50 protein-coding genes, 3 tRNA genes and 3 rRNA genes (2 of these 56 only partly in view) are annotated in these 57,671 nt (G+C 59.2%); 28 read left to right on the plus strand and 28 right to left on the minus strand.

Going from position 1 to position 57,671, the window contains the following annotated elements; translation table 11 throughout:
- Together ACZ46S_RS10000 and ACZ46S_RS10005 are read right to left on the minus strand one after the other, a co-directional pair.
- A protein-coding gene (locus ACZ46S_RS10000) for an RES family NAD+ phosphorylase (protein ID WP_295745072.1) crosses the window boundary here: on the minus strand, positions 1–690 show its 5' portion. The gene continues 30 nt to the left of window position 1, outside the view; only the first 690 of its 720 coding nucleotides appear in the window; it begins with the start codon at positions 688–690; its stop codon lies off the left edge, out of view.
- Positions 687–1,100 (minus strand): MbcA/ParS/Xre antitoxin family protein, encoded by a 414-nt coding sequence (locus ACZ46S_RS10005; RefSeq protein WP_464061603.1) that lies wholly within the window; start codon positions 1,098–1,100, stop codon positions 687–689. The genes ACZ46S_RS10000 and ACZ46S_RS10005 overlap by 4 nt, the downstream gene beginning before the upstream one ends.
- 83 nt (positions 1,101–1,183) lie before the next feature.
- Here ACZ46S_RS10005 and ACZ46S_RS10010 point away from each other — a divergent pair, with 83 nt between their 5' ends.
- The 3 genes from ACZ46S_RS10010 to ACZ46S_RS10020 all read left to right on the plus strand — a co-directional run bounded on the left by ACZ46S_RS10010 (position 1,184) and on the right by ACZ46S_RS10020 (position 3,644).
- On the plus strand, positions 1,184–1,936 hold the full coding sequence (locus ACZ46S_RS10010; RefSeq protein ID WP_464061604.1) for a response regulator: 753 nt from the start codon (positions 1,184–1,186) through the stop codon (positions 1,934–1,936).
- Positions 1,933–3,246: a sensor histidine kinase gene (locus tag ACZ46S_RS10015; protein ID WP_464061605.1), complete on the plus strand. Its 1,314-nt coding sequence runs from the start codon at positions 1,933–1,935 to the stop codon at positions 3,244–3,246. Before ACZ46S_RS10010 ends, ACZ46S_RS10015 begins: the two co-directional genes overlap by 4 nt.
- 86 nt (positions 3,247–3,332) lie before the next feature.
- Positions 3,333–3,644 carry a PepSY domain-containing protein gene (locus ACZ46S_RS10020; RefSeq protein WP_464061606.1) on the plus strand — a complete coding sequence of 104 codons (312 nt, stop codon included), beginning with the start codon at positions 3,333–3,335 and terminating at the stop codon, positions 3,642–3,644.
- Positions 3,645–3,827: 183 nt separating this feature from the next.
- Here ACZ46S_RS10020 and ACZ46S_RS10025 read toward each other — a convergent pair whose 3' ends face one another.
- The 8 genes from ACZ46S_RS10025 to ACZ46S_RS10060 all read right to left on the minus strand — a co-directional run bounded on the left by ACZ46S_RS10025 (position 3,828) and on the right by ACZ46S_RS10060 (position 10,895).
- Positions 3,828–4,619, minus strand: a complete 792-nt coding sequence (locus ACZ46S_RS10025; RefSeq protein WP_464061607.1) for a TonB-dependent receptor domain-containing protein — start codon at positions 4,617–4,619, stop codon at positions 3,828–3,830.
- Entirely contained in the window at positions 4,616–6,469 is a 1,854-nt protein-coding gene (locus ACZ46S_RS10030) for a TonB-dependent receptor plug domain-containing protein (RefSeq protein ID WP_464061608.1), read from the minus strand. The genes ACZ46S_RS10025 and ACZ46S_RS10030 overlap by 4 nt, the downstream gene beginning before the upstream one ends.
- Before the next feature lie 41 nt (positions 6,470–6,510).
- The gene (locus tag ACZ46S_RS10035) at positions 6,511–6,942 is read right to left on the minus strand and encodes an energy transducer TonB (RefSeq protein WP_464061609.1); all 432 of its coding nucleotides are present in this window, start codon (positions 6,940–6,942) and stop codon (positions 6,511–6,513) included.
- Positions 6,870–7,271: a hypothetical protein gene (locus ACZ46S_RS10040; protein WP_464061610.1), complete on the minus strand. Its 402-nt coding sequence runs from the start codon at positions 7,269–7,271 to the stop codon at positions 6,870–6,872. The genes ACZ46S_RS10035 and ACZ46S_RS10040 overlap by 73 nt, the downstream gene beginning before the upstream one ends.
- 8 nt (positions 7,272–7,279) lie before the next feature.
- Positions 7,280–7,681 (minus strand): ExbD/TolR family protein, encoded by a 402-nt coding sequence (locus ACZ46S_RS10045; protein WP_295746383.1) that lies wholly within the window; start codon positions 7,679–7,681, stop codon positions 7,280–7,282.
- 15 nt (positions 7,682–7,696) lie between these two features.
- Positions 7,697–8,377: a MotA/TolQ/ExbB proton channel family protein gene (locus ACZ46S_RS10050; RefSeq protein WP_464061611.1), complete on the minus strand. Its 681-nt coding sequence runs from the start codon at positions 8,375–8,377 to the stop codon at positions 7,697–7,699.
- 426 nt (positions 8,378–8,803) lie between these two features.
- On the minus strand, positions 8,804–10,090 hold the full coding sequence (locus ACZ46S_RS10055; protein ID WP_464061612.1) for a sensor histidine kinase: 1,287 nt from the start codon (positions 10,088–10,090) through the stop codon (positions 8,804–8,806).
- Between the two features lie 115 nt (positions 10,091–10,205).
- Positions 10,206–10,895, minus strand: coding sequence for a response regulator transcription factor (locus ACZ46S_RS10060; RefSeq protein ID WP_464061613.1), 690 nt, complete (start codon positions 10,893–10,895; stop codon positions 10,206–10,208).
- Positions 10,896–11,430: 535 nt separating this feature from the next.
- Between ACZ46S_RS10060 and ACZ46S_RS10065 the strand changes: the two genes are divergently transcribed.
- The 14 genes from ACZ46S_RS10065 to ACZ46S_RS10130 all read left to right on the plus strand — a co-directional run bounded on the left by ACZ46S_RS10065 (position 11,431) and on the right by ACZ46S_RS10130 (position 21,288).
- A complete protein-coding gene (locus ACZ46S_RS10065) occupies positions 11,431–11,985 on the plus strand; it encodes a hypothetical protein (protein ID WP_464061614.1) in 555 nt (184 codons plus the stop codon).
- A gap of 5 nt (positions 11,986–11,990) precedes the next feature.
- Positions 11,991–12,878: a P-loop NTPase family protein gene (locus tag ACZ46S_RS10070; protein WP_464061615.1), complete on the plus strand. Its 888-nt coding sequence runs from the start codon at positions 11,991–11,993 to the stop codon at positions 12,876–12,878.
- Positions 12,866–13,528 (plus strand): hypothetical protein, encoded by a 663-nt coding sequence (locus ACZ46S_RS10075; protein WP_464061616.1) that lies wholly within the window; start codon positions 12,866–12,868, stop codon positions 13,526–13,528. The genes ACZ46S_RS10070 and ACZ46S_RS10075 overlap by 13 nt, the downstream gene beginning before the upstream one ends.
- Before the next feature lie 95 nt (positions 13,529–13,623).
- Positions 13,624–13,866 (plus strand): type II toxin-antitoxin system Phd/YefM family antitoxin, encoded by a 243-nt coding sequence (locus ACZ46S_RS10080; RefSeq protein ID WP_464061617.1) that lies wholly within the window; start codon positions 13,624–13,626, stop codon positions 13,864–13,866.
- A gap of 3 nt (positions 13,867–13,869) precedes the next feature.
- Positions 13,870–14,301: a PIN domain-containing protein gene (locus ACZ46S_RS10085; protein ID WP_464061578.1), complete on the plus strand. Its 432-nt coding sequence runs from the start codon at positions 13,870–13,872 to the stop codon at positions 14,299–14,301.
- A gap of 359 nt (positions 14,302–14,660) precedes the next feature.
- Positions 14,661–15,206, plus strand: coding sequence for a GNAT family N-acetyltransferase (locus ACZ46S_RS10090; protein WP_464061618.1), 546 nt, complete (start codon positions 14,661–14,663; stop codon positions 15,204–15,206).
- Positions 15,190–16,095: a phosphotransferase enzyme family protein gene (locus ACZ46S_RS10095; RefSeq protein WP_464061619.1), complete on the plus strand. Its 906-nt coding sequence runs from the start codon at positions 15,190–15,192 to the stop codon at positions 16,093–16,095. The genes ACZ46S_RS10090 and ACZ46S_RS10095 overlap by 17 nt, the downstream gene beginning before the upstream one ends.
- A gap of 147 nt (positions 16,096–16,242) precedes the next feature.
- Positions 16,243–16,716, plus strand: coding sequence for an OsmC family protein (locus tag ACZ46S_RS10100; RefSeq protein ID WP_464061620.1), 474 nt, complete (start codon positions 16,243–16,245; stop codon positions 16,714–16,716).
- 6 nt (positions 16,717–16,722) lie between these two features.
- Entirely contained in the window at positions 16,723–17,271 is a 549-nt protein-coding gene (locus tag ACZ46S_RS10105; protein ID WP_464061621.1) for a cysteine hydrolase family protein, read from the plus strand.
- Positions 17,272–17,422: 151 nt separating this feature from the next.
- Complete coding sequence (locus ACZ46S_RS10110) at positions 17,423–18,229, plus strand: PhzF family phenazine biosynthesis protein (protein WP_464061622.1); 807 nt, start codon at positions 17,423–17,425, stop codon at positions 18,227–18,229.
- Between the two features lie 178 nt (positions 18,230–18,407).
- Entirely contained in the window at positions 18,408–19,190 is a 783-nt protein-coding gene (locus ACZ46S_RS10115) for a methyltransferase domain-containing protein (protein ID WP_234730210.1), read from the plus strand.
- A gap of 329 nt (positions 19,191–19,519) precedes the next feature.
- Complete coding sequence (locus ACZ46S_RS10120) at positions 19,520–20,431, plus strand: HNH endonuclease (protein ID WP_464061623.1); 912 nt, start codon at positions 19,520–19,522, stop codon at positions 20,429–20,431.
- Between the two features lie 132 nt (positions 20,432–20,563).
- Positions 20,564–20,911, plus strand: coding sequence for a cupin domain-containing protein (locus tag ACZ46S_RS10125; RefSeq protein ID WP_464061624.1), 348 nt, complete (start codon positions 20,564–20,566; stop codon positions 20,909–20,911).
- A gap of 200 nt (positions 20,912–21,111) precedes the next feature.
- The gene (locus tag ACZ46S_RS10130; protein ID WP_464061625.1) at positions 21,112–21,288 is read left to right on the plus strand and encodes a hypothetical protein; all 177 of its coding nucleotides are present in this window, start codon (positions 21,112–21,114) and stop codon (positions 21,286–21,288) included.
- Here ACZ46S_RS10130 and ACZ46S_RS10135 read toward each other — a convergent pair.
- From ACZ46S_RS10135 to ACZ46S_RS10170, 8 genes are all read right to left on the minus strand, one after another.
- On the minus strand, positions 21,285–23,951 hold the full coding sequence (locus ACZ46S_RS10135) for a valine--tRNA ligase (RefSeq protein ID WP_464061626.1): 2,667 nt from the start codon (positions 23,949–23,951) through the stop codon (positions 21,285–21,287). The genes ACZ46S_RS10130 and ACZ46S_RS10135 overlap by 4 nt on opposite strands.
- A gap of 124 nt (positions 23,952–24,075) precedes the next feature.
- Positions 24,076–24,291: a GrpB family protein gene (locus ACZ46S_RS10140; RefSeq protein ID WP_464061627.1), complete on the minus strand. Its 216-nt coding sequence runs from the start codon at positions 24,289–24,291 to the stop codon at positions 24,076–24,078.
- Positions 24,292–24,740: 449 nt separating this feature from the next.
- Positions 24,741–25,064, minus strand: coding sequence for a DUF736 domain-containing protein (locus ACZ46S_RS10145; protein WP_464064280.1), 324 nt, complete (start codon positions 25,062–25,064; stop codon positions 24,741–24,743).
- Between the two features lie 710 nt (positions 25,065–25,774).
- Complete coding sequence (locus ACZ46S_RS10150) at positions 25,775–26,713, minus strand: DUF2493 domain-containing protein (RefSeq protein ID WP_464061628.1); 939 nt, start codon at positions 26,711–26,713, stop codon at positions 25,775–25,777.
- Between the two features lie 400 nt (positions 26,714–27,113).
- The gene (locus ACZ46S_RS10155; RefSeq protein ID WP_464061629.1) at positions 27,114–28,301 is read right to left on the minus strand and encodes a DUF7146 domain-containing protein; all 1,188 of its coding nucleotides are present in this window, start codon (positions 28,299–28,301) and stop codon (positions 27,114–27,116) included.
- Between the two features lie 299 nt (positions 28,302–28,600).
- Complete coding sequence (locus tag ACZ46S_RS10160; RefSeq protein WP_464061630.1) at positions 28,601–29,104, minus strand: hypothetical protein; 504 nt, start codon at positions 29,102–29,104, stop codon at positions 28,601–28,603.
- Between the two features lie 117 nt (positions 29,105–29,221).
- Positions 29,222–31,387 carry a ParB/RepB/Spo0J family partition protein gene (locus ACZ46S_RS10165; RefSeq protein WP_464061631.1) on the minus strand — a complete coding sequence of 722 codons (2,166 nt, stop codon included), beginning with the start codon at positions 31,385–31,387 and terminating at the stop codon, positions 29,222–29,224.
- Positions 31,388–31,549: 162 nt separating this feature from the next.
- Positions 31,550–32,767, minus strand: a complete 1,218-nt coding sequence (locus tag ACZ46S_RS10170) for a DUF932 domain-containing protein (RefSeq protein ID WP_464061632.1) — start codon at positions 32,765–32,767, stop codon at positions 31,550–31,552.
- Positions 32,768–33,148: 381 nt separating this feature from the next.
- Here ACZ46S_RS10170 and ACZ46S_RS10175 point away from each other — a divergent pair, with 381 nt between their 5' ends.
- From ACZ46S_RS10175 to ACZ46S_RS10185, 3 genes are all read left to right on the plus strand, one after another.
- The gene (locus tag ACZ46S_RS10175) at positions 33,149–34,327 is read left to right on the plus strand and encodes a hypothetical protein (protein WP_464061633.1); all 1,179 of its coding nucleotides are present in this window, start codon (positions 33,149–33,151) and stop codon (positions 34,325–34,327) included.
- 587 nt (positions 34,328–34,914) lie between these two features.
- Entirely contained in the window at positions 34,915–36,543 is a 1,629-nt protein-coding gene (locus ACZ46S_RS10180) for an RNA-directed DNA polymerase (protein WP_464061634.1), read from the plus strand.
- Positions 36,533–37,285 carry a hypothetical protein gene (locus ACZ46S_RS10185; RefSeq protein WP_464061635.1) on the plus strand — a complete coding sequence of 251 codons (753 nt, stop codon included), beginning with the start codon at positions 36,533–36,535 and terminating at the stop codon, positions 37,283–37,285. The genes ACZ46S_RS10180 and ACZ46S_RS10185 overlap by 11 nt, the downstream gene beginning before the upstream one ends.
- Before the next feature lie 105 nt (positions 37,286–37,390).
- Here ACZ46S_RS10185 and ACZ46S_RS10190 read toward each other — a convergent pair whose 3' ends face one another.
- Positions 37,391–38,035, minus strand: coding sequence for a tyrosine-type recombinase/integrase (locus tag ACZ46S_RS10190; protein WP_464061636.1), 645 nt, complete (start codon positions 38,033–38,035; stop codon positions 37,391–37,393).
- A 77-nt stretch (positions 38,036–38,112) separates the two neighbouring features.
- Between ACZ46S_RS10190 and ACZ46S_RS10195 the strand changes: the two genes are divergently transcribed.
- On the plus strand, positions 38,113–39,237 hold the full coding sequence (locus tag ACZ46S_RS10195; protein WP_464061637.1) for a saccharopine dehydrogenase family protein: 1,125 nt from the start codon (positions 38,113–38,115) through the stop codon (positions 39,235–39,237).
- On the opposite strand, the gene ACZ46S_RS10200 is transcribed toward ACZ46S_RS10195, so the two are convergent.
- Positions 39,144–39,785 (minus strand): DUF4166 domain-containing protein, encoded by a 642-nt coding sequence (locus ACZ46S_RS10200; protein ID WP_464061638.1) that lies wholly within the window; start codon positions 39,783–39,785, stop codon positions 39,144–39,146. The two genes, ACZ46S_RS10195 and ACZ46S_RS10200, sit on opposite strands and share 94 nt — an antisense overlap.
- A gap of 165 nt (positions 39,786–39,950) precedes the next feature.
- Here ACZ46S_RS10200 and ACZ46S_RS10205 point away from each other — a divergent pair, with 165 nt between their 5' ends.
- From ACZ46S_RS10205 to ACZ46S_RS10235, 7 genes are all read left to right on the plus strand, one after another.
- Positions 39,951–41,690 carry a sensor histidine kinase gene (locus ACZ46S_RS10205; RefSeq protein WP_464061639.1) on the plus strand — a complete coding sequence of 580 codons (1,740 nt, stop codon included), beginning with the start codon at positions 39,951–39,953 and terminating at the stop codon, positions 41,688–41,690.
- Positions 41,687–43,021, plus strand: a complete 1,335-nt coding sequence (locus ACZ46S_RS10210; protein WP_464061640.1) for a sigma-54-dependent transcriptional regulator — start codon at positions 41,687–41,689, stop codon at positions 43,019–43,021. Before ACZ46S_RS10205 ends, ACZ46S_RS10210 begins: the two co-directional genes overlap by 4 nt.
- Positions 43,022–43,211: 190 nt before the next feature.
- On the plus strand, positions 43,212–43,565 hold the full coding sequence (locus tag ACZ46S_RS10215; RefSeq protein WP_464061641.1) for a hypothetical protein: 354 nt from the start codon (positions 43,212–43,214) through the stop codon (positions 43,563–43,565).
- The gene (locus tag ACZ46S_RS10220; RefSeq protein WP_464061642.1) at positions 43,562–44,290 is read left to right on the plus strand and encodes a zeta toxin family protein; all 729 of its coding nucleotides are present in this window, start codon (positions 43,562–43,564) and stop codon (positions 44,288–44,290) included. The genes ACZ46S_RS10215 and ACZ46S_RS10220 overlap by 4 nt, the downstream gene beginning before the upstream one ends.
- A 191-nt stretch (positions 44,291–44,481) precedes the next feature.
- On the plus strand, positions 44,482–45,084 hold the full coding sequence (locus tag ACZ46S_RS10225) for a hypothetical protein (protein ID WP_464061596.1): 603 nt from the start codon (positions 44,482–44,484) through the stop codon (positions 45,082–45,084).
- On the plus strand, positions 45,038–46,312 hold the full coding sequence (locus ACZ46S_RS10230; RefSeq protein ID WP_464061597.1) for a Y-family DNA polymerase: 1,275 nt from the start codon (positions 45,038–45,040) through the stop codon (positions 46,310–46,312). Before ACZ46S_RS10225 ends, ACZ46S_RS10230 begins: the two co-directional genes overlap by 47 nt.
- Positions 46,312–49,416, plus strand: a complete 3,105-nt coding sequence (locus tag ACZ46S_RS10235; protein WP_464061643.1) for an error-prone DNA polymerase — start codon at positions 46,312–46,314, stop codon at positions 49,414–49,416. Before ACZ46S_RS10230 ends, ACZ46S_RS10235 begins: the two co-directional genes overlap by 1 nt.
- A 137-nt stretch (positions 49,417–49,553) precedes the next feature.
- Here ACZ46S_RS10235 and ACZ46S_RS10240 read toward each other — a convergent pair whose 3' ends face one another.
- From ACZ46S_RS10240 to ACZ46S_RS10275, 8 genes are all read right to left on the minus strand, one after another.
- Positions 49,554–50,897: a tyrosine-type recombinase/integrase gene (locus tag ACZ46S_RS10240; RefSeq protein WP_464061644.1), complete on the minus strand. Its 1,344-nt coding sequence runs from the start codon at positions 50,895–50,897 to the stop codon at positions 49,554–49,556.
- A gap of 169 nt (positions 50,898–51,066) precedes the next feature.
- Positions 51,067–51,143 (minus strand) — tRNA-Met (locus ACZ46S_RS10245).
- Between the two features lie 70 nt (positions 51,144–51,213).
- Positions 51,214–51,328 (minus strand): 5S ribosomal RNA (gene rrf / locus ACZ46S_RS10250).
- A gap of 176 nt (positions 51,329–51,504) precedes the next feature.
- Positions 51,505–54,240: ribosomal RNA gene (locus ACZ46S_RS10255) — 23S ribosomal RNA — on the minus strand.
- A gap of 512 nt (positions 54,241–54,752) precedes the next feature.
- Positions 54,753–54,828, minus strand: a tRNA-Ala gene (locus tag ACZ46S_RS10260).
- A 92-nt stretch (positions 54,829–54,920) separates the two neighbouring features.
- A tRNA-Ile gene (locus tag ACZ46S_RS10265) sits at positions 54,921–54,997 on the minus strand.
- Between the two features lie 196 nt (positions 54,998–55,193).
- Positions 55,194–56,678, minus strand: a 16S ribosomal RNA gene (locus ACZ46S_RS10270).
- Together the 16S, 23S and 5S rRNA genes with 3 tRNA genes alongside form the textbook arrangement of a ribosomal RNA operon.
- Before the next feature lie 529 nt (positions 56,679–57,207).
- Positions 57,208–57,671 carry the 3' portion of a cysteine hydrolase family protein gene (locus ACZ46S_RS10275; protein ID WP_464061645.1) on the minus strand. It continues 127 nt past the right edge of the window, so the window shows 464 of its 591 coding nt (coding positions 128–591); its start codon lies beyond the right edge, outside the window; its stop codon occupies positions 57,208–57,210.

Consider the following 57,671-nt stretch of genomic DNA (forward strand, 5'->3'; position numbering starts at 1 on the left):
TGTCCCCGCATCGCGGACCAAATCGACGCGGACACCATCCCAGTGATAATCAAGATGGCGCCCTTGCACAGGCGGCGAGGCTAGATCCGGGTAAAACAGCCCTACACAAACACCGTCAGGGTCGCGCCTGCTGGGGTAGACCAGCCCCTCAGATCCGCTGTTTCGCAACGCCGCCGCCAGTTGTTGCGCCGTGGTGTAATCATTCCGGTCTAGTGCTGATGCGAATCCGTCAATCCCGCCCCGCAGGTCATGCAGCGAGGCCTGGATATCCAATACCAGCTCGCGGAATTGCGAGGTCCAGCCTGGCGGTTGGCCGGTCTGTGCCATGAAGAGGGCGTGGTGGTGAATGGTTTCAAACAGGGCCGTCTCATATGTCCGCGCGGCGTACAGCACGCCATAAGCCCCTGCGCTGAACCGGCTCGGCCGATCGGGGCTGACATGCGTGAAGGGGGCCATGAGGTAGCTCGCCCCCGGCCCGGAAACGCGCCGCGCCACGGGCACCAGATCAAGGGCGCCGATCGTTTCCATGAGGCGCGGATTGGTCTTCTGCTCGGCGGCGATCAATAAGGGCCAATCTTCTGGATCGGCGATATCCTCAAACAAATCGATCGGCGGATACAGGCTGCGGATGATCCGCCTGGCACCGACCCAATGAACCGGCGAGATGGGGACGATCGACGGATCGATCACCAGCCGCCACGCGCCGCATCCAGATAATGCCGCACCCGCATGAGATCGGTTAACTCACCGTGGAGCATGACATCCAAAGCCGAGCGACCGCTAAAAGCCGCATTCGGGGCTTTGATCCAGCCATAGCCGCGCGCCGGCTCCTTGAAAATGATCCGCAAGGCTTTGTGGATCCCCATGAGGTTGGAGAGCCTGGCCTTGCCGTCACGGCCAATCCGGCCAATCTCGCCTGTCTTCCAGCGGGCAAAGGTACGGCGGGGCAAGTCAAGGATGATCGCGGCCTGGTCGTCTGTCACCCCCCATAGGCGGAAGAGGTTCAAGGCCGCGCGGAACATGGCGCCTGCCTCTTCATCGGTGATCGGGTCAGGTGAAAAGGGCTTCGGCGCAACGGTGATCTGGCTAAGCACAGACATGAGCGACTCCTGTCATATGGCCGTATATACGAAATATATCGCCACATGGCAAACACAATTCCTGGACGGCCAGCGCCTGGGCCATGCGCACCATTCGATTCTCCCGAAGCTTGGATCCGTTCGCGTGGACTCACATACAGCCTCTTGTTCGGCTCACGCCCTTCGCTCAAGCTAGTCATATGCGGGTATTGCTGATCGAGGATGATGCGCTGATCGGCGCGGGTTTGCTCGCCGCGTTGAAATCAGCGGGTATGATGGTGGACTGGGTCCGTGATGGGGTGACGGGGGAGGCGGCGTTGCGCGACAATGCCTATGCCATCGCCTTGCTTGATCTGGGCCTGCCGGGCCTAGATGGTCTGAGCGTGTTAAAAGCCGCGCGGCAGAAAGGGGTGGAAACGCCTGTGCTGGTGATCACCGCCCGCGATGCGGTGGAGAGCCGCGTTGCGGGGTTGGATCTTGGAGCCGATGATTATCTGGTGAAGCCGTTTGCGCTGCCGGAGTTGCTCGCGCGCATGCGGGCCCTGATCCGCCGCCAGGCCGGGCGGGCAATCGCGCGGCTGGAAACCAGCGAGGCGGCGCTTGACATGGCAAGCCACGAATTTTCCCATGGCGGCCGCACCGAGCGCCTCTCCGCGCGGGAATATGCGCTGATGCAGGCGCTGATGAGCCGGCCGGGACGGATTTTATCCCGCGCCGAGATTGAGGAGCGCCTCTATGGCTGGGGCGACGAGGTGGAAAGTAATGCCGTGGAGGTATTGATCCATTCAATCCGGCGCAAATTCGGAAAGCAGGTCATTCTGAACATACGCGGCGCCGGATGGATGGTGGAAAAATGAACCTCGCCCCCTCATTGCGCAGAACCGCTTTGCTGTGGGTCACCTTCCTGCTGGTGGGGGCCGGGCTGATCGCGGCGGGTGCCGCGTATCTGTACAGCAAGAGCGAGACGGCGGATTTTCTGGATGGCCAACTTCGCCAGATTGCCCTTAACGCCGGGCCGGGTCCCGGCAGGGCCAACGCGCCCGCCGCGCCCGACCAGGATGCCGAGGACCGATTTGCCGTGACCATCTGGAATGCCCAAGGAAGCATGCTGCATCAAGCCATACCTGGCATATTTACGTCGCCTCCGCTCCGGGCCGGCTTTTCCACTGTGCGGATCGGCGATGAAGCTTGGCGGGTCTATGTATTGCGCGGCGCCGAGCGCACCGTGGCGGTTGCGCAGCGTGAGATCGTCCGCGACGAAATCGCCAGCAATGCCGCTATCGGCGCGGCCTTGCCGGTGGCGCTCCTGATCCCGTTCTCCTGGCTGCTTGTCTGGCTGACCCTGCATCGCACTTTGCGGCGGCTCGACCTCTTGGCCGCGGATCTCGCCACACGCGGCACAATGGCTACCGAGCCCCTGCCGCTGCATGGTATTCCTCAAGAATTGACGCCGCTGATCACCAGCATGAACGGTCTCATCGTAAGGCTTCAGACGGCGCTTTCCGCGCAGAAGCGCTTCCTGGCCGATGCCGCGCACACGCTGCGCACGCCGATCGCCGCGATGCAGATTGAGATCGATAATCTCGTCGCCGGGGCACCGCTGGCGTTGCCGCGCCTGGCCGCGCTCGCAGCGGGGGCGCGCCGCAGCGCGCAGCTGACCGACCGGCTCCTGCGCCTGGCCCGGCTCGACGAACCGCCGACGCTGCCCGCCACCCGTTTCGATGCCGCGCGGCTTCTGCTTGATTGCGTCGCGGATCACGCTGCACTCGCCGCGCGCAAACACATTGAGCTGAGCGCAGATATCTTGCCACGGTTCTTGGTGACCGGCGCCGAGGACGACGTGCGCACGCTTTTCAGCAGTTTGATCGAAAACGCCGTGACTTACACGCAGGCGGGCGGGACCGTGGACATTTCCTTGCGCCAAAGCCAGGCCGGCGGTTGCGCCGAAGTGTGCGATAACGGCCCCGGCCTTCCCGAAGGCGCGCAAGCGCGGATTTTCGAACGTTTCTTCCGCGCCGCACCGGAGGTGGCGGAGGGCACCGGGCTGGGGCTCGCCATCGCCCGCCGCATAGCCGAGCGCCAAGGCTTTGGGCTGGAGGTGGTAAACCGCACCGATACTGTCCGCGGTGTTGTGGCAAGGGTGACGATGCCTGGCAGTTGGTCCTAAGTTTCAGCTAAGTCTGCGTCGCTAAACCATGGTCAAGGCGCCCGGCGTAGCCGGCGCCGAACGTAGATGAAGCATGGAGTTTGACGATGAAATTTACGTATCCCGCCCGTACTCTGGGTGCTCTGGCGATCCTCGCCGGTTGCGCGACGCCGGGCCTGGCTTACACAGGCGAAAACCTCTCCGGAGGCGCCAAGATCAACCTCGAAGCAGCGCGAAACATCGCTCTGAAGGCGCAGCCTGGAAAAATCGCGGATGAAGAGCTGGAGAAGGAAGCTGGTGGCAGCGGCTTGCGCTATTCATTCGACATCAAATCCGGCGCGAAGACGCATGAGGTCGGCGTAGATGCCGTGACCGGTGCCGTTCTTGAGAACAGCGTGGAGGGGGCCAATCCCGATTAAGGCAAATTGATACCCGCCCCCCGCCCGGAGGATATATAGATGACCACCAGCCTCGCCACCGTGAGGATCGCAAGGCTGGTAGTTTATCCATGCGCCCCCCCACGGCGGCGAGGTTGACGCATCAGCTTAGATAATCATGCGACGATGAAAGCCGACGGGCCCGCGACAATAGCGTCGCGGAGGTCAAAAATGATAATGTACGCCGAACAGAAGACGCTGCCCATAATATTCGCGCTGAATCGGATAAAACCTGTTCGAGCCCTGAGTGATATATAGGCGGTAATTGGTCAGGTTGGCACCTTGGGCATAGAAGGTCCAATGCGGGGTCAACTGATAGGACGCGCTCACATCCAGCATGAAAGTCGGCTGGGTGTAAGTGCTGCTCCCCGGGTTGCTGCCGGCGGCAAAGAGATTGCGTGAAGTGTAGTTTTCGCTGATCTCGAAATCGAACCGGCCTTTTTTATAAGTTTCGGCGATATTGGCGGTCAGCGGATAGGTCTCCGGCAGAATGGAACGCCCCTGACCGGGAAAGATTTTACCCGTGCCGTCCACATAGGTCAGATTGGCATCGATCCCCAGACCATCAAGCGGGTGCGGCAGGAAATAAAAACGCTGAATGGCCTCAAGCTGGACGCCACGCACCTGGGCACCGCTGATATTCTTGAATGTCTGATAGGTGTTGCCGTTCGCATTATAGTTGGTCGCGATGATATAGTTGTCGATATTTTTAAGGAAGCCATCAACCATGTAAACGCCGTCATTATGCGTGTAATAGGCCAGCGCGACATCAAATGTTTTACCGGTTTGCGGCTTTAGATTCGGGTTGCCCGTGGAGATCAAAGAGCCGCTGCCACTGCCCAGGGCCGCATTCGCGGTCGTGGAAATCGCCGGGCTGACCTGCTGGAAGCCGGGACGCGCGATGCCTGTCGAATAGGCAAAGCGTCCCTGCAGCTCCGGCGTGAAGTCATATTTCAACTGTACTGTAGGGAAGATGTTGTTGTAACTCTGGGACTTCGTGTCCAGCCCCCGATCGTGGTATTGCCGTTGGCATCGGTGGTGGAGGCGTAGCCGGAATAAGCGGCATCTGTTGCCTCAAACCGAAGGCCGGCAAGAACCTCCAGCTTGTTCCATTGCAGATCTTCCTGTGCGAAACCCGCATATATGTTTTCACGATCATGCTGGTAGGACTGCGCGGCGGAAACCGGATCGGCCGAGGCCGTGTAGCCTTGGCCAAAGAGCTGACCGTAATTCAGATTTGGGCCGAGCGGATAGCGGCCATAGGTCGTCAGGCTGGGCATGCCCCCCGTAACGCTGGCCAGCGAATAGCCACCATTCACCGGCGTATAGGAAATGGTGGAAGCCATGCTGTTGCGCGAGCGCAGGCTGAAATCCGCGCCAACTTTGAACGTGCCCAGGGTATTAAGGAAGCTGGTCGGCACCGCGAAAGAGGCGCCGTTATCATAAATCCGGTCTGTAGCGCTGATCGGAAGATTGGTCAGATCGCTGAATGTGTAATTATTTGGGTTCGTTGGATCATACGCCGCGCCGGACGCGGTGGCGATGCTGTACGACCGGAAATTTCGGTTACTGGTATCGTAATTGATTGTCAAATTCTGATCATTGCTGCCGAAATTCGAGACAAAATCATGGTTGAAGCGATCGAACCCCTCGGCATAGCCACTGTGGAAGGTCACGTTCACCAGATTGGCGACCATGAAATTGCCGCCCGTCTTCAAAACCGTCATGCCGTCGGTTTCAGAGCTGTTCTCGTAATATTTGTTCAGATTAGCGCCGGTCGCTGTAAAATTGTTGTTGCCATTATCGATAGACGAAGCGTCGAGATTTTGAAGGTAGAGTTCATCTTTTTGGATCGTCTCGTTCATGGACGAGAACATGCCCAGCACATAGAGATGCGTTTGCGGATTCGGGTCGAAATCGATCTCGCCCGTATACCCCTTGGAGATGCGCTGGTTATTATAACGGCGCAGCTGCAGATTATTGATCTGAGCCGGCATGCCTGCTGTGGTGGTACCGTTCGTATAACCCTCTTCCATATCGAAAATGCCAGGGGACGTATTGATATACCCAAAGCTCCCAAGCACAGTGAAAGGCTTGGCATTTTCGAACTTCAGGCCCGGAATGGCGAAGCGCTTTCCAGCGGTAAGGCTAACCTGACCCATGGCATTGTGCTGCAAAAGTGTTGTCCCGCCGCCAGCGTTTACATCAAGCATGGTGTCCTTATCCGCGGGCATGCTCGGCGGCAGCAGATCGATCACACCACCAAGACCGGTGGCGGCGATATCGGGAGTGAGGGTGGGTATCACTTTCGCACCCCCGATAATGCCGGGGGGTAAGAAGTCCAATGCCACGGCGCGGCCGCCACCGGTCGGGCTGGCATTGGTATTGGTGCCGGGCAGCTCAAGCCCTGCATAGCGCGTGGAATTCAGATCCTCCGACAAACCGCGCACCATCACATAGCGGCTGAAACCAGAATCGGTTTCGGTGCTGACGCCTGGAACATGCTTCAAATTTTCGGCAACATTGGAATCCGGAAGCTTCTGCATCACCGATTCAGGCTGCACATAAACAATATTTGGAGCTAATTTCTGTTCTTTAACCGCTTGCTTTTGAGAGCCAGTCGAGCTCGGTGCCACGGCTGCACCGCCATTGGCATAATCAGAGCCCGTTGCGGTCACAGTCCCGAGATCGAGATTAATGGGAGATGTTTGCGCGCTCGATTGGGCATGTGCCCGTACGAGCGGCAACGCCGATAGCGCCGTCGAGGCAAAAAGAAAAATCACACGCGAGCGTCTCAAACCATGCATAATACGTCTCCAATTTCACGAGTTTCGAATATCGACAGCGGTCAGTCGGGATTCATATCCTGCGACGTCATCTCAAAAATCACTTCGACGGTGACGTCGTAGCTACGTCCTGCGAAGCCCGGCGGCGGGGCTGGATAATGCGCGATGCGCGCGGCCTGCAGCGCCGCCTGGTCGAGCAGCGGAAAACCGCTGGAATGGGCCAGGGCGATATCGCTCACCACGCCGTTGCGGTAGATGAAGGTGATCTCCGGCGTGCCGCCTTCACGCGCCATCTGCGCGGCCTGCGGATAGACGCGGTTGGCCACACCCTGCACGGCATTGCGCATCGCCAGCCGGAACGCATCCACCTCACCCTGGGACGGGGCGGGCGGCAAAGCGGGGGCTGGCGGCGCCGGCGGCGTCACCGGTTGCGGCTTTGGCGGCGGGGCCGGCTGCGGGCGCGGCGGCGGCGGCACCACATGATGCGGGACCACGTGATGCACCGGGCGCGGCGGCGGCGGTTTGGGCACGCTGGGCGCCGGAACCGGCTTGGGCGGGGGCGGCGGCGGCGCGGGGTGGGCACCGGCGGCGGCGGCACCGGCTTCGGCGGTTGCGGCACGGGCGGGGGCGGTTTGGGCGCGGGTGGCGGGGCGGCCTGGATGGTCACCTTCACCACCGCCGGCTGCTTGGCCGGCGGCGGTTGCTGATGCTGCATGGCCGGCAGCAGCAGCCCCAGCGCCCCGGCCTCGAGCAGCAGCCCAACGCCGATCGCCAGCAGGAAGCGGCGATTGGAATGCCCCTCCCCGCCCCATTCACCGGACATGCCAGCCATCATTGCGCGGCCTGCGGCTGCGCGGCGATGCCGATATCGGTCACACCGGCCTTCTTGGCGGCGTCGATCACCGTCATGAAATGCTGGAAGGCGCTGGCCTTATCAGCGGCGATGGTCACTTCCGTCTTGTCCGGCGCGCCATCGGCGGCGAACATGGCGCTGAGCTGGTCAGCGCTCATCACCTGGTCCTTCACCTTGATGGTGCCATCCGCCATGACATTCACGATGAATTTCGGATGCGGCAATTGCTGCGCCTGGGAGGCGTTGGGCAGTTGCATCGAAACCCCGGCATCGGGGATCATCTGCATCGTCACGATGATGAAAAACACAAGCAGGAACAGCATCACATCGATCATCGGGATGATCTCGATGCGCGCCTTGCGGCGTTCGAAATAGCGCATGCGGGCGGGCTCCGCTCAGACCGTGGCGAATTTGGCGGCGGTGCTGGCACCCGCGCCGGCCTTGCCGGCCTGCACCACCGGCGCGCCGTCCATGCGGTTGACGATCAGCACCTTCAGCGAATCAAGCTGATGCACGACCAGCCGCACCTGGTTGGACAGCGCGTTGAAGGCGGCAAGCCCCAGCATGGCGATGAACAGGCCGAAAGCGGTGGCCACCAGCGCATCCGCGACACCGCCAGTGACCTCCGCCGGGGCATGGCCGGGCGCGGCCAGCACGTTGAAGGCGTGGAACATGCCGATGATGGTGCCGAACAGACCCATCAGCGGCGCCAGGGTGATGATGGTGTCCAGCAGCCAGAGCCGGCGGTCCAGGCCGGGGGCGATCAGCATCACCGCCTCGTCGAGCCGGCTGTTCAGCGCCTCGGCATTGACCATGCCGGCATGGCGCAGGGCGGTATCCAGCAGCGCGGCTTCCGGCAGCTTGCCGGCGCGGTTGCGCAGCGCCACCAACTCGCCAGGACGCAAGGCCGTTTCCTGCGCGGTGGCGCGAATGATGCTCTCGCCACGCAGAATGGTGCTGCGCAGGAACCAGAAGCGGTCCAGGATCACCGCCAGCGCCAGCAGCAGCAGCACCGCCATCAGATAGAGAATCCCATCCGAATAGTTGGCCAGGTAGACGATATATTTGATGGACAAATTACAGCTCCTCGATTGGCTAAGAGACGCTCAACCGTAGCTTTGGAAGCCACAGGAATTGTCTCAGGGCGGACCAGTACGCCGCCACTAGCGCATGGCAAAAGGACTCGCCGCTGGTAGCGGCAAGAGGTCCATTTCCAGCAAACATGTAAAGTTACGGGGCTTAGCTAAAACACCCTAAATTAAACCGACATGATAACGATTTTGGATATTCTAGCTCAAACTCGCTGTCACTTATCATATCGGCCTCACAATAATAGTCTGATACACTCTGTGGCCGGCTTGTAACGAAATATGTGTTACATCTTTGATGATGGTTTGATTGCAAATTTATGACCGTACACCGGCAGTTATACAATCTGTTAATCTCGCCAAGCTTGTCGAAAAGTTTGAAATTTTAACTAATATCATTAGTCTTTTAAGTATTTAATACTTGCAGGGGGGGGCATTGCGGTTCCACGGAAGTGTGATCTCCACCCACAATCCAGGCTTCGCGTCTTTCAACGTTAATGTGCCGCCGTGAAGCTCTGCAATGGCGGCCGCAATCGGCAAGCCAAGGCCCGCGCCGGATACCGTGCGCGCCATATCTATCCGTCCGAAACGGCGAAGCGCCATGCTATGTAAGTGACTCGGTATGCCTGTACCATTATCGAAAATGTCTATCGCAACGTTCTGCGCTGCGCAGGCCGCATATATATGGATAATGGTTCCCGGCGGGGTATGTTTTATCGCATTCAAAATCAGATTACCAAAAAGCTGATTCAGCAAGACAACATCACCGCTTAAACTGAGTTCTGGTTGAATGTTGAAATTTAGCTTCCCTCCGACCTCCTCGACGGCGGGAGCAAAGGTATCGACCAGAGCGATCAGCAGATGGGAAAGATCAATCAAGGTAAATGCCTTCCGACGCGTTCCACTTTCAATCTCTGACAGCCGTAAAAGCGCTGAAAAAATTTCAAGAATTGAATCAGTCTGAGAAATCGCCCACGGGATTACGTTGCGGGACATCGTCTCTTCATCGGCAAGTTGAGCGAGTTCCAGCCCCTCGCGCAAACGGGCGAGCGGGGAGCGCAGGTCATGTGCTATCTCATTTCCTACCTGCCGTAGATTTTCCATGAGGAGTTCAATCCGATCCAGCATAAGATTGACGCTGACAGCCAGATCATCAAGCTCATTTCTGTAGATCGATCTCGTCAATCTTCGGCTAAAATCTCCGCCCATGATCGATTCGAGGGTTGTATTGATATCCTGTATCCGCGAAACAGCATTCCGCCCCAACGCGATACCGGCTCCAAGACCAAATATCACTAGAATCCCAAAGCCAACAAAAAATGTCTTCGCCAGGCGCTGCCGCAACTGCACAAGCGCGGTTGCGTCTTCACCAACGACTAACAAGCCGCCATCCGCCAGGCGGATTCCAAGATTGCGTGTCGTCACGATCCGAGAGGTGGGATGAGTAACGATAAGATTATGCCAACTCCAACCTTGTACTCGCGAAAAATCGGCAAGATTTGTTGCAACGACATGTCCTTGAGGGTCGATCAATGTGATAAAAGTGCCTCGTACCACTTCACTTTGCGCCTCGCGTACAGATTCAAGTGCGCCCGCCGTACGAAATGTTTTTCCGGGATCCTCAATTTCTCCAACTTCGTTCCTGATTTGACGGTCAAGCGTGCGGACCATTGCTCCAGCGGTGCCATAATAGATGATCACGAAAACAAGGCCCGCGCCGAGGGATGCCAAAATTGCACCACAAGCAGCAAGCCGGAAACTGGTTGTGCGGATTAGGCTTGGCGATCGCGCCTGCGCTACGCCCCCAGGGTGTCGTTCAATTCGCATTGATACCCAATCGGTATCCGACACCACGTAACGTATATAATATCTTAGTAGAAAAATTGGATTCGATCTTGACGCGCAGGCGCGATACGTGGCTCGCCACAACGCTCGTTCCTGGGTCAAAACTATAATCCCAAACTTTTTCGAGTAGCATTTTGTGGGTCGTTACTTTCCCCTGGTTGAGCAAAAGTGCTTCAAGAATTTTGAATTCGATCTGTGTTAGAGAAATTGCCTGGCCGGCACGTGTGACGATCTGCTTACGACGATCGAGCCATATATCAGCATACGACAAAGTAGAGCGCCTTGATGGTGCTGGGCAACGGCGAATCAGAGCCTCAACACGTGCGCAAAGTTCCGCAAAGGCGAAGGGCTTTATCAAGTAATCGTCGCCACCGGCACGCAGCCCCCCTACCCTGTCGTCGATACCATCGAGCGCGGTGAGAAACAGCACCGGCACCTCGACGCGGACTTTGCGTAAGGCCTGCACAAGCTTTAGACCATCATATCCCGGCAACATCCGGTCGACAATCAGCAAGTCCCAGGGGTCAACGCTCGCCCGCAACAGCCCGGCATGTGCCGTTGCAACCGTTGTCACCTGATACGCCTTAAGGGTGAGAGCTTGACAAACAAGCGCGGCAGCCTGGTGATCATCTTCTATAAGCAGGATTTTAAAGCCGGTCATTGTAGCTTAGCCTTAACGTCTGCTTATATGTTCGCAAGTGATCTTTTTATAACAGTGCGTATCGTATTTTCCGCGGCGGCGGTTAGTTTCAGGGGGGCCTGTATAACTGGCGTCCATCGATATGCTAGGACTAGGCTAACGCACTTATCTTAGCCAGCGCAAAAATATGATCGAGCTTAAAACCCAGGTTCAACCAACATTAAAATAGTCCTGGCGATGGCAGAGATAACCAAAAAATCTAGATTATGAAAGTTATTTATACCACTTGGCATCGCTATTTCCGCATGCGCTAGCATTCCTTGGTCTGTTGTAGCTGCATAAGATATTACCACACGGGACCAACGAGATTAGAGATAGCGATTGCACCAGCCATTGCGATGACAAATGCGCCAGCATTTGCGCCAGCCTTTGAGTTGGCGAAAGAGCTATGGATTGCGCTGACGATTGAGAAATCCAGTCTGTCAAGATTCCGATTCGGAAGATTGCGCGCCCTGTCAAAATTGGTGAAATTTTGCGCTGCTATTTTTGATGGTCGGTGCTCATGTCACTCAAGCGCAAGCCCACTGACGCAGAAATCGAAGTGCTGGCAGCGACCTTCCGCCCGCTCTGGCGGCCAGGCGATGTTGTACGGCCCTGGCTACGCCAGCACCAAGATATGCTTCTGGAGCTGGTGCATGGCGAATGGTCCTGGGCCGCGGTCGGTGTCGCGCTGAGCAAGGCCGGGATTACCTACCGCACTGGCGCACCCTGGACAGCCAAAACCCTGCGCAGCGAATTCTCGCGCGCGCAGACGCCGCTGAAAGGCTACCGGCGCAGGCCAGGACGCTCGGGAGATGCTGCTCCTGAGCAGCCGCCCGTAGAGACGCCGGTGACAATCGGAGCAGGGGCGGTCCCCCCAGCGGCGGCGGCCACAGCTTCTGTCATCTTGCCCTTACCGCCGGAGCCGGTGCCATCCGCTGCCGGCGCCCCCCGCTTCAAGCCCGCCTCGTTCCGCGTCCATGAACTGCCCCCGCCGCTGAGTGAGGCCGAGCGGGCGGAGACCGAGCGCAACCACCGCCTGACATTCGGGCCACCTGAACCCAAGGAGTAGAGCCAATGTCCGAAGACAAACCCAAATCAGCCCCCAAATTGAACGGCGGCAAGCCGTCCGGCGCTACCCCCTACCGCCCGAGCATGACGAAATTCACCGGCGCGCGTTCCGATATCGTCAGCCTGGCGCCGCCTCAGGAAACCGAGCCTGAGATCGGACAAGGCATCGACCTCACGGGCCAAGCCAAGATCATCTTCGCCGCCGGGCGGGGCAAGACGGGTAAAACCACCCTGCTCCGCTGGCTTACCGAGACCTCGATCCGCGATGGCGGCACGCCCATCCTGGCCGATGTCGACCCCAGCAACGCCACCTTCTCCGCCTATTTTGCCGACGTGGCCCGGCCAGAGACCGATAATCCGGCCGGGGTCACCGCCTGGCTGCAGGAACTGATTGAATATTGCATCAATGAGCGGCAATCCGCCTTCGTCGATCTGGGTGGCGGTGATACGACCTTACGCTCCCTTGCCGCCGAGATGCCGGGCCTGGCGGCGCATATCGAAGCCGCCGGCATGGCGCCAGTCATGTTCCACCTCACCGGCGCCCAGCCTGAGGATTTGCTTCCTGCCCTCACCCTGGCCGCGCGCGGGTTCACACCGGCAGCGCAAGCTCTGGTGTTCAACGAATATAGCGTCGAGCCCGGCGCAACCCGTGAACGGGCCTTTGCCCGCCTCATTGCGTCCGACGCCTATGCCCGTCTGGCAGCTTCCTGCATCAGGCTCTGGATGCCCCGGCTGCACGCCGCCGAGGCCGTGGAAAGCCGCCAATGCAGCTTCGCCGCCGCGCGCGATGGCACCGTCACGCCATCTCTGGGGCTATTCGATGCTGCCCGGGTCCGCGTCTGGCTGGACGCCATGGACCGCCGCTTTGCAGGGGTCAGATCATGGATCCCATAAGCCCCGCCGCGCGCCGGGAAGCCCTGCACGAACAGATCAGCGAGGCGCAGATGATCTTGCGCCGCGCCGCCGCGGCCGCCGCCCTGAAAAGCGACCCTCTGGCAGAGCAGCTCCAGGCCCTGGCCGTCTGTGTCGGCGCGCTGAGCGATCTCTACCAAGCCAGCGAGGCCACCCAGATCGACATCGCCAATACGCTGAAAACCCAGACCGGCGTAATCGCGGATGAAGCCATTTCACGGGTCCACGCCTCGGGCATGGACATCGTCAACCAGCTTGCGCCGCAACTGGCCAATGCCGCCGACCGCACCATGCGCATGAAAATCACCACTCTGCGTATTCGCAGTATCGTGGGCCTGGGGCTGGCATTGGCACTGGCCATTCTCATGCCCAGCCTGTTCACCTACGCCGCCGGGCTGAATGATGGCCGATTCCAGGCCGAAATCGCCGCACATGTTATCCCCGCCGCCATGAAGGCCGGTCCGGCCGAGGCCCTCGCCTGGGGGCAGCTGATGCAGGATAATGACGGCGTCACCGCCATGGCCGCCTGCCGCAAATCCATGCAGCAAGATGCCAGCGGACGGCATTATTGTTTCATGCCGGTATGGACCGACCCGATATCCCCCGCCGTGCCTTCAGCCCCCGTTCAATGACCTCCAGCGCCGCCGCCTGGGAACATTACCCTTGCCCGTCCCAGCACATAGTCCTAAATATGACTACTGTAGTTCCATCTTGTTCGGAGGCCATCATGCGGGAAATTCAACTTCGCGACGCCAAGGCCAGCCTGTCGGCTGTGGTCGATGAGGCCCTACGCGGCGAGCCCGCCATTATCACCCGCCACGGAAAGCCCGAGGCAGTCATTCTCAGCTTTGAGGAATGGCAGCGGCTGTCCCATGTGCCCTCCTTCGGCCAATTGCTGATGGCCGCACCTCTCGATGCGGACGATCTGCCGCCGCGCAACCAATCCCCACTCCGTGATAGCGGCCTCTGATCCTTGTATCTCGTCGACACCAATGTCATCTCGGCGCGCGCGCCCTCGCGCGTCCCTCTGCCCGATTTGGCCGCCTGGATGGATGCCCACTCGGCCGATTTATTTCTCTCCACGGTCACAATCGCCGAGATTGAGGACGGCATCGCCAAGGCCAACCGTGAGGGGGCAACCCGCAAAGCCCGTGACCTAACCGCCTGGTTGGAGACCGTGTTGCACCTCTACGCGGCGCGCATCCTGCCATTCGACGTGGCCAGCGCCCGCCTGGCAGGGTGTCTATCAGACCGCGCCCGTGGCCAGGGTCATGCGCCCGGCCTCGCCGACATCATCATCGCCGCCACCGCCCAGCACCACGGGCTGACCATCCTGACCCGCAACCTGCGGCATTTTGAGCCGCTGGGTGTGGCAGTACATGATCCATTTATGCGCCTGCCCTGAGCATGGTCGTGGGCGGCAGGAATGTTCATACCTCCGACGGCCACTTCCGGCGCGATTGCGCCCTTGCGGGTCATTCCCGGGCTCTAATTGGATGCTCTGAAGCAGACCTTCCAAAGGTGTAAATGTTTTCTGCTGATAGCTTGGCCTGGCGGCTTTTGGGATTGTTTGCGTTCGCGTGGCCGACTTTCCATGCCACCAGGAGACGGTGCTTCGCGTGGCAAACACGACCTCGCCATCCAGCAATGTCGCGTAAATCCTAAGTTATGCGACAGTCGGAATCGACCCACGGTATCGATGATCAGGCTGTCATTTACCTAAATTGTAGACATAATGCTCGGGTCAGCACCGGAAAAAATTGAATGACACTCAGCTTTGTGGAACCGACAGAAAGTTACGCCAAATCTTTTGCCGACGCTCTGCGCGAAGGATTATTCATTCAGCCGTGGCCCAAAAATGAAATTGATGAGGTGGAAAACAATTTTCGTGGTTGGCGCAGCAAAGCTCTCGACCTGTCAAAGCCGATTGTTTTACCTGATGGCAGTAAGGTTCCCCGTGTACCACAAACGACACGGTGGTTAGTCCGACCTGGACAATTTCTCGGGATTTGCGGCATTCGCCATTTCCTCACAGAATCACTAAAAAGCTATGGCGGGCATATAGGATATGCATTACGGGCTTCTGAAAGAAAAAAGGGGCTGGGTCGTTTGCTCCTCTTAGAAGGACTTCGAGTTGCAGGTGAACTCGCGCTAAAAGAAGTGATTTTGACTTGCAACGCTGATAATGAGCCTTCCATTCGTATTATAGAGTCGTGCGGTGGCAACTTGCTTCAAAGCGTAAACCTATCATTCCGCGAAGTCCCGCATAACATTTACCGGATCGTGTTGTCAGATGAGCACACTGTATGATGATTTGCAGGATGACGTGCACGCAATGGCTGAGAGGTGGGGGCTGGATACTCCCGGCCCCACCTCAGCCCTTGCGACCAACAACGGCGTCTGGCGGTGTGGCGATGTCTATCTGAAGGCGTTCGTGAGTGACCTGTCGCGCCGTAAACATGAAATCGTGCTTTTGAACAGGCTCATAGTCGCCGGCTTTGGACTGGTTCCGAACATCCTCCCAACAAAGGACGGTAGCCCGTCCATCGAGCGAAACGGTGTACTCTGGACGGCAGAGTCCAGATTGAAAGGCAGGCATCCTAATGCTGACAGCATCGACGACTATTCGCGCATCGGGCATGGAATCGTCATTCTCCACGCCGCAATGAGCAAAATCAAATTGGAGAATATCGCGGATGGCTGCGTGGCGGATCTGCACCGCAGCCTGCTGTATTCTCCTCCGTCCACGAATAGCCTTCCGGCTGTCACAAGAAAGGCAGCCGCACTCTTGCGTGATGCACTGCCGTGGATCGAAGCCTGGCCACGCACGATGACCCATGGCGACCTCACACACCCGAACATTATCATCACTGATAACGGATCATGCGGATTCCTGGATTTCGAGTTCACGTCAAACAATTCATACGCCTTCGATGTTGCCGCCGTGGCGACCACTCTATTTCTGCGCTCCACTTTGGACGGCGTGGCGCGTCGAGAGGCGTGGCACGGCCTATTAGCCGCATCAGATCGGTTTTGTGAAAGCCAGATTATCATTGCCACCTTGGCCCGGCGCTGGATTTCTTTCGTTTGGAACCTCCGTCAACCCAATTCGTCCGCCGATGTCTATCGAAAACACATTCGGCACCTTGACACGCTGGTACCCATGGCGACCGCGACATTGGCGTTAGACGGTTGGTAACCTCCCAGCCAAGGCATAAACTGTCGCATAACTTGTAAGTTATGCGACAGGCATATTCGGCCATCCACAATCGTGATGGGCGGTTGGCCAGCCTCCCCAAATGGATCATTATGAGGTTTATTCGGTAGCTCGACGGGGTGAAGTGACGTGGACAAACAGCATCATTATGCGGTTCGGGTGGTCTGGACCGGAAATGTGGGGACGGGCACCGAGTCCTATCGGGGTTACGAGCGCGCCCATGAAATCGGCGCACCTGGAAAGCCCAGGATTAATGGCTCGGCTGATCCAGCATTTCGTGGCGACCCGGAGCGATGGAACCCAGAAGAGCTTTTGGTTGCATCACTCTCGGCTTGTCATAAGCTCTGGTATCTAGGCCTTTGTTCACAGGCAGGGATTGTTGTTACGTCCTACGAGGATGACGCGGAAGGCATCATGATCGAGGAACCGAGTGGGGCGGGTCAGTTTACCTCCGTTACCCTGCGCCCGCGCATCATGATTTCATCAAACTCTGACGAAGCTGTTGCGCGTTCTCTTCACCATCGAGCTCACGAGATGTGCTTCATCGCACGTTCGATGAACTTTCCAGTCCACCACGAACCGACAATCATTTTGGAATCGTGAGCACGAATGATCGCACTTATTGTTATCGATGTGCAACGGGCTTTTGACGAATGGGAGGCTGCTGGCCAGAGGCGGAACAACCCTGACGCAGCAGTTCGGATTGCCGATTTGCTGGCGGCCTTCAGGGCCAAGGATGCGCCAATCTTCCACATCCGCCACGAGGGCACGAGCCCCAGCTCTTCCTTTGCTCCCGATCAAACGGGTTATCTTGTGAAGGATGAGGCCCAGGAGAGAGACGGGGAGCCTGTCATCGTGAAGAACGTAAACAGTGCTTTCATTGGAACTGACTTGGAAGCACGGCTGCATGCGGCTGGTCTCCAAACCGTCGTAATCTGCGGTGCTACCACAAACCATTGCGTCGAGACGACAACGCGGATGGCAGGTAATCTTGGTTTTGATACATGGCTGGTCCGTGACGCCACCTGGACTTTCGACCGGATAGGTCCAGACGGTGACAAACACTCGGCCGAGGATATCCATGCGATGACACTGGCAAATCTCAATGGTGAATTTGCCCGTATCGTATCAGCAGGTGAGGTAATTGCTGCCCTTTAGCTATTTGTGGCATAACCTCTAAGTTACGCGACAATCCTGATCCCGGTAAAACAGCCCGAAGTAGGTCTTCGAGACAGATTTCGCCGTATTCCGATGGCGGACATCTATGGATAGGATGCGGCATCCACAGCGACGAGCTTTAACCATGCGCATGTATCAGGTCGATGCCTTCACTGACCGGCTTTTCGCGGGGAATCCTGCCGCCGTTCTTGTAATCGATGAGTGGCTGCCGGATGACTTGATGCTGGCCATTGCACAGGAGAACAATCTAGCCGAAACAGCCTTTGTCAAATCCCGTTCTGATGGAACATGGGATTTACGTTGGTTTGCCCCGGCGCATGAAGTCAACTTCTGTGGCCATGCCACGCTTGCGACAGCACATATTTTATTCACAAGGGCAATGGTGGAGTCGCCAGTGGTCTTTCACACTCGGGTTGGAGAACTGCGGGTATCGAGGTGGCTAGATGGGTACCGCCTCGATCTTCCTCGCCTGTCGCCGGATATCATCAATGCTTTGCCGCAAGAGATCGAAGGGATTTTTGCGGTGCCACCCGTCCGCATCTTCCGCAACTTCGAGAACATCTTTGCCGATCTCGGCAGTGCAGATGCCGTGCGCGACTTTGTTCCAGACCTTACGGCTATTGCCCGTCTTGGACCTGTTGGTCTTGTAGTGACTGGACCGGAGAATGATGAGGCAAAGGCCCATTTTGTGTCTCGCTACTTCGCCCCCGGCGCAGGTATTCCCGAAGATCCGGTTACGGGGTCCATCCATGCCACCCTGGTGCCTTATTGGGCAGAACGGTTAGGCCATCATAAACTCATAGCCTATCAAGCTTCAGCTCGCGGGGGATGGCTCGAATGCGAATTAACCGATGATCGCGTCATCCTGGGGGGAAAAGCTGTTACCTTCATGGAGGCCACGATTTCCTTGCCTGAAGCGGCAGAGCTGACCGCGTGAGCTGGTGCGTATGATTTACGCGACAGCCATTCTGCCGGTTTTACAGGTTTGTAGGTGCAAAAGCAGAATGGCGGCATCGCCGCCTTCCCGGTCATTGGCCGTCGCACAACTTGTAAGTTATGTGACAATCGAGGTCACGGCAAAAAACGACCCTTTGCGGACATGTGCCGCATAAGGCATGGTCCGCATCATGCGCTCACTCAATTCAACCTGGCGGCAAGAAGAGTTTCACGCCCGCGTCGCCGCCCTGAGCGCGGCCCAGCCGGGCGGTAGGGTCCTCGACATAGGCTGCGGCCGGGGGCTCACCGTATCGCATCTGATGGCTCAGGTTGGTGAACTTGGCCAGGTCGTCGCGGCGGATCGGAGCACGCACAGCCTCCAGGCGTTGCGCCAAGCGCATCCTGACGCTTCTGTCGATGGGCGGCTCACGCTGGTTGAGTTGGATATCGCCGGACCACTTCCATTTGAGTCCGCCAGCTTCGACAACATCGTGTGTCAGAACGTCATTGAATGTGTGGCCGACAGGGACGGTCTGCTCGCCGAGATCGCCCGTGTGCTTAGGCCGGGAGGTACGGCCGTGATCGGCCACTACGACTTTGATGGCATCATGTTAGCCAGTGACGACACCGTACTGACCCGATGCATGGTCCATGGTTACGCGGATCACATACAGGCCTGGCAGGATGCCTCCGAGGGCCAAATGGGACGGCTCCTCCCCGGGTTAGTAGCGCGGAGTGCTTTGAACCATGTGGTCACAGAGACAGTGCTGTTCGTGGAACTCCGTCTGTCGATGGAGGGCTATGCGCAAGGTCACTTAGACGGGATGGTTGCCCTTTCGGATACGTTTGGAATTTCTAGGGACAGGGCGGTGGCGTGGATGAACGCTTTGCAAGTCAGGTCCGATGCGGGCGGCTTCTACTACGCTTTGCCTTGGACGTATGTGGTAGCTCGCGGGGCATAGGTCCACTTCTCCCAACCGAGACGATGGTTGTCGCGTTTGTCGTAAATTATGCGACAGGTAGGCGGCCTCCCGGCCAGCCTAGCATTTTCTTGTCGCGTATCTTTGTCGCAGCATTCGTATGCTTACGACAAAAATACGCGACAACCGGTGACCGGGATGGGGGGGGGGGAGCGGAATGGCGGGTTTTGGACGTTAACCCTAATAAGCGGTCATTGCCGAGGTGCCCACGAATTCGTAGGATGAATAAAGCTCTTCAATCGGGATGAGACATGAAGGCAATGGGTAACGTTACACTCATCCGTCTTTGTTGATTTCATGGAGTAAATACCGTGGAATGGAACGATATTCAGGGCAAAAAATATCCGGGATACGGACGGTGCATCTATTGTGGAAGCGATGGGGGCAAAAATGGTCTCCGGAGCGAACACATCATTCCTTTCTCGTTACAGGGCGAAACCGAGATTAAGAACGCAAACTGCGTGACCTGTCAGAATACTATAAATCCAGTTGATACACATTTAGCCCGTGCAGTTTTCTACGAATATCGGCGGCATGTTGGTTCTCCATCCCGGCGCCCGGAAAATCAGCCGAAGCTACCAGCCGTTAATTTCACCATCAAGGGCTCGGAGGTCGAACGTGATCTAACGGTCGATTGCCGCCCTTATTCCCTTGCTATGCCTGTTTGGGGCCTCCCTGGTTTTTACCGCCGGGCGTCAATCGACGATCCGTTTCCCGAAGTCTATTGCCATATGTACCACCACCTTCCGCCGAACATGCCCGAGATACTTGGTCTCGAGCAGGATGACGATTTTATGGTGAGGAGCAAGGCGGCAATAAATATCTCGCTATTTGCCCGGGCCATCGCCAAAATAGCCTATTGCCATGCCGTTTTACAGTATGGCTTAGACGGCTTTAGACCTCTTATATTACCCGATATTATCCTAGGCCGGTCACGCGCTATACCGTATTTTGTAGGCGCCCCACTAGATGATCCCCCTCCACCCCTTGAAAAAGGGCGTCGTCATTTGGTCGAGTTCACGAATCTTGACGCAAACCCGATGCACCCATCGAACACTCTGGGAGAATTACGAATGATCATCGCAAATATCCGCTTATTCGCTGACAGCGGGACAGCTCAGCATGGCTTGCCGATTTATCAGGTGATTTGCGGGGCACGCAGCCCAGCAAAAATAAGCAATCTTAAGCCAATTCTGCAGACTCCAAAAGTCATTGTCTTGTAGGCGGGCTAAGCAGAGTCTGCTCTTTGGTTGTTCGCTAATTTGAGCACGCGACCGTCATGGGTCGTCTGCTGACTTGCCTGCGAACCAAGTTGCATTCAATATTGTCTTGGCTAACCGGAAACGGAGCGATACGTGAAAGCTTCCTTAAGCGATGTTTTGGCTCGCCTTCCTGGGCCTTCAACCGAGGAATGGCCGACCGGTGAGCCCTTTGCAGCTGCGTTAAAACATGGATCAATGCTGCTAGAGGCGTTTGCTCCCCGTGGAGTAGATAGGCAATCACCGCATGACCAGGATGAGATATATCTAGTAATTTCTGGTACTGCCAATCTCATCGTTGAAGGCACAGTGACCCCTGCAAAGGTAGGCGACGCATTGTTCGTTGCAGCGCTTGCCGAACACAGATTTGAAAATATTTCCGATGATTTTGTGACGTGGGTGGTCTTGTGGGGGCCTATGGGCGGAGAGAGAGTTATCCCATAAGGACCTCTAACTGTGACTGCTTTTCGTGGAGAGTTTCGGGCGCCGCGGGCGTACGAAAGTCTCCACGGAGAACGAACCCGCTGCGCGGGATTGGTGCTTTCGGTGAGGCCGTAGCGTAGGGCCCGCGGCTTGGTTTCTGTTGAGAGCTGGGACGGCCCGGTCTGAGGATGTTGGCTTCTTTCATTGCAAAGGAGCCTTCCATGACCAAGCCAGTTGCCATGCCTGCGCCCAACGATCTGCGCCAGCGGATGATCGAGGACATGAACGTGCGTGGGTTTTGTGCCAAGACCCAGCACGATTACTTGCGCATCGTCTCGCGCTTTGCCGTCTTCCTGGGGCGCTCTCCCGGTACGGCTAGCGTTTCCAAGGGCGGCTAACCATTTTTCTGTTCCAAAGTGGCCAACCTCGCCAGCGCGGCCTCAAGGCGTTTTGCCTCGTTGGCGAAACTCTGCTCACGCTCGCGGTGTTCTTCCAAAACCGATTCCGGCGCGCGGGAGGTAAAATCCGTGTTCGCCAGCTTGGCCTGGACCTTTTTCAACTCTCCTTCGGCTTTGGAAAGAGCCGTGGCAAGGCGCTTCTTTTCCGCTTCAAGGTCAATCAGCCCTTCCAGCGGCAAAACGGCCGTTGCCCCGTCCAGCGATAACTGAGCAGCGTTTTTTGGAACTGGACCTTGCAGCAAAGCAACATTGCTGGCGCGAGCCATGCGGGAAATTGCTTCATCCCACCGCTGTGCAATCGTCATAGCGATGTCTGTCGCATCCAAAAACAGCACCGGCGATTTCTGTGAAGGCGGGACATTCATCTCCGAACGAACGGTACGAATTTCAGAAATAAGAAGCTTTAACCATTCTATTTCAGATTGTGCGCTTACCACATTGGTTACCGTCGCAACCTTGGGCCAAGATGCGGAAATCAGCGAGAACGCCTCGCCATAGCCGAAATGATCCCATAGTTCCTCAGTCACGTAAGGAATCAGCGGGTGCATCAACCGCAGCAGCACACCCAGAACATAGGCTGCCGTGTCGCGGATTTCCGGCGCATCGGCCTCGCTGGTGAAGCCAGGTTTGGCGAGTTCGATGAACCAGTCGCAGAAATCGCCCCAGGCGAAGCGGTAGCAGGCGGCGGCGTAATCACTCGGGCGAAAAGCATCCAACCCGACGGTGGCGGCGGTAATCGCCTCGTTGGCGCGGGCAAGAATCCAGCGGCACAGCGGCAGCTTCGCATTTTCAGGCTTGAACGCTGGGTTTGGCTTCACCCCGTTCATTTCCAGAAACCGCGCGGCATTCCATATCTTGGTGATGAAGGCGCGGTTGGTCTGGACGATCTTCTCGCCCAGCTTAACATCACGCCCTTGGCCCGCGGCGGCGGCTACGGAATAGCGCAAAGCATCCGTCCCGAATTTGTCGATGAGGGTGAGAGGGTCCAGCACATTGCCCTTGGACTTGGACATTTTCTGCCCCTTTTCGTCACGCACCAGCCCGTGAATATAGATGGTGCGGAACGGCACATCACCCATGAAATGCAGGCCCATCATCATCATCCGGGCAACCCAGAAGGGAATGATGTCAAACCCCGTCACCAGCGTATCGGTGGGGTAGTACTTTGCCAGCTCCGGCGTTTGTTCCGGCCAGCCGAGCGTGGAGAAGGGCCAGAGGGCGGAGGAAAACCAGGTATCCAGCACGTCCTCATCTTGCGTGAGCGCGATACCCGCCCCGGCCTTGGCCTGTGCCTCGGCCTCAGTGCGCACCACGTAAACCTTGCCGGCTTCGTCGTACCAGGCGGGAATCCGGTGGCCCCACCAAAGCTGGCGGGAAATGCACCAGGGCTGGATATCGCGCATCCAGGCGAAGAAGGTATTCTCCCACTGCTTGGGCACAAACTGGGTGCGGCCTTCCTCAACCGCCTTGATGGCCGGCTGTGCGAGCACATGCGCGTTGCAATACCATTGGGTGGTCAAATACGGCTCAATCACCGTGCCCGAGCGGTCGCCATAAGGCACCATGTTCTGGTGCGCCTTCACCTCCACCAGTTGTTCGCGCGCCTCCAACTCCGCCACGATAAGTTTACGCGCCGCGAACCGGTCCTGCCCTTCAAGCGAGCGCACAAACTCCGGCATCTCGCCCAGCTCGGCCAGCGTGATCCTGCCCTGCTTGTCGAGCATCGAGGGCATGGCCAGCCCATGCCGCTTGCCAACCTCAAAATCGTTAAAATCATGTGCGGGCGTTATCTTCACCGCCCCGGTGCCCTTCTCAGGGTCGGCATACTCGTCCGCGATGATGGGGATTTTCCGCTCCGTCAGCGGCAGCACCACATGTCTGCCGATGAGATGCTTGAACTTTTCATTCTCCGGGTGCACCGCCACGGCGGTATCCGCCAGCATTGTCTCCGGCCGGGTGGTGGCGACGATAATCTCTTCGCCGCCCTCAACGGGGTAGCGAATATACCACATATTCCCCTTGGTATCCCGACTCTCCACCTCAAGGTCGGAGATCGCGGTCTGCAGCTGGGTATCCCAGTTCACCAACCGCTTGTCCTGATAAATTAGCCCTTCCTCGAACAGCCGCACGAATACCTCGCGCACCGCCACGGAAAGCCCCTCATCCATGGTAAAGCGCTCGCGTGCCCAATCCGGCGAGGCGCCCAGGCGGCGCAGTTGCCGGGTGATATTGCCGCCGGACGCAGCCTTCCACTGCCACACGCGAGAGAGGAACGTTTCGCGCCCCAGATCTTTGCGGAACACGCCTTCCTTATCCAGCAGCCGCTCCACCACCATCTGCGTGGCGATGCCCGCATGGTCGGTGCCTGGCTGCCAGAGCACATCGCGCCCCTGCATGCGGCGGTAACGGACAAGAATATCCTGCAATGTCATGGTCAGCGCGTGGCCCACATGCAGGCTGCCGGTTACGTTTGGCGGCGGGATCATGATGGTGTAGGGCTGCGCGTTACTCTCCGGCTGCGCGGCAAACGCGCCCGAAGCTTCCCAACCGGCATAAAGCCGCGCCTCGGATGAGGCGAAGGTGAAATCGCTATTGAGATGCATTATGAACTCTGCCTGTATTCAACATGGTTGAATTCCACCTTGTTCCTGTAAAGAAGATGATGAAGCAACAAAAAAGGCCCCAAAGGGGCCGATTTTTCCGCGCACAGGTGCTTTCACGAGATGGCTATGCCATCCTACCCGTGTGCGATCTTACTACAAGGCCGAATACAATTATCATGAGTTCAAATATATCGTAAAATCGATAGTCGTCAAATAAAGCGGTTTTCGATCGGTCTGAAATGGGCTTTGCACGAATGCTGGGAATTGCGGTCGAACCGATGTGGTGAATTGCGACCAATGTGGACCCGATGGCATCTGAAAGATGCTCGCATCTCCACATCGGCCATTTCCGCCCAATGGGGGTCGTGCGGCAGAAGTTGAACCCTGATTGCTGGCGGCATATGAGTCCTACGGGTTAGGGCTTCAAGGACTCAGGATAGAGCGATCCTCGCGAGCTTCAATGGCAGCTTTCGGCCCTTCCTGCCTATAATCGAAAACATTGATGGGAGCCGCGGAATGGCAGATGTTGGTAAGAGAGCAGCCCTTTTTGGAGTCACCGCGAATAGATAAATCATTTCGACCGATACTGGGCATCAACATTCGTGAGTTCTGATCCACCACGGCCAAATTAACCTGATCATTCAAAAAGTTTTTGGTGCAGCTTTTTTCAAAAAGCTGCGTTTTCTATGTCAAAACTTTTTTCGTGCTGACATCGATATTCCCCAAAGCCCCCGCCAATTTTCATAGCATGCCCCGCCCGGCATCGCCGGGCGGGGTTCATCGCGGTTGTTACTCGCCGTTTTGCTTGCGGCTGCGGGACCAGATCAGGGTGTAGCCCTCGCCGCTTTCATCGTCGAAGAGGTTGGCATAGATCGGGGCGCTGAAGCTTGGATCGTCCAGCTTGACCGAGATATAATCGCGCCCTTCGGCGGAGCGCCGTGACCAGCCAGCCCCGATCTCAGCCCTTGAAACATACACGCGATGGCTGGGGGCGTTGTCGTTGCCACGGTTGGCTTCAGGCACGATACGCACGTTCTTCGTCTGCACGCTCAGGGTCACAATCTCGCCGTGGATTTCATTGCCGACTTTCTTGAAGGTTCCGATGGTAGCCACGTCAATTCTCCTATGCTGTTTCGAGCCCGCGACCATCGCAGCCTCGATGGCGATCACTTGACCGAAGGCACGATCGGCCTGCACCGCCCGCGGCCGTAGCGTCAGCGGAGGATGGCGGCTTTTGGCTTTTTTGGAGCGAAGCGTCCGCGAGGAGGCAGCATCGCTGCCGGGGACAAAAGCCAGAAGCCGCCATTGCAGGAAGGCGATCGTCCTTCGGTCAGATCAGCCAGGGAGAGGCCGCGTGGCGCGGCTTGGGGCAGGCAGTCGGGAGATATCTGGCGACACTCGGGCCGTTCATCAAAGCGGCGCCATCCACGGTACGGGAACAAGGCCGGTCTTGCAGACGTCGCCGCGTCATCATTCCGCATATAACCGGTTGCTCCAACGCCGCCCCTGCCCTCGCATCAATGGACAAACGGATTGGGTGGCACATGGTCCTGCCCTTCGCTGTGGAGCGATCTTTCTGGCCAAGCGACACGTCGAGAGACCCACCTGATCCTGCCCACCCACGACAATGCTGCTCGAGGATAGCGCCTTTTGCGTCCGATTCAACAAGTAAAGCGGGACACACGCCGCGACGAATTCCGCTGGCGCTGCCGGGCGGGGCCTTGGCGGGGGCTTGTCCGGCAAATAAATTTGCCGCCGTTGAGCCGCTTCAGCCGGTCGTTGGGATACGGTGATACGGCATGGGTGGGCGCAGATTGTGGGGGCTATGCGCCCCCACTCCCAAAGCTCCATACCGGAATGCCGAGCTTCTTGGCCTTGTCGGCGAGATTCTCCTGGATGCCGGTGCCGGGGAATACCATGATGCCAATCGGCAGTGCCTCCAACATGGCGTCATTGCGCCGGAACGGGGCGGCCTTGGCGTGCCGGGTCCAGTCCGGGCGATAGGCAATCTGGGTAACCTTGCGGGCATCGGCCCAGGCTGCGGCGATGCGCTCGGCTCCCTTCGGGCTGCCGCCGTGCAGCAGCACCATGTCCGGATGTTTGGCGTGTACTTTGTCCAGCTTGTCCCAGATCAGAATGTGATCATTGCACTCCATCCCGCCGGTGAATGCGATTTTCGGGCCGGTGGGCAGAAGAGGTGCGATCTGTACCTGGCGCTTGGCGGCGATGAAGTCACGGCTATCGATGAGGGACGCGGTCAATGCCCGGTGGTTAACCATCGAGCCTGAGCGCGGGCGCCAAGCGGTGCGCGTGTGGCGCTCGAACCGCTCGGCGGCCTGGTCACGGAAGAATTCCAGGCAATCCCGGCGTTCCAGTAAGGTCTGCCCTTCCGCCGTCAGCCGTTCCAGCTCGACTGAGCGGATCTCGGAGCCGTCCTGCTCCTTATGGCTGCGCTTTTGCGCCTGCTCGTTATCGTCGAGCTGCCGTTCGATTCGCCCGGTGGCGCGGTGGAATAGATTAACCGTGGCCCAGAGCAACTCCTCGAGATCAGGCTCCAGGCGGGTGTCGCTCAGGGTGGCGGTGAAAGCGTCGAAGATATCCGCGATCGCCCTGGCAATCAGCGTGGCTTCGGGCAAGGGCCGTGGGTCAGGCTCTTCCTGACCGGGATGATAGCCATAGAGTTGCAGTTCGCTGAGGATATAAGCGGTGGGTGAAGCGGCGTGGGGTGGCTCATAGCCGGTATCGTCATAGTCGCGGGTCATGGAATGCTCCTGTTTGCCGGAAGCCCGCGCCCATCGCGGCCTTCCATGGCGATCCCAGCCGGGGGCGGCGGCGGCCCGCACCCGCCAGCGCTCTCCGTGACGCCGTGGGCTGGATTTGCGGGCCGGAGCGTCAGCGGAGGATGGCGGCGGGGCCGCTATTTTGCTTCGCGCTGCAAAGCCCCGGAATTGCTCAACGTGCCCAGCGCCGCTGATAACTCCCCGGGGCGGCGGAAAATAGCGGCCTCGCCGCCATTGCGGGCCGCCGCCGCCGCCGGCACAGAACGCCCTCTCGGAAGGCCGCCGGCGCGCCGCCCCCGGCAGACAGGGGTATGCAGTGTCCGGCAGTGGCGATGATCCCGGCGTTGGCGGGCCGTCATCCGCTTATCCGCCAGACTAAGTCTCAGCCGGACACCAAGAAGCGCTGCGCATCCTCCGGCGCCAATTGCACCCGCAGATGTGCACGCAATTCAGCTGCGCCAAGCTCGCGTAGATCGTCGTTGAAATCGCTTAAGGAGGGCGAGAGGGTGATCGCCTCGACCCCGGCGGCAATAGCGCGTTCGGTCAAGCGTGCCACGGCGCGGTCACCGGCCGCATCGGCGTCACGGACGATATAAAGCCGGCGCAGCCCAGCGGGGAGCAGGAGGGCGGCCAGATGCCCGGCCGAGAGTGCGGCCGCCATCGGCATGGTGGACAGCACGCAGCGCAGGGACAGCACGGTTTCGATGCCCTCGCCAGCCACGAGCAACCCGTTCACCGGTCCGTCGTGCAGCCCTGCCATGGTGCCAAACCGCACGGCATGGCCCAACAGCAATCCGATCGCCCGGCGTGGCGTTGCCAGTGGTGCCTTACCCAACCGGATGCGATCGAGGGGATCAAACCCGTCTGGATCAAGCCAAGTGCGCTGGATGCCGGTGATACGGCCTTCGAGGTCCGTGACCGCTGCGATCAGTGCTGGCCAAGGTTCCGGCTGTGCCTCGGGCGTCGCGCGGTAGTAGCAGCACGGATGGAACCGCAAGGCGTCGATTCCGGTAAGTGCCGCTGCCGTGATGCCGCGCCGGTGCAAATAGGTCTCGCCAAGCGTGCCCGGGAGGGGCTGCGCCATGCCGAACAACCGCCGTGCGGCGTGTTGGGCCTGGGCGGCCTCAGGAGCAGAATCACAGTCAGCATCCGTCTGTGTTTCCGGAACCGCACCGCGCCCCGGCAAACGCACCCCATGGCCCTGAGGCTGCTGGCTGCGGTGTTTGTCGCCTGCAGCATCATCAAATCCCGTCAGCCCCAGAAACCGCCGTGCCTCCTCGGCCACCTCTCGGAATTCCGTCAGGCCGCGGCATTCGCGGATCAAATCCAGCAAATCGCCATGCGTGCCCTCCGCCGCATCCTGCCAGCGCCCCGCCGCGCCCTTGCCCATGCCGCCGCCGGTCAGGCGGACAAACAAGGACCGCCCCGGCGTGTTATGAACGTCTCCCACCAGCCAATAACGCCCCTCACGCCGCCCGGCGGGCAGATAATACCGGCACACCGCTTCGGCCTGCCGTGCCAGCATCTGTGCCAGCTCGGCCGCCGGCATGGAAAAATCAGGCTTGGGCATCGTTGCCCCTCCATCGCTACAGATTGCCGCAAATCCGGCCTGTCCTCGGTGTTGGATCGAACAGCACAGCCTATCGCCCCGCCCTGCCCACGCGCTACTTCCGAATCGGAAGTGCGCCTTCGCCCTCTCACCGGCACGGGTGACAAGTGGCTGATGGCATCGGCTCTCCGGGGAACTGCGGACATTCATTCCCTTCGGCGCCCGCAGAAAATCGTCCCACGCAAAATGGGCCGTCCTGCTGCCAGGTCCGGCCCATCCGCATTGGTCACGGTTGTTCGTGGATCGTTCCGGGCATCCTTCTACCCGCCCTCCTGCCCGGCGATGTCGGCAAGACAATCCGACAGAAACTCCGTGGTCGAGCAGGCTTTGATGGCATCGGCGGTGATGAACAGCGCCATGCCGCCAAACCCGTCGGCGCGCATCTTTGAACAGGTGAACGCCGTCGTCACGGTGATATAACGCAGTTTGGCGGACCGCCGCACGATGTCCTGAAGAATCACCTCCCACGACACACCGCTCATATCCAGTTCAACGGATGTATCATCCGCAGCAGCGTTTTTGAGTTTCTCCTCCACATAGTCCCGCACTTGGCTGGCTCTGCCGTAAGCCGCGTGCAGCGCCGCGCTGAGTTCGGCGCGATCGACCAAGATCAGATCCGATGGTCCCTGCCAGGAATGGAAATAGGTTCCATCGCCATCCGAATCCGCATCGAACATGTGCGAGAGCAACAACAACTCCAGCTTCGTCATGTCCGCGTTGGGGATGATCTCCGGGATCACGGTCGGTGAAAAATAATCCGCCATGTCAGCCTCCAGAAATGCAAAACCCGGCACGGGGCCGGGTTTGATGGGTTGGGGGTGGGATAAAGACGTTGAAGGAAGAGAGACGAGACGGCCCGTGGCCGCCTCGGGGTTCCGGAGTCACTCCGCCGCGATCTCATGCGGCTCGAGCTGTTCGTGGTCTTCGGTGGATGAAAGATCTGCCGCCTCTGCATCCTCACCAGCCGCATTCGCGCTGACATTGGCGGCGGCACTCTGCGCGGCCGGCGTCACTGGATCTATCGGCATCGCCATGGTCTCCACGCCTTTCGTGCGCAGCGCCTCGGGCAACCAGCCGGTGCCTTCCAACGCCTGCGCGGCGGCTTCCGCCATGTCGGTCTTCTTGAGGTGTTCCAGCCGTTGCGCAGCTTGCTCGCCCTTGGCTTCGCGCACAGCCTCAAGGATGCGCGCTTTGGTCACCCGGCCGAGATAATTCTCCACATTCGGCGCCCACCCAGCGGCGGTCAGATCAAGCGCCAATAGCTCGGCCAGCCGCCCGGCATGCGCCAACGCGCGGGGGCGCCGGTTATAGGCATCATGCGTGGCATTTAGCGTCAGCGCGACGCAATGCGCGAACAGGGCCTCGCGGCTATCGCTGTCGAACCCGGACAGAATATCCCACAACTCAGCCGCATCCTCCGGCAACTGCGCCGCCCAGCCCTGGTGCCGGGCGTCAACGCGTTCGGCCAAAGCCGTATCGCCCAAACCCGGCGCCTGGGCCCCGAACATCACGCTCTTGGCCTCAACCTCCAGGCAGGATTCGGTGCCATAGCGATAGAACAGCCGCAAGCACAGCGCGTGCAGCAGCGCCAGATAGGCGATGCCGGGCTCGTTGCCCAACGCCTCGCGCAGCGCCAGCGTGCGATAGGCCGTCAGCTCGGTCAGCAGCCGATCAGGCAAGGGCTTGAGCCCGTCTTCCTCTTCGGGTTCGACCTCAGCTTCCGCCCCGCCGCCAATATGGGCGGTGATCACTCTAGAATCCGCGCGGCTGGGATCGGCGCCATCTTCTGCGCCGTACCCATCCTGCCCCTGCGCGCCGCCCTCACCTGCCAAGGCCGCCTCATCGGCTTCTTCAACCGCCAGCGGTTCATCCTCGGGCCGGACATAACCGCGTTCCACCCGCAGCTGGCCGCTGCCATCGATGCTGACAAAGACGCCCGCCATGGCGATCTCGGCGGGGTCGTACACCGGCGGGCGTTGTGTCAGCGCGTCAATCTCCGCTTCGATCTCATTAAGACGGGCATCAGCATCGTCGGAGACTTCATCCGTCGCGGCGGCTTCTTCCTCGATCTGCTCCGCCTCGGTCCGCAGTGCCTCGACCTGGGCGATCTCGTCTTCCGTTAGCGGACGGCGAGCACCCGGAATGCGCCGCAGGCCGTAATTATGGCCATAAGGAAACTCACTTGCCTGCTCGACCCATTTCCAGCCCTCGGCACGGATGGCGTCGGCATCGCGCTCAAGCTTTTCCGCCACCACGCGGGCCAGCAGACCGCTATCCTGCAACCAGCCGCCATCATCCTGCTGGAACAGATCGCGCATGATCGCCCCGCCTGCCGCGACATAGTCTTCGCCAGCATACTGGGCGCGCTTGTCCGAGGCGCGCACCGCGCCTTCGGTCAGCAAGCGGCGGATTTGGTAAGTCTCTTTGTTATAAGAGCGCTGCACCGCCTCCCAGACCTGCTCCTGGCGCTGATGGTCGGGGCTGACCGAGAAAGCCATCAGTTGCTCAAGCGTCATCTCGTCCTCGGCGTAAACCTCGAGCAGCCGGGGCGAGACAGCGGCCAAGCGCAGGCGCTGCTTCACCACCGAGACGGCGACAAAAAACACTGCCGCGATCTCCTCCTCGCTCTGCCCCTTCTCGCGCAGCGCCTGGAATGCCCGGAACTGATCCAGCGGATGTAAGGGCGCGCGCTGCACATTCTCCGCCAGGCTGTCTTCCTCGGCGATACCCTCGGTGCGGATAATGCAAGGGATCGGGGTATTCTTGGCCAGACGCTTTTGCCGCACCAGCAATTCCAGCGCCCGGTAGCGCCGCCCACCGGCGGGGATTTCGAACAGGCCGGTCTCGGTGCCCTTATCGTCGAGCACTGGGCGCACGGTGATGCTCTGCAGCAGCGTGCGCCGGGCGATATCCGCCGCCAGCTCCTCAATCGACACGCCGGCCTTCACCCGGCGGACATTGGCCTGACTCAGCACCAGCCGGTCAAACGGAATATCGCGCGAGGCGCTCAGCGTGATTTTCTGAACGGGTTTCGTGGTTTTACCCATGGGACAAGCTCCATGACGGGCGGCCCGGAGCCACTCTCCGCGCCCATCACCCGTCGTGAAGCGGCCCGCCGCCCTCTGCCTCTCTGCCCGCGTCCCACAAAAAAAGCCGTGGACCGGAACCTGGCCCACGGCTTTCCCCAAACCACAAAGCACCAAGCGTGCTTATCCCACGCGGTCGAGCAACAGCTTCGCCTTGCCCTCCAGCTCCAACCTGGCATCTTGGTGCGGTCGGCTACGCGCCAGGGCAGTGATGCCCTGCACGAAATCGAACACGGACTCCGGCGGATGGCCTTCCTCCTCCAGCACCGTGGCGACGATCTTCGCCGTCTCGCCCTTGCTGAAGCCGCGCTTGCGCAGAAACCCTTCGCGCTCGTCATCCTGGCGGGCGACGATCTGTTCCCGCGCCGCCTTGATCCCCGCGACAAATGGCGCCGGCGAGGAGTTCGCAAAGCGCCGCAACGCGGGTGCGGCCTCATGGGCAAAACGCTGGGTGGCGAATTTGCTGTGGCGGATGCTGATCTGCTGGAACTCCTCGGCGCCCCAAATGTTGCGGTTGGCGCACACCGCGCGCAAATAAAAGGAGGCGATGCCCAGCGTCTTCGAGCCCACTTCGCTGTTCCAGCAATAAAACCCCCTGAAAAACAGATCGGGATCGCCATTGGACAGCCGCCCCGCCTCGATGGGATGCGTATCATCGACCAAAAACAAGAACACATCCCTGTCGCTGGCATAAAGCGTGGTCGTCTCCTTCGTCACATCTACATAGGGGTTATGGGTCATGGTCGACCAATCCAGCACGCCCGGCACTTTCCAATTCGTATCGCCCGTGCCGTTGCCCGCGATCCTCATCACCGCCGCCACCAGTTCATGGTCCCAGATGCGCCCATAATCCGGCCCGGTGACCGCGCGCAGTTCCACGCGCCCGTCATTGGTTTCCAGGGTTTTGACCAGTTCGGCGCGGTGGTTGAGCAGCCCGTGCTGGAGATTGATTCCCGCCAACGGGGCGGGGAGATCCCGCAAATACCCCGCCGGCGCGCCCACCAGCCCGCAGAGCTGGCCAAAGCTCCAATGGGTCGGCGCCACTGGCCGGTCTTGCCCCGGCACGATCAGCCCCAGCCGCTCGCCATCGTCACGCCTGGCCTCTACCCGGATCGCCCGGCTTTCCACCGTCCTAGCCTCAGCCTGGTCGGCCCGGCCACGTACCGCCTGGTAAAGCTCCGGCAGCGACAGAAACCGTTCATCACCGGGGCGCGAGAACCATTCCGACGACACCCGGCCCAGCCGCTCCCCGCGGCTGACATCGACCTTGAACCCTACAGAACCAGCACGGCCGTCATTGGACCCTATAGCCGCCACAGCGGCAGATGCATTGATATCCATGGCAATTCTCCATGACAGGCTTCGGAAGACACTCTCCCGAACCAAAACCCGTCATGAAAAATCCGGCAAAACTCTGCCTCTCAGCCCTATCGTTGCCGATGCCCGCCACCCGCGTCTTCGGCCGCGCACTGGAGCGATTATACGAATGGTATTGAAACACATCCGAGTGTGACTCTCCGCCTGCCCACTTCCCGACGCTCAAAAATCAAATCAAAGCATTCTGCTTTCAGCGACGACGGGCCGGAAGCTGCCCGACCGCTCTGGAGTGGAAGACAAGCCATTAGCTGCCGGCGGTTGCATCGGAAGATGACGACCTAGTAATATTTGACCATGAGATACGACCCAGCTGATGGCCCTCCAACTCTTCTACTAACATGCTGGGTGCCTGACCTCTTTCAGCGCATCGAAGGGTTCAAGGAGCCGAGTGCGATATTTGGCAAACGCCGCCAGCGCTCAGTTAGCCGGTTGATAGCAGCTGCGGCGCCGAAAACATTCGAAAATTTCAACATCGCCGACCATCACCCTCGTCCAGAGACTATTGAAAAGCTCAGAAAATGGCGCTTGGAAGAAATCGAGGCGCGAGGCACGCGCCCCTATGACGAGCCACTCGAGACTACCACCACGCGCGTGAAAAATCTCGATATCCCACCGGGGTTCGCCGCGGCGTTTTTCATGGGCCTCCCTGACCTACCTGGCACCGCCTTGCCCCACACGCGCAATATGGCGGCGGCGCTGGACGAACTTGCCTCAGCCCTTTTGGAGCAGCAATGTGACGGCAAGGGCGGCTCGCTGGAAGGTTATAAACAAACCCTTCTCAACTCTCCGCTCGCTCCGCCCCTCTACTGGATAAATCCAGACAGCGGCCTCAATGTTCGGCCCTACTTCGAACAGGCAGCAGATTGGCCGAGCGCATGGGCGCTCACCCATCTCGTCATCTTCCAGCAGCTTCTTTCCTTGCTTGCACTCTGGGACGTAGAATATTGCGCCGATATTTTTGGCAGATTGAAGCCAATTCCACTCTTCCTGCAGCTTGCGCCACGCCTGCGCTCTCGTGCCAGTGACTACCCCACGGGCGGATTGAGGCGGCTCAATCTTCGGCAAAAAGAGGTCGTTGCCACACCCGTTGCTCAGCTTATAGACTTAGTGTGGTGCCTGCTCAAACGCATTCAGGATGACAAATGGCCCGACAGCTTCCCGAAAGATACGGAAATCTGCACTACTCTGAACGATTCTAAAGACAATCTGGCCTGCCTGCGTATCGGGCGGCCGAACCTGACACGCTCGAAATTTACCTCCCTTTGGCCCGACAATATTCAAGGCGCCGAAGGCAGCATAATCGGTCCGCCCATTACGCTTCTGGCCGTCGCGCATTTATGGGATTTGATATATCTAGATATGTTAAAATCCATAGCGCCGCTCACGCTTGTGGACGCGCCATATATGCGCGCCTGGCACCACCACAGGCGCGAGCTTGGCCTCGATGTATCCCATCACAAACAGCCAAATGAGGCATGGCCCACTTGGCTTGACCGGGGGCTGGACTATCCAGCCCCCGAATAGACTTATTTTCCTTTGGGCGGATTGTTTCCGCGTCCGCCGCCAGATTCATTGCCCGTTTTGCTGGGCCAGTTAGGATTTTCGTTTGCCATATTAAATCTCCAAAGTTTCCCCGAACCGACACGATGTCGCCCGTATCCACCATCTGAGTGCGATTGACACAAGAAGATATGATTTTAACCTGACAGATTGGAGCCTAGTTGGTGGGCTCGATAGCCCGAGACACCGCATCTCACCCGGCACCGACGTCGTCTCAAAATATAGACAAAGGCGTTGAATAGCCAATACGAGAAGGGCCGATTGCCATCCGACCGCTTTGCAGCAGAGAGTAGGACAAGCTGCCATCAGCGACTGGCGGTCGCGCCATCAGGTGACGTTCCTAATCAGTCTTTCCTGGTTGGCGGCGCCCTGGGCTAGTCCGTCGATGATGTTGTTGAGGTAGCGATTCTCGTACGTCGTCATTTTCGTTGGGCGGTTTGTTATCCTATTGACAGTGCCGCTGGACAGGCAAATCCATCATCTGCAACAAGCATGAGACTAAGAGATTGCACCATGGCCTGCGCCATTTGCAGCGCATAAGAAGGACCAGAATGATCAAGGTCGAAAAGGATCATTTTTTTCGGGCTGCTCTTGAGATCGGTAATAGTGGTGACAACGACACTCTACCTTACGATCTCGATGCGGCTTTCGTTAAGGACAGGGCCACCAACCTTGCGGCGCTCTGTTTGGCTTTGTTTCAAGGCGTCGAAACGGGCGCGTTTGGGAAATCTGTCCATTTCATGAACGGGCTCGTGATCGGCTCGGAGCGCCTACTTGTTCCTTCCGGGCCGCATGGATTCCGCATCACCACCAAAATACACCCTTTCTGGAACCTCTATCTGAATGGCCTGGGTCTGGCGATTGCGGAGGCGAATGAACGCCATCGAAGCGCTCGGGCGCACTCCTACCGGCTCGCGGCGCAGGGGCCGGGGTTTTTCGACCGAACTAGATCCTGGCGCGCATATAAGCTCGCGACGCTGAACGAGCCCGGTCTGGGAGATGAGCGGGCAATTGTCATCCAGACCGATGTCGCAAGCTTCTACGAGCATATTTACCACCATCGGCTCGAAAATGTGGTCAAGGACTTGGCACCGGGATCAACCTTGGCGATGCAAATCGATCGCATCTTGAGCAAGCTCGCGGCAGGCCGTTCCTTCGGCCTACCGGTTGGCGGCCAGTGCGCACGCGTTCTCGCGGAAGTGATGATGACGCCCATTGATCGGTCTCTGAGCGACGCCGGGCTCGTCTGGCACCGTTATGTCGACGATTACACATTGATTTGCCGTTCGCAGCAGGACGCCTATATGGCGCTGTCGACGCTATCGCACGCATTGGCGGACTATGGCCTGTCGCTCAATCGCAGTAAGACAACTTTCTTGAGCGCTAAGCATTACAGGGATTTCGTTTCAGCGCAGTTAGGAGAGGGCGAGGATTCAAGCCTTGCGCTGCGAGAACTCGATCTTCATTTCGATCCTTATTCTGACGATGCAAGCGCCGAATATGAGAAGCTCAAACAGTCGTTTGAAAAGATCGACATCTCATTTCTGCTCGATCTCGAACGAGAAAAATCGCAGCCTGACGCCTTCGTGCTTGCGCAGATCGGTCGCGCGCTTAAATTCCAGGAGCCGGCTGTCGCGGTTCAACTATGTGCCACGCTCCTAGATCCAAACAACCTGGACACGTTCCGCGCCTCCTGGTCAAAAATCATGCGAGGCGTCTATGCTGTTCGGTCGAACGATCAATTTGCCTCGATCTTCGTGGCCCTTGACGCTCTGCTCGACCGCATACCGTCCGCTGGCGCCCATTTGCTAATTCCTGAAGCCAATATGCTGCATTTCCTGAGGGCGATCCGGTTCACCAGAACCGATGTTCGTGGTGCGTTCGTGCGGCAGACCTACGATATGACGGCATCCGCCTCGGTCCGACGCGCCTGCATCGATTGCTGGAGACATTGGGCCGACCGGTCGAACTTCACGCGCCTACGAAACCAATGGCCGAATCTCGGTGCCGGCGAGCAGCGAATGCTCTGGGTGGCGGCAGGCGCGTTCGGCGATGAAGGCATAAAGGCAAGGGACCAACTACGAGGCTCCCTCGGACAGACCTGGCAACTTGGTATCGAGGCCGGCGCACCGGGTAGCTTTGCGGCATGCTACGAGGAGTGGGCAAGACATGCCGTATAATCGACTGCCTGTACGGGATCCAAGGACCGTCGCGCGCGATATCCCCGGTGTTCTGGACGTTCTGTTCCCGCGACTGACCGGCGGCCTTGTCAACGCCTTGAACGCGAGGATGTTTTCCTTTCCCAGCATCAGCCCGATATCAAATGAAATAATCGAAAAAAGCCGACTGCAAAAGGCTATGATATTCGAGCTTTCGATGGCACGGGCCGAAAGCCAACTGCAGGACGGTGAGGTGGCATCATGGGACGCGTGCTTGGCTATCGCATCCAAACGGCAGCAGCGCCATTTTGACGCGAGGATCCCGGAAGGCTTAGAACCAGGCGACATCCTGGTAGCCGATCATGCCGCTCGCAATCTAGTGGCAATGCTGAACAGCGTTCGGGGGCAACGACCTTCGGCTGTTTTGGAATATGCCCCTCTTATTCCGGGCTTGGGCTGGGTAGCGTCCGGGAATGGGGATTTTGCGCTCGGATCGACACTCATCGAGGTCAAACATACAGAGCGCAACTTCGGCGCAGCCGATTTTCGTCAAGTTCTGATGTATTGGCTTTTGCGCTATGCGCGGATCGTCGAGAACGACGGCGATATGTGGTCGGACGTTCTGCTGCTGAACCCGAGACGCAATGCAGCACTCCTCGTCAATTACGATCACCTTCTTCGGTCCGCATCCGCTTCGTCGAACCGGGTCGAGCTAGTCGAACTGCTGCGCTCTGCCGTTGGACAGGAATTTGATCGGCGCTGATGGCAGGTGAATAAAGGTCAGCTTTTCTGTAATCGGGGCCGAAAGCGGAGTGGCCGCTTTCGGTTAGACGGGTGCAAAAAGCAGCCATTCGTTCGAATGCCTGACCTACACCTCCGTGTGCTCTGCAAGAGCCAGAGCGTCTTCGACGTCGACCCCCAGATATCTCACTGTGCTTTCAATTTTGGTGTGGCCGAGCAGGATCTGCACTGCGCGTAGGTTACCTGTCTGTTTGTAGATGATGGATGCCTTGGTCCGCCGCAGGGAATGTGTCCCGTAATCCTCTTGGCGCAGGCCGATGCCAGTGACCCATTCATCCAAAAGCCGTGCATATTGCCTTGTACTCAAATGATCATCGTGATCGATCCTGCTTGGGAACACGAAGTCATCCAACGTACCGCCGCGCCTCTCCAACCAAGCCAACAGGCTGGTCCGGGCAGTATCGAGCAACTCAAACTGCACCGGGCTGCCAGTTTTCTTCTGCACTATAACGGCGCGAGACCTGATACGCCCGCCGCTTACGATATCACCGATCTTGATTTTCACCACGTCGCAGCCGCGCAACTTACTGTCGATGGCAAAATCGAACAGCGCCCGGTCGCGCACCCGCCCTTGATGGTCGAGCCAGAAACGGATAGCCCATACCTGCTGTGGCTTTAAGGCGCGCTTGGCGCCGGGCTTACGCCCAGCGTTCCACGGGCGACGATCCTTAAAGCCGGGATCAAATTCTGAATTTCCCATTGTCTCCTCCATTTGGCCAAATCGGCCGAGGACTATATTGGGTGCCACTACTTTATTGACTTCAGCCAGCGGCGTGCTGACAAAGTCTGATGACCCATAGAATTCTGTTGGTTGGGGCGGGGGGCACGTTTGGGCTGCGTCTGGCGCGGCGGGCGGCGGCTTCCGTGCCTTGTACGCTGTTGGTGGCGGGGCGTTCGCTCTCGCGCGCCCAAGCCGTGGCGGATGCGTTGCGCCAGGCCAACCCGGCAGCCGACATAAAAGCGATCGCGCTTGATCGCGAGACAGTCACAACGGAAGAATTGCGCGCTCTGGGCGCTTTCATCGTCATCGATGCGGCCGGGCCGTTTCAGGGGCACGCGCCGCATTTAGCCCAGATCGCCATTGCAGCCGGCAGCCATTTTATCGATATCGCCGATGCCCGTGACTATGTGGCCAATTTCCCAGCACTCGATGAAACTGCCCGCGCTGCGCAGGTGCTCGCCGTAACCGGCGCTAGTTCCACGCCAGCTTTGTCGAACGCCGTACTCGATGCGCTGACCAAAGGCTGGCAGCAAGTGGAGGCGGTGAGTGTGGCGATCTCACCCGGCAATCGCGCGCCGCGCGGTCTGGCCGTGGTGGAGGCCATTCTCTCTTATGCCGGCAAGCCTGTGCGGGTGCTGGAGGATCGCGTCTGGCGCACCCGCCCGGGCTGGGGGCAGTTGCGGCGGCAGGAGATGCCGGGGCTGGGGCGGCGCTGGCTCTCACTTTGCGAAACGCCGGATCTCGACATTATCCCGGCACGGTTTCCCGGCCTGCAGCGTGTCAGCTTCCTGGCGGGGTTGGAGCTTGCCGTGCTGCATCTCGGATTATGGGCGTTGTCATTGCCCGTGCGTGCGGGGCTGCTGCGATCGCTTGCACCGTCGGCAGCGTTTCTCACCCGGGCCGCCACCTGGTTTGAGCCGCTCGGGTCGGATCGCGGCGGCATGATGGTGGACGTCACCGGGCGGGACGCGCAAGGGCGCGCCGTGGCGGCAAAATGGTGGCTGGTGGCACAGGCCGGGGACGGCCCGAATATTCCCGTGCTTCCTGCGCTGGCACTGGTGCGGCGCTTGGTCTCAGGGGTTGAAACCCGGACGGGGGCTCAGGCCTGTACCGGGCTGCTGACCTTGGCCGAGATCGAAGCGGAATTTTCAGCGTTCCAGATCACCTCCGGGTCAACAAACACGCCGCGCTGAGACACTGTCAGCCCCCAAACTCTGTGCCGCATCTCCATGGTGAAACGGAACAGCCCGTCACCGAGATCAGTATGGGTTACGCGGCAGGTGCCGGGGGTGGCCCAGCCGGGCAGCTTCATCCGCCAGCGGCCACATGCCAGAAAATAGCTCTGGCTTTGAAACACCAGCGCCCCGTGCTCGGCGCGCAGGGTCAGCGCCATGCCCAGCCCGGCATCGGTGCATTCTTCCAGCCCGGTTGGGCCTAGCCGCTTGGTGGAGCGCACGCAGGCGGCCTGGCGGCCCGGCGCTAGCAACCAGCGCTCCCACACCACGCCGCCATGGCCGTCAGGGAACACGCGGACCTCTGCCGGAACGTCCTTGGCCCCATGCAGGGGCAGCGGCTGGCCAAACGGCGCGGCACACCAGGCAGATAAAGCGCCCAACCAGGAGCGCTGGATGCTGAGCACACCGCGATAAAGGATCGGTGCGTCGTGCCGGGCGAAGCGGCGGGCGATGGCGGGGTGTAGGCAGGCCCAATCTTCCGCGGGCAACAGGCGCTGTAGATGCATGACACTCTCCGTGGCGAATGCCAAAGACGGAGCGAAGCGCGTGCCAGATTTTTGGGTCTTGTTTTTCAACAGCTTGACTGGCCAACCTGCTTACGCCGTACACACAAAAACGGCGGTGGCGTAAACTTTGTTTACAGCCCTTGGGAAATGGCGCAGCCTCCACTCATGCTCTTCCACGTCACCAACGCCGTCACGCTGTGCGAGTGCCTGGCTCTGGCGGCTGTGCTGGCGCTCTGGGCGGAGAAGGTGGCGGGCACATGGCTGCTGGTGCTGTTTCTCGGTGGCGTTTCACTATGGATCGCCGGCAATGAGCTGCCGGCCTGGTTCGGGCCGGGCGCCATACCGGCCGGGTTATTGCTGCTCTGTACGGCGCCGGTCTCGTCGGCGGTGTTCTTCTGCTTTGCCGCTCGGTTCGGGCGCGTCAATGTCGGGCGTACGGCGCAATGGAGCGTCTGCGTCGTGTCGGTTTTGCTGGGACTGGTCGCGGCCGTGCTGGGGCCGGGGCGGTTCAGCCTCGTGCCGGGACTGGGGCTGGTGGCGTTTCCCAATGTGGTTGGCTGGTGCGCCACGCTCATCTGGATGGGGCTCGCGGGGGCGGGCTATGCGTTGCTTGCTTTGGCCTGGTGGCGGGAGAGGGCGGGCGAGCGGCTGCAGATTGTCGCAATCGGCCTGACGAGTTTGTTCGGCGCCTTATGCATGACGGGCTACGGCGTCGTGGTTCTCGGGCTGAAACTGGCCCCCTGGCCGCTGGCCTTGCTGCCGCTGTACCCGCTGCTGCTGGTCTACGCCATTCTGCGCTATCGGGTTTTCGCCGCCAATGACTGGGCGCAGCGCGCGCTGGCCTGGGGGCTGCTGAGTGCCGCAGGCGTGGCAATGATCGCCAGCGTGGCTGCGCTGCCGCTGGGGCTGCGCGGGGTGCTGGTCGCGGCCCTTGTGCTGGTCCTGGCCGGGCCGGCGCGGCAATTGGCTGAGCGGCTGATCTATCCCGGCGGTTCTGCAGGAGCGGATGATCTGCGCCACTGGCGTGCCGCCTTGCGTGCCGCGCAAAACCTGGATGATCTAGCTACGCGCGCCGCGGCTTTGCTCTCCCAGCGCCTAAATATGGCTGTGGCGGTACGGTTTGGCGGCGATGGTCCGGAGCCGGCGCTGGTCTGCACCGCCACGCCAGAGGGCTACCACACCAATCTGCGCGGCTGGGAGGCCGCACCGCCGGGGCTGCGCCGCCTGGCCGGGATGTTTGGCACCGTGCTGGCGGATGAAGCCGAGCGGCTGGCCCAGGCCCAGGAAGCCGCCGCCCGAGAGCGAGACCGCCAATCCGAAGCCCGGCTGGCAGAGCTGGGCGCACTCGCCGCCACCATCGCCCATGACGTGCGCAACCCGTTGAACATCATCGCCATGGCATCGGCGGGGGCAGCACCTGAGCTGCGCAGCGAGATTTCGGTTCAGGTCGGGCGCATCTCCCGCTTGGCGGCGGAGCTGCTCGATTACGCCAAGCCCTGGAATGTTGCGGTGGCAGAGATCGATTTGGCACCCTTGCTGCACACACTGGCCCGGCATTATCCGCAGCTCGCACATGAGGCCGCCCCCGGCACGTTGCGCGCAGACCCTGTCCGGCTCGAGCAGGCGCTAACCAATCTGCTCGACAATGCGTCCACAGCGCCGCGCCTGCATATCGGCGCCGAACGCGCTGACGGTGTGGTGCGGCTGGTGATATCAGATGATGGCCCAGGTATTCCTGACGACATACGCGACCGGCTGTTCGAACCGTTTGTCTCGCGCAGCCCGGGGGGCACGGGGCTGGGGCTGGCGATCGTCTCCCGGATCATGGCGGCTCATGGCGGGCGGGCGATGCTGGGCGCGCGGCCCGGCTGGGCCACCAGCTTCATCCTGGAGTTTCCCGCATGAACGAGACAGGGCGCATCCTGCTGGCCGATGACGAGCCGGCCTTCCAGCGCCTGGGGGCGGCATGGCTGCGCGGGCTGGGCCATGAGGTGGTGCTGGCAGGCAGTGCCGACGAGGCTGTCGCCCGCTTTGCCGAAACCTCACCCGACATTGTGCTGCTCGACCTCGCAATGCCGCCGCGCCTGACACCCGAGGCGGGCATTGCCCTCATCCCCAGCTTCGCGCCGGCACCGGTCATCGTGCTCACCGGCCATGCCGGGCACGACTACGCTTTGCGCGCAACAGCCGCCGGGGCCTGGGATTTTCTGGCCAAGCCCATAGACCCTGACATGCTGCGCTTCGTTGTAGACCGGGCCATTCGCCAGGCCCAACTGGAGCGAGAATTAAGGGCGCTGAAACAAGCCGAGACACGGGCTGATTTGGGCCTGGTCGGCACCAGCGCCCCCATGGTTCGGCTGCGAGAGATGATCAGCCGCGTCGGCCCGGCGGAGGTGAGTGTGGTCATACTGGGGCCGACCGGCACCGGCAAGGAGCTGGTCGCACGCGCTCTGCACGGGGTCAGCCCGCGGGCGCAGAAGCCGTTTCTGGCCGTGCATTGCGGCGCGCTGGCCGGCGAGTTGCTGGAGAGCGAGCTGTTTGGCCATGTGCGCGGGGCCTTCACCGGCGCCCATAAGGACCGGGTAGGGCTGATCGAGACCGCCCACCGGGGCACATTATTCCTCGATGAAGTCGGGGAGATGCCGCCCAACCTGCAAGTGAAGCTGCTGCGCGTTCTGCAGGACGGCGCTTTTACCCCCGCAGGCAGCTCAGTTGAAAAACGCGCCGATATACGCATCATCGCCGCCACCAACCGCGATCTCGCCGCCATGGTGACGGCGGGGAATTTTCGCGAGGATCTCTATTATCGCCTGAAGGGGGTGGTGCTGCAGACGCCGCCTCTGGCTGATCGGCGTGAGGATATTCCGCTCCTGGCTACAGGATTTCTATGCGCCAAAGCGCCAAAGCTGCGCCTGATGCCTGACACCATAGCCTGGCTGTGCGCACGCGACTGGCCGGGCAATGTGCGCGAACTAAAAGCCGTGGTGGAAGCCGCCGCCGTGCTCGCCGGGCCGGAGCTTGACCTCGCCACGCTCGCCTTGGCGGCAGGAGAAGCCCCCATAGCGGCCTTGCCGAGCGGCTCTCTCCCCGACGCTGTGGCGGCGTTGGAAACCCGCATGATCAGCGCCACACTGGCAGGCTGTGGCGGCAACCAGTCTGAAGCCGCACGGCAGCTCGGGCTTTCGCGCCTCGGGCTGATTAAGAAAATTTCGAGGCTCGGCCTTAAAGGGGGATAGAGGGGTGTAGTTAGCAAGGTGGGCCGAGAGCTGCCAGTCCGTTGGGGCCCCAAATCGCGCAGAAGTAGACATGAAAGCCTTACTAGCCATCCCATTTAAATTACCAGATAGCCGCCTTTAGAGGTTCGGAGTGCACAAAACCATTGGATTTTGGCGGTTTGGCTGCTATATCTGGTGTATGAGAAAGGCAGTGACCGCAACCACCCGCAATGGTAAAGGCGCAACCCAAGATCACGGCAAGGTTTTGGAGATATCGAGGCCGCCCAACTCTGGCGACCGCGTCGTCAAGATCAAATTCGGTGACGTCATAGTGCGTGCGGTTATACCTGATAAAGCGGACGTAAAGGCGAATGTCGAGTTCAGCACTGATGGACTCAGGCGCGCCAAAACAAAATTGGCTAGATCAGGCGTCTTCATTCGAGCCAAGAAGGACGTTCCCTTGTATCACCTCGACGAGGATAATTCGAACCTCGTTATCCGCAAGTTGAACGGGCGAGTCGAAAGAGGTGTTTTGAAAGACGGAGTTTTTCAGGTTACCGAGTGACTACTCTCCCTAAAGCGGTCGAAGAAGTTCGAAAAGCACAGGAGGCGACCGAGAAGCCCATTGCAATAGTCCTGGCCGGACACAATGGCTCGGGAAAGTCAACTTTGTGGCACAGCCGTTTGGCAGACACATTCCAAATCCCTCTTATTAATGCAGACAGGATGATGATGTCCATTCTTCCGGAGCCGAAGGAGGATGGACATCTAATCTCTTGGGCCCAGACGTTACGTGATAGTCACTTAGGCTGGATGTCTGTCGCGCAACAAGGTGTGCAAAGTTTTGTTGCGCAAGCGATTGGACAAAAAGTCCCGTTTGCCATGGAGACCGTCTTCTCACATTGGCAGCCTCGTGATGCTTCAACATTCGCTTCCAAGATCGACCTAATCAAAGATATGCAGAACGCAGGATACTTTGTGATTCTGTTCTTTGTCGGTTTGGCGAATGTAGAATTGTCGGTGTTACGTGTCCAAACACGTGTCTCCCGAGGTGGGCATGACGTTGAGGAGGCAAGACTTCGTGCGAGGTTTCCACGCACTCAGAAAGCGATTTCTGAAGCGATTAAGGTGGCCGATGCAGCCATCCTAGTTGACAATAGCTTGGAAGAGAAAAGGGCTTTCACGGTCTGCCGGGTACAGCTTCAATCGCAAATTGTGATCGATATCCGCAATACCAAGAGTTCCGTCCCGCAGCCTATCTCAGAATGGATGTCTATAGTCGCACCTTGAGCGTCTGCTTTCGGATGATGTCGAAGATGGTATGAATGACCATATTGGGCGCTATGCCGCCATCACAAACCTCTCTGGGCATCACCTGCCCGCCCCCCTTCGGCATGGCCATGGCCCGTCTTCTGTCATGATACAGCCGCACAAAATCCGACTCGACTCTCAAGCCGAGTTGTGGATTCAATGTTCTTGTTATGTTCTCGTCCACTCACCCCGCTATCGCCACTGCATTTCCGGCCTTTCTGCGCGCCTGCCCGGCCGTGCATGAGTTCCGCGCGCCGATGGGCACGGCGGCACATGCCGGTCTGGTGGCATTGCTACTGGGGATGGTCTGGGGAGAGCGCCCGGCTCTGTGGGTGAGCGCGGCACCAGACTGGTATCCGCCAGGGCTGGCTTGGGCAGGGGTTGATCCGGCCTGTTGCCTGTTTGCCCAGGCGGAGGACGATGCCGAAGCCCTGGGTTCAGCGGAAGTGGCTTTGCGCGGCGGTATGGCGGGGGTCGTGGCATGCGAAGCCCTTTCGCGGCTGGCCGCCAAACGCCTGGCGCTGGCGGCAAAGCAAGGCGGCGGCTTGGGGCTGGTGCTGCGCCACGCCCCTGCCCAAACGCGGGAGGATTCCACCGCCTTTGCCTCGCGCTGGATGGTGCATCCAGCGCGAGGCAACCCCCATGCCCCGGTGTTGCGGGCGGAGCTGCTCTACGCCAAAGGGGCCATGCCGGGGACGTATCTGTTTACGCTGAAGGAGGGATGGGATGCAGAAGCGCCGCTTTCTCTCCCTGGCCTGCGCCGAGCCGGATGATCTGGCGAACCTGGCGCTGTGGTGCCAGGCTTTTACGCCCCTCACCGCGCCTGATCCGCCAGATGGGGTGATACTGGACATTACCGGCTGCGCGCATCTGTTTGGCGGGGAGACCGGGCTGATGGCCCGGCTGGCGGCACGGCTCCCCAGTGCCCGGATGGCGATTGCGGATACAGCCGCCGCCGCCTGGGGGCTGGCGCGCTACGGCAAGCCGGGCAACCCTGATATTTTGCTCCTGCCATTGGCGGCCTTGCGCCTGGCGCCAGAACCCATCGCCCGGCTGCGCCGCATCGGCATTCGCACCATCGGGCAGTTGGCACGCCTGCCACGGGCCGGGCTGGTGGCGGGCTATGGGCAAGCACCCGCCTTGCGGCTGACCCAGGCACTGGGTGAGGCGCCGGAGGTCATCCGCTTCATCACCGCGCCACCGGAATGGCGCGAAGCGGAACCGTTTATGGAGCCGCTACTGCTGCCCGCGCAGTTACAGGCGGTGCTGATCAAGCTGGCGGCCCGGCTCTGCGCACGGCTCACCGCAGCCACATTGGGCGCAACCGCACTCACCGCCCGGTTTTACCGGGTGGATCGCGCCTGCCCGGCGATCCACCTTGCCTTTGCCGCCCCCTGCCGGGATGAGGCGCAAATCGCCAAATTGCTGATCGAAAAATTGGCGCGAGAGATCGATCCGGGCTTTGGCATCGAGGCGGTTGCCCTCGAGGCCCCGCTCACCGAACCGTTGCCCCTGGAGCAACAGGACATGGGCGCAAAAGCCCCGGATTACGCCCGGCCGCTAAACACGCTGCTCAACCGTCTAGGTCCCGCTCGACTCTGGCGGGCGGCGCCGCATGCTTCGCATATCCCGGAATTCGCGGTACAAAGAATGGCCGTGAAGGCCCGGCCCGTGGAGTGGCCCACGCCGCATCACCCCCGCCCCATTCGTTTGCTCACCCCGCCTGTACCGATCACCGCCATCGCCCCGGTGCCCGATGATCCGCCAGTGCAATTTACCTGGGATGGGCAAGCCCACCGGCTGCGCTGGGCGACAGGGCCGGAGCGTATCGCGCGGGATTGGTGGGCGCACCCTTTTGACCCCGCCCGGCCGGAATTGGAGAAGATCCGGGATTATTATCAGGTGGAAGATATGGAAGGGGCCCGCTTCTGGCTGTTCCGCGCCGGGCTGCATGAAGGGGTGGCCACACCACGCTGGTATCTGCACGGGTTTTTCGCCTGATGTATGCGGAGTTGCTCTGCCAGAGCGCCTTCTCCTTCCTGGAAGGGGCATCGCATCCGCAAAGCCTGGTGGAGCAGGCCAAGGCGCTGGGGCATGAGGCGATCGGCATTGCCGATCGCAATAGCGTGGCCGGGGTGGTGCGCGCCTATGTCGCGGCGAAGGCCGCCGGGCTGCGCCTGCTGGCGGGTAGCCGGCTGGTGCTGGAGGATGCACCGGACCTGGTCTGCTACCCTTCTGATCGCGCGGCCTGGGCACGGCTCTGCCGGTTGCTGAGCCTGGGCAAGGCCCACGCGCCCAAGGGCGAATGCCGGCTCCGGTTCGAAGATGTTGTAGCCCATGCCGAGGGGCAGATTTTCATCGCCGTGCCGCCGCCGGTGTTGGATGATGCGTTCACCGCATGGCTACGCTTGGCCGGACAACAATTGCGCCGGCAGCTTTATGTGGCGGCGGTGCGCCGCTATGCGCCGGATGATCTGGCACGGCTCACCACCCTGCAAAACCTCGCGCAAGCCAACGGCCTACATCTCATCGCGGCGAATGACGTGCTCTATCACAGCGCCACCATCCGGGAATTGCAGGACGTGATGCGCTGCATCCGCCTGGGCTGCACCATCGAGCAAGCAGGGTTTCTGCTGGAGCCGCATGGCGAGCGGCATCTTAAATCCCCCGCTGAGATGGCCCGGCTGTTTTACAGATTTCCAGAGGCGCTCAGCCGCCAGCAGGAGATTTTGCAGCGCCTGGATTTCTCGCTGGGCCAGATTTCCTATGAATACCCCGACGAGCCCGTACCGCCGGGCCTGACACCGGATACGCATCTGGCCAATCTGGTGCGAAGCGGCGCGGCTTGGCGCTACCCCGCTGGCGTGCCGGAGAAGGTACGAGCCTTACTGGACAAGGAACTGTTCATCATCGCCCAGCTGAATTATGCGCGCTATTTCCTCACCGTGCATGACATCGTCCGCTATGCGCGGGCGCAAAAAATCCTCTGCCAGGGGCGCGGCTCGGCGGCCAATTCGGCGGTGTGCTACGCGCTGGGCATCACCGCCGTGGACCCTGCCGAGAGCGATCTGCTGTTCGAGCGTTTCGTTTCCGCCGAGCGGGGCGACCCGCCGGATATCGATGTAGATTTCGAGCATGAGCGGCGCGAGGAGGTCATCCAGTATCTTTATGCCCGTTATGGCCGCAACCGGGCCGCCATCGCCGCCACGGTGATCCATTACCGCCCGCGTTCCGCCATCCGCGAGGTGGCAAAGGTGCTGGGCCTGCCTGACACCACCGCCGCGATACTGGCGGCGCAGAGCTGGAACCCCGGCGACGAGTTATGGGGCGCGGACACGCTGCGCGAGGCCGGGCTGGACCCGGAGGAACCGCGCCTTAAGCGCGCGCTGATCATCGCGCGCGGTCTGGTGGGGCTACCGCGTCATCTCTCCCAGCATGTCGGCGGTTTTGTGCTCACCAAAGGGCGGCTGGATGAGAGCGTGCCCATCGGCCCCGCCGCCATGGCGGACCGCAGCTTCATCGAATGGGACAAGGATGACATCGACGCGCTCAAAATGATGAAGGTGGATGTGCTGGCGCTGGGGATGCTCACCTGCATCCGCAAATGCTTTGCGCTGCTCGGCATCCAGGATCTGGCGGACATCCCGCCTGAGGACAAAGCCACTTACGACATGCTCTCACGCGGCGATTCGATCGGCGTGTTCCAGGTGGAAAGCCGGGCGCAGATGAACATGCTGCCGCGCTTGCGGCCGCAAAAATTCTACGACCTCGTCATCGAGGTTGCCATCGTCCGGCCCGGCCCAATCCAGGGGGATATGGTGCATCCATATTTGCGCCGCCGCCAGGGCAAGGAGGCGGTAAGCTACCCGGCGCGCGCCGGGGGCTTGCCGAATGAGCTGGAAGAGATTCTGGCCAAAACCCTGGGCGTGCCGTTGTTCCAGGAACAGGCGATGAAGATCGCCATGGTGGCGGCGGAATTTACGCCTGAGGAAGCCAACGGGCTGCGCCGGGCCATGGCAACTTTCCGCAATCTCGGCACCATCGACAAATTCAGAACCATGATGGTTGGGCGCATGGTGCGGCGCGGCTATGAGCAAGGCTTTGCCGAGGCATGTTTCCGGCAGATCGAGGGGTTTGGCGCCTATGGATTTCCCGAGAGCCATGCGGCGAGTTTCGCCAAGCTGGTTTATGTCTCCGCCTGGCTCAAATGCCACCACCCGGCAGCCTTTGCGGCGGCACTCATCAATGCCCAGCCAATGGGGTTCTATGCCCCGGCGCAGATTATCCGCGATGCGCGCGAGCACGGGGTGGATGTGTTGCCGGTGGATGTGAATGCCTCCACCTGGGACTGCACATTGGAAGGCGGCGCGTTACGGCTGGGCTTGCGGCTGGTGGATGGCTTCCAGCAAGGATGGGCGGAGAAGCTGGCCGGGCGGCATTTTACCCGTATCGAAGAGCTGGACCTGCCCAAAGCCGCTTTGGAAACCTTGGCCGCCTCCGGCGCGCTGGCCAGCCTGACCTCCGGCCGCCGCGACGCGCTCTGGCAGGTGGCCGTGCGTCAGACAGGTTCGGCGCTCATCGCACCAGGCCCAGCACCGCAAGCCGAACTGCCTTTAATGAGTGCTGGCGAAGAGGTGGTGGCGGATTATCGCACCCTCGGCCTATCACTGCGCGCCCACCCCTGCGCGCTGCTGCGCGATAAGCTGGCGGCAGCCGGTGCCGTGACCTGCATGCAAGCCACCCAGGCCCGGAACGGAACAAAGCTCCGCCTGGCTGGGGTGGTGATCGTCCGCCAGCGCCCCGGCACGGCCAAGGGCACGGTGTTCATCACCATCGAGGATGAGACCGGCATCGCCAACCTCATTGTCTGGCCGTCGCTGGTGCAAAGCCTGCGGCAACAAATCCTCGGCGCCACGCTACTCATCGCCGAGGGGCGGCTGCAACGCTCGGAGGAAGGTGTGACCCACATTACCGTCGCGCGTCTGGCTGACCGTTCCGGCTGGATCACCAGACTCGATGGCCCGGACGCCACCCAGCCCCCAAACCGGCGCCCCGGCCATCCACGCCAGGAACGGATTGTTGGCAAAAGCCGTGATTTTCATTGAGACGACAGAAGTCAAATAATCAAGCGGGGCCAAGCCCCTGATTGCGCACCCGCAAGGGGTGCGCTTCTTGGCGATCCGCCAAGCGGATCGCTATTTCGCCGGGCCTGCACCCGGCTTTCCGTCAGTTCCGCCCAGTTCTAATCCGCCCCATCCCCATCCAATTCCGCACTGCCCTCTCCCGCCTTCCGCGCGCCTTTCCGCGCACCGGTTTTCGTTTTCCCACTCCAGGCCCGCTTGCGCATGACATTGATGGCGGTGGCATCCAGCGTGTTCTTCAGATGGATCGCATAATGCTTCTCGATCATCTCAACCGAGGTGCGGCAATTCTTCGCCACCTGATAAATATCGGCGCCCTCCATCAGCCGCATGCAGATATAGGTATGGCGCAAACTATAGGCGGTCCGAGCCTTGCCATCCCGGTCCAGCTTCAATCCGGTGCGCGCCAGCAGATTATTGAACAGCTTGATGTGATTGCCCGGGAAGACGAGGTCGGTCGGCTTCGGATATTCAGGTGCGGGAGGAGCGGGCGCGTCCCCGCCAGTCCTGCGCCGGTGCTGCCGCTCCCGGCGGGATTCCGCCTGCACCGGCTTAGCCCGCGCCAGTAGCCGCTGATAAACCCGCACAGCCCCTGGCATACTCTTGCAATGCCCGACACCGCGCTTACCGCGAACCTCGATCTCCAGAAGCTCCTGTTTGCCGTCACCCTCAGCAATCGTCACATCCCGATGCTGCAGATTAAACGCCTCATCTGGCCGCAACCCGGTATTGGCCATGAACAGCACGAAGTCATAAACCTGCTCGGCATTCCACTTAAGGTGTGAGCGGAACGGTTCCTTCGCATAAGCCCGCGCCGCCTCGTAAAGCTGCTTATATTCCTCGGGGCTGAACCAGGGCCGGTGGGTGATTTTGCCCTGGGTCCGATAAGGCGGCGTCAGGTCCGGCAGATGCTCCAGCCAGCCATGGCGAATGGCGGTTTTGAGGACCATGCGCAGCGTCACCACCTCATCGTGCAGCGTGCTGCGGGCCGGCGGCTTGGCCTTGGGCTTATGCTGACTTTTGGAGTGAGGGTTGGGCGCGGCATAGCTCGTCATCCGGTGCACGCGATATTCCTGCACCTTGCCGGGCGTGACCTTGTCCAACGGCAACGCCCCAAAGAACGGCAACAGGTGCACCCGCAACCGGATCCCATGGCTCTCGGTCCATTTCTCCGAGCGCTCGCCCTCGGTGATGACGCCATATTCCTTGAGGAACTGCTCCGCCGCCTTCCTAAAAGTCGGACGGTCATTCAACACACCCGCTTCGGCCTGGCCGTGCAGTTTGAAGTACCAGCTCTCCGCCGCCTTGGCGGCCAGCTCCTGGCCCTCCTGCTTGGTACTGAATTGTCGCTGCCGGCCAGCCACAGACGCCCGCGCCTGCCAGAAGCGGCTATTGCCGCGCTGATAAATCTGAACCTTTCCACCCAACAGCTCGACGGTCGGCATGACACCCCCTTGCGCATAACGCGCTCCGGTTGAGGATCATTGGCAGACCACGACCATAGGCCATCAGGTTTGGGATTTCGAGTTAAATTACCCTAAGACTGCCCTAGGGCTTAGATACGCAAACGGCCCCATGAGAGGGGCCATTGAGCATTGATTTGATTGTAGGATTTGGTTGCGGGACCTGGATTTGAACCAGGGACCTTCAGGTTATGAGCCTGACGAGCTACCGGGCTGCTCCACCCCGCGTCACCGAGTAAAAAACCGCCCTTGGTGTCCCTTGGGCGGTTTTTGTTATTTGGTATTGATAGGCTGGAAGACCTGGCGGCGACCTACTCTCCCGTGCCTTAAGACACAGTACCATTGGCGCTGGGGATTTTCACGTCCGAGTTCGGGATGGGATCGGGTGTAGGCTCCCCGCCAAAGCCACCAGGTCGTCCAGCCTATCAATTTAAGCTGTCGTGGTTGAGGTTTTGGTGCTTTTTTGAGCTGGCTGCTTCAGACTTCGCTAACGCTTTGTCATCAGCAGCTTTGTGTGATCTCGTTTGCTTTTGTCCAAATCAGCTTTTCGTCCGGATGGATGATTGCTGCTTATGGGGTTGGTGAGACGATGTTGAACTCTATCGGGTGATTAGTACCGGTTAGCTTCGCACATTACTGCGCTTCCACACCCGGCCTATTAACGTGGTGGTCTACCACGACCCTCAGGGAGGCCTAGTTTTGAGGTAAGTTTCCCGCTTAGATGCTTTCAGCGGTTATCTTTTCCGTACTTAGCTACCCGGCTGTGCCGCTGGCGCGACAACCGGTACACCAGAGGTACGTCCATCCCGGTCCTCTCGTACTAGGGACAGATCCTCTCAAGCCTCCAACACCCACGGCAGATAGGGACCGAACTGTCTCACGACGTTCTAAACCCAGCTCACGTACCACTTTAATCGGCGAACAGCCGAACCCTTGGGACCTGCTCCAGCCCCAGGATGTGATGAGCCGACATCGAGGTGCCAAACCTCCCCGTCGATGTGGACTCTTGGGGGAGATCAGCCTGTTATCCCTAGAGTACCTTTTATCCGTTGAGCGATGGCCCTTCCATGCGGAACCACCGGATCACTATGGCCGACTTTCGTCTCTGCTCGAGCTGTCACTCTCGCAGTCAGGCGGGCTTATGCCATTGCACTCAACAGCCGATGTCCGACCGGCTTGAGCCCACCATCGCGCGCCTCCGTTACTTTTTGGGAGGCGACCGCCCCAGTCAAACTGCCCACCATGCAGGGTCCCGATCCCGGATAACGGGATTCGGTTAGATATCAGAAGAGTTCAGGGCGGTATTTCAAGGTTGGCTCCACCAGAGCTAGCGCCCCGGGTTCAATGCCTCCCGCCTATCCTACACAGCACTCTCCTAATACCACTGCAAAGTTGCAGTAAAGGTTCATAGGGTCTTTCCGTCTGACCGCGGGTACCCCGCATCTTCACGGGGAATTCAATTTCGCTGAGCCTACGCTGGAGACAGTGGGGAAGTCGTTACGCCATTCGTGCAGGTCGGAACTTACCCGACAAGGAATTTCGCTACCTTAGGACCGTTATAGTTACGGCCGCCGTTTACCGGGGCTTCAATTCAGTGCTTGCACACCTCCTCTTAACCTTCCGGCACCGGGCAGGCGTCAGACCGTATACGTCGTCTCTCGACTTCGCACAGCCCTGTGTTTTTACTAAACAGTCGCTACCCCCTCTTTTGTGCCACCCAATCATGGTTGCCCACAATTGGGTCTCGCTTATCCCGAAGTTACGCGAGTAATTTGCCTAGTTCCTTCAGCATAGTTCTCTCAAGCGCCTTGGTATACTCTACCAGTCCACCTGTGTCGGTTTAGGGTACGGTCTATATGCTAGAGCTATTTCCTGGAATGCTTAAAAAGCCAGATCAATCCAATAAGACCTGACAACATCTCGCATTCGTCACTTCTAGCAGGCACAGGAATATTCACCTGTTTCCCATCGACTACGGCTTTCGCCCTCGCCTTAGGAGCCGGCTCACCCTGCGCGGATTAACCTTGCGCAGGAACCCTTGGACTTACGGCGACAGAGTTTCTCACTCTGTTTGTCGCTACTCATGTCAGCATTCGCACTTCTGATACCTCCAGGACCGGTCACCCGTATCCCTTCGCAGGCCTACAGAACGCTCCGCTACCGCTTGGCTAATGCCAAGCCCACAGCTTCGGTATATGGCTTGAGCCCCGTTACATTTTCGGCGCAGGATTTCTATTAGACCAGTGAGCTATTACGCTTTCTTTAAAGGATGGCTGCTTCTAAGCCAACCTCCTGGTTGTTTTGGAATTCCCACATCCTTTCCCACTTAGCCATAATTTGGGGACCTTAGCTGGTGGTCTGGGCTGTTTCCCTCTCGACGATGGACCTTAGCACCCACCGTCTGTCTGCCGTACAAGTCTCCTGGGTATTCGGAGTTTGGTTAGGTTTGGTAAGTCTTTGGGACCCCCTAGCCCATCCAGTGCTCTACCCCCCAGGGCATACATACGACGATCTACCTCAATAGATTTCGCGGAGAACCAGCTATCTCCAAGTTTGATTGGCCTTTCACCCCTAGCCACAGCTCATCCCCGACTTTTTCAACAGGCGTGGGTTCGGCCCTCCAGTGGGTGTTACCCCACCTTCAGCCTGGCCATGGCTAGATCACTTGGTTTCGGGTCTTCTGCCCGCGACTGAATGCCCTATTCAGACTCGCTTTCGCTGCGCCTACGTCTAACGACTTAAGCTTGCCGCGAACAGAAACTCGCTGACCCATTATACAAAAGGTACGCCGTCACACCAAAAGGTGCTCCGACTGCTTGTAGGCATCCGGTTTCAGGTCTCTTTCACTCCCCTTGTCGGGGTGCTTTTCACCTTTCCCTCACGGTACTTGTCCACTATCGGTCACCAGGGAGTATTTAGGCTTGGAGGATGGTCCCCCCATGTTCAGACAGGGTTTCACGTGCCCCGCCTTACTCAAGTCCTCAAATGTTGCCTTCGCATACGGGGCTATCACCCATATTGCCGGACTTTCCAGACCGTTCTGCTAACGTCATTTGAGGCACTGGCCTGCTCCGCGTTCGCTCGCCACTACTAGCGGAATCTCAATTGATGTCTTTTCCTCCAGGTACTGAGATGTTTCAGTTCCCCGGGTTTGCCTCTCTACCCTATGAATTCAGATAGAGATCTCCTTGCGGAGGGGTTTCCCCATTCGGATATCTTTGGATCAAAACCTGCTCGCGGTTCCCCAAAGCTTTACGCAGCGTGCCACGTCCTTCATCGCCTCCTGGTGCCAAGGCATCCACCGAATGCCCTTTTGTCGTTCAATTCGTTCTCACCACACGCTATCGCATTGAACACACAATAACGCGCTACCCACCATAAACAGGAACCATCCATCGGCGTTCCGGCTCACCCTCCATCATCTCAACATCGCCGCTAGGTACAGCAATCGTCAAAACAACTTCACCAGGCAAACCCAACTTCCAACAGCGTTTGACTGTTAGGCAGATGAGATCACACATGCACTGAACACTCGAACCATCTTGTGTCTCGCTTCAAGCTTACGCTCTCCACGGGTCAGACAACCCAACACAAGAAGCCCGGACCGATCCTCAAGGCCGAAACCCCAAAAATCAATGCGCGCATCCAGATGCACCAAAACCTATTCACCATGACAAAGAACAAATTCGTTCCCGACATTGCAGCTGGGAACAAACATCCAAGCCTCTTCGCCTTGACCTTTTCAGGAACAAGGTAAATCAGCTCGAAACTCGTGCTTACCTGTAACAGACATCCGCGCAAGGCCGCCAAGCCCTGCTCACCACAACCAACCAAATCTGGTGGAGATGGACGGAATCGAACCGACGACCCCCTGCTTGCAAAGCAGGTGCTCTACCAATTGAGCTACATCCCCAGCATGGTATCTGGCCTGGCCGATCCAGACTTCGCAGCAAGCCGCTCCGTCATCGGCAGGCATGGCGTTCTTTCAAACACCACCACCAATCATGGTGGGCCAGGGAGGACTTGAACCTCCGACCCCACGCTTATCAAGCGTGTGCTCTAACCAACTGAGCTACTAGCCCGAGATCTAAAGTCCGCATCGGTTGGTATCGACAAAAACCGACACCGCCGCTGTTACAGGAAAGGGATACGTTGATGGCGCTTCATGACAACATCCGGACAGGATGTGTTGCCTAAATCATCCGATCTAGGTCTTTTTTTCAGGAAAATCCCAAATCAGCCAGCAAAAGCCAGCCAATGCTCAGGATCATATCCTTGAAAGGAGGTGATCCAGCCGCAGGTTCCCCTACGGCTACCTTGTTACGACTTCACCCCAGTCTCTGACCCGACCGTGGTAGGCTACCTCCTTGCGGTTAGCGCACCTACTTAAGGTCAAACCAAATCCCATGGTGTGACGGGCGGTGTGTACAAGGCCCGGGAACGTATTCACCGTGGCATGCTGATCCACGATTACTAGCGATTCCACCTTCATGTACTCGAGTTGCAGAGTACAATCTGAACTGAGATGGCTTTTAGAGATCAGCACGGTATCACTACCTAGCTTCCCACTGTCACCACCATTGTAGCACGTGTGTAGCCCAGGACATAAGGGCCATGAGGACTTGACGTCATCCCCACCTTCCTCCGGCTTGTCACCGGCAGTTCCTCTAGAGTGCCCAACTAAATGATGGCAACTAAAGGCGAGGGTTGCGCTCGTTGCGGGACTTAACCCAACATCTCACGACACGAGCTGACGACAGCCATGCAGCACCTGTGCGGAAGGTCCCTTGCGGGAAAAGTACATCTCTGTACCGGTCCTCCCCATGTCAAATCCTGGTAAGGTTCTGCGCGTTGCTTCGAATTAAACCACATGCTCCACCGCTTGTGCGGGCCCCCGTCAATTCCTTTGAGTTTCAACCTTGCGGCCGTACTCCCCAGGCGGTGTGCTTATCGCGTTAGCTACGACACTGAGAAACTAAGTTCCCCAACATCCAGCACACATCGTTTACAGCGTGGACTACCAGGGTATCTAATCCTGTTTGCTCCCCACGCTTTCGCGCCTCAGCGTCAGTTAAGGACCAGGTTGCCGCCTTCGCCACCGGTGTTCTTTCCAATATCTACGAATTTCACCTCTACACTGGAAATTCCACAACCCTCTTCCTCACTCTAGCTCGCACGTATCAAAAGCAGTCCCCAGGTTGAGCCCAGGAATTTCACTTCTGACTGTACATGCCGCCTACGCGCCCTTTACGCCCAGTCATTCCGAGCAACGCTAGCCCCCTTCGTATTACCGCGGCTGCTGGCACGAAGTTAGCCGGGGCTTATTCTGCAGGTACCGTCATCATCGTCCCTGCCAAAAGTGCTTTACAATCCGAAGACCTTCTTCACACACGCGGCATTGCTGGATCAGGGTTTCCCCCATTGTCCAATATTCCCCACTGCTGCCTCCCGTAGGAGTTTGGGCCGTGTCTCAGTCCCAATGTGGCTGATCATCCTCTCAGACCAGCTACTGATCGTCGCCTTGGTAGGCCTTTACCCCACCAACAAGCTAATCAGACGCAGGCTCCTCCCAAGGCGACTTGCGCCTTTGACCCTCAGGTATCATGCGGTATTAGCAGCAGTTTCCCGCTGTTGTCCCCCACCCCAGGATAGATTCCTACGTGTTACTCACCCGTCCGCCGCTGCCATTGCTGACCGCGCGACTTGCATGTGTTAAGCATGCCGCCAGCGTTCGCTCTGAGCCAGGATCAAACTCTCAAGTTCATCCTACCCAGCGCCTAACCGGCACTAAATATAAATGAAGAAAGCCCTGCTCAAACATGTCGTTCCTCAGTCTTTCAACCAAGAATATTCGAAGCGTTTCTGTACGTAATTTCAAAAGAAATACACAAGACAACGCTTCCAAACGACAGAGGTAAAAACAGAACTTAACCCGACCCTCATATCATCACCTGGATAGTCAAACCACCCAGCAGAGATCAGTAAAACCAATCCCCGGAAACGCCACCAGCGTATCCCTTCCCAGCCTATGCAATTGTCAAAGAGCTAAACCGGAAAATCTCAACCCACAAACCAAAAGGTTCGTAGCAAGGCCATCCAATCTACCCGCCCAAGCGCCTCAGATCAAGTCCGAAGCGCCCGTCGGTGGAGCGGCTTCTAACGCCGACCGACAGCAACTGTCAACGCAGCGTCATCGTCAGTAAAAACCGACAAAATCCGAGGCAAACCCTCATCTCCTCCTCGACCCGCGGCAAAATCCGCCGGAAAATCTTTCAAAAAAATAGCTATGCACTCAACGCATAGCTTCAAGATAGTCCCGGGTCGTGAAAATCCGAGCAAAACCGGCCCCCAGCGTTGCGCTCACCGCCTGAATGATCGCTTCCTGCCGGTAATCAGCGCCCAGGTCCGGCGCCCCCGTCGCGTCGGCGATGAAATCCACGAAGTAATCCTTGTCATGCGCGGCGCGTGCCGTGGTCTCGCAGCAGAAATTGGTCATATAGCCACAGATTGCCAACCGGCTGACGCCCAGACTGCGCAGAATTGGCTCCAGCGCGGTGCCCTCGAAGCATGAATAGCGGTGCTTGGTGATATGCAGTGCCGCCGGCAACTGCATCAACCCATCCACATAATCCGCCTCGGCGGTGCCTTCGACAAAACTGACCGGCTCCGCTGTACCGGCGAAATCGAACATCCGCCCGGCGTCACGCCCATCCGCGCGGTGCACATGGCGTACATAGATCACCGGCTTGCCGGCCG

Source organism: Acidocella aluminiidurans, assembly GCF_055383125.1.

What these genes read in the sequence shown, in the direction of transcription:
- ACZ46S_RS10005 (WP_464061603.1), bottom strand. Translation starts at nt 1,100, where the DNA reads ATGTCTGTGCTTAGCCAGATCACCGTTGCGCCGAAGCCCTTTTCACCT.
- ACZ46S_RS10010 (WP_464061604.1), top strand. Translation starts at nt 1,184, where the DNA reads ATGCGCACCATTCGATTCTCCCGAAGCTTGGATCCGTTCGCGTGGACT.
- ACZ46S_RS10015 (WP_464061605.1), top strand. Translation starts at nt 1,933, where the DNA reads ATGAACCTCGCCCCCTCATTGCGCAGAACCGCTTTGCTGTGGGTCACC.
- ACZ46S_RS10020 (WP_464061606.1), top strand. Translation starts at nt 3,333, where the DNA reads ATGAAATTTACGTATCCCGCCCGTACTCTGGGTGCTCTGGCGATCCTC.
- ACZ46S_RS10030 (WP_464061608.1), bottom strand. Translation starts at nt 6,469, where the DNA reads ATGCATGGTTTGAGACGCTCGCGTGTGATTTTTCTTTTTGCCTCGACG.
- ACZ46S_RS10040 (WP_464061610.1), bottom strand. Translation starts at nt 7,271, where the DNA reads ATGTCCGGTGAATGGGGCGGGGAGGGGCATTCCAATCGCCGCTTCCTG.
- ACZ46S_RS10045 (WP_295746383.1), bottom strand. Translation starts at nt 7,681, where the DNA reads ATGCGCTATTTCGAACGCCGCAAGGCGCGCATCGAGATCATCCCGATG.
- ACZ46S_RS10060 (WP_464061613.1), bottom strand. Translation starts at nt 10,895, where the DNA reads ATGACCGGCTTTAAAATCCTGCTTATAGAAGATGATCACCAGGCTGCC.
- ACZ46S_RS10070 (WP_464061615.1), top strand. Translation starts at nt 11,991, where the DNA reads ATGTCCGAAGACAAACCCAAATCAGCCCCCAAATTGAACGGCGGCAAG.
- ACZ46S_RS10075 (WP_464061616.1), top strand. Translation starts at nt 12,866, where the DNA reads ATGGATCCCATAAGCCCCGCCGCGCGCCGGGAAGCCCTGCACGAACAG.
- ACZ46S_RS10080 (WP_464061617.1), top strand. Translation starts at nt 13,624, where the DNA reads ATGCGGGAAATTCAACTTCGCGACGCCAAGGCCAGCCTGTCGGCTGTG.
- ACZ46S_RS10090 (WP_464061618.1), top strand. Translation starts at nt 14,661, where the DNA reads ATGACACTCAGCTTTGTGGAACCGACAGAAAGTTACGCCAAATCTTTT.
- ACZ46S_RS10095 (WP_464061619.1), top strand. Translation starts at nt 15,190, where the DNA reads ATGAGCACACTGTATGATGATTTGCAGGATGACGTGCACGCAATGGCT.
- ACZ46S_RS10105 (WP_464061621.1), top strand. Translation starts at nt 16,723, where the DNA reads ATGATCGCACTTATTGTTATCGATGTGCAACGGGCTTTTGACGAATGG.
- ACZ46S_RS10110 (WP_464061622.1), top strand. Translation starts at nt 17,423, where the DNA reads ATGTATCAGGTCGATGCCTTCACTGACCGGCTTTTCGCGGGGAATCCT.
- ACZ46S_RS10115 (WP_234730210.1), top strand. Translation starts at nt 18,408, where the DNA reads ATGGTCCGCATCATGCGCTCACTCAATTCAACCTGGCGGCAAGAAGAG.
- ACZ46S_RS10130 (WP_464061625.1), top strand. Translation starts at nt 21,112, where the DNA reads ATGACCAAGCCAGTTGCCATGCCTGCGCCCAACGATCTGCGCCAGCGG.
- ACZ46S_RS10135 (WP_464061626.1), bottom strand. Translation starts at nt 23,951, where the DNA reads ATGCATCTCAATAGCGATTTCACCTTCGCCTCATCCGAGGCGCGGCTT.
- ACZ46S_RS10140 (WP_464061627.1), bottom strand. Translation starts at nt 24,291, where the DNA reads ATGTGGAGATGCGAGCATCTTTCAGATGCCATCGGGTCCACATTGGTC.
- ACZ46S_RS10150 (WP_464061628.1), bottom strand. Translation starts at nt 26,713, where the DNA reads ATGACCCGCGACTATGACGATACCGGCTATGAGCCACCCCACGCCGCT.
- ACZ46S_RS10155 (WP_464061629.1), bottom strand. Translation starts at nt 28,301, where the DNA reads ATGCCCAAGCCTGATTTTTCCATGCCGGCGGCCGAGCTGGCACAGATG.
- ACZ46S_RS10160 (WP_464061630.1), bottom strand. Translation starts at nt 29,104, where the DNA reads ATGGCGGATTATTTTTCACCGACCGTGATCCCGGAGATCATCCCCAAC.
- ACZ46S_RS10165 (WP_464061631.1), bottom strand. Translation starts at nt 31,387, where the DNA reads ATGGGTAAAACCACGAAACCCGTTCAGAAAATCACGCTGAGCGCCTCG.
- ACZ46S_RS10170 (WP_464061632.1), bottom strand. Translation starts at nt 32,767, where the DNA reads ATGGATATCAATGCATCTGCCGCTGTGGCGGCTATAGGGTCCAATGAC.
- ACZ46S_RS10180 (WP_464061634.1), top strand. Translation starts at nt 34,915, where the DNA reads ATGATCAAGGTCGAAAAGGATCATTTTTTTCGGGCTGCTCTTGAGATC.
- ACZ46S_RS10185 (WP_464061635.1), top strand. Translation starts at nt 36,533, where the DNA reads ATGCCGTATAATCGACTGCCTGTACGGGATCCAAGGACCGTCGCGCGC.
- ACZ46S_RS10190 (WP_464061636.1), bottom strand. Translation starts at nt 38,035, where the DNA reads ATGGAGGAGACAATGGGAAATTCAGAATTTGATCCCGGCTTTAAGGAT.
- ACZ46S_RS10195 (WP_464061637.1), top strand. Translation starts at nt 38,113, where the DNA reads ATGACCCATAGAATTCTGTTGGTTGGGGCGGGGGGCACGTTTGGGCTG.
- ACZ46S_RS10200 (WP_464061638.1), bottom strand. Translation starts at nt 39,785, where the DNA reads ATGCATCTACAGCGCCTGTTGCCCGCGGAAGATTGGGCCTGCCTACAC.
- ACZ46S_RS10205 (WP_464061639.1), top strand. Translation starts at nt 39,951, where the DNA reads ATGCTCTTCCACGTCACCAACGCCGTCACGCTGTGCGAGTGCCTGGCT.
- ACZ46S_RS10210 (WP_464061640.1), top strand. Translation starts at nt 41,687, where the DNA reads ATGAACGAGACAGGGCGCATCCTGCTGGCCGATGACGAGCCGGCCTTC.
- ACZ46S_RS10225 (WP_464061596.1), top strand. Translation starts at nt 44,482, where the DNA reads ATGTTCTCGTCCACTCACCCCGCTATCGCCACTGCATTTCCGGCCTTT.
- ACZ46S_RS10230 (WP_464061597.1), top strand. Translation starts at nt 45,038, where the DNA reads ATGCAGAAGCGCCGCTTTCTCTCCCTGGCCTGCGCCGAGCCGGATGAT.
- ACZ46S_RS10235 (WP_464061643.1), top strand. Translation starts at nt 46,312, where the DNA reads ATGTATGCGGAGTTGCTCTGCCAGAGCGCCTTCTCCTTCCTGGAAGGG.
- ACZ46S_RS10240 (WP_464061644.1), bottom strand. Translation starts at nt 50,897, where the DNA reads ATGCCGACCGTCGAGCTGTTGGGTGGAAAGGTTCAGATTTATCAGCGC.